A 57,232-nucleotide genomic window follows, 5' to 3' on the forward strand; every position below is an offset into this window, starting at 1 on the left:
AGCGTTCGCCGAGATCGGCACAGCGCACGGTGAGGTCGCCTTCGGCCAGCCGTTCCAGTGATGCCCCGATGGTAGAGACCACATGGGCCTGCTGGCGCGCCTCTTCCGCCGTCAGTTCGGCATTGCGCTGGCGTTCGCCGTCCAGCGCCTGCTGCTGGTGCTTTTGGCTCGCTTCCAGAGCATGGCGCTCGCGCACCTTTTCCCTCAGGATCTGCGTGGCCTTGGCAATCAAACCGATTTCATTGCGTTTTTCGATGTGAGAAATGTCGATATCGGTACGGTCTTCAGCANGCGTTCGCCGTCCAGCGCCTGCTGCTGGTGCTTTTGGCTCGCTTCCAGAGCATGGCGCTCGCGCACCTTTTCCCTCAGGATCTGCGTGGCCTTGGCAATCAAACCGATTTCATTGCGTTTTTCGATGTGAGAAATGTCGATATCGGTACGGTCTTCAGCAATCTGTTCCAGATTATGTCGCACCTCGCGCAAGGAACTCGTCACGCCGCGAATGATATAGGCGGCAAAAGCGACCGCCGCCAGAAACACGACAAGAGCGGCAATGACAGCCCGGATCGTCGTCGAATAGACAAACTGGTCGAGGTCATCGAGATAGGCGCCCGTACCGACAATGATTCCCCAGGGCTCGAAAGCGAGCGCGTAGCCGACTTTCGGATAGGTCGTCTCCTGCGATTGATTGGGCTTTGGCCAATAATATTTCGTCCAGCCGCCCCCTTCACGTCCAACCCGAATAAGATCGGCGATCAGATGATTGCCAAATTTATCGGCAACACTGATGAAGTTTTTGCCAACACCCGCGTCATTCGGATAGGCAACACGATTACCCTGATAATCATAGGCAAAGAGATAACCATCCGGTTTGTAGCGCATTGCGCCTATGGCGTGCATGGCCAATAAAAATGCCTTGTCATGCGAAAGTTCGCCGCTTTTTTCCATCTGGTAATAATGGTTTACGATCGAAACCGCCGATTCCGTCTCGATTCTCTGCATATCATACCGTTGCTGGTAGATCGCATCATTCGCCCTGTACAATTCATAGGTAAAAACGCCCACAAAACCAACGACCAGACAGGCAATGACTAAAGTGAATTGCTGGGAAATGCGCAAATTTTTCATAACTTTCTCCACCTCTGCGCGTATAGGATAAGGAGATATGAATTGATGTTTGGTAAAGGGAGAATTATATTAGATTATTGTATGTTTTATATGTATTAAAATTCATTCTTTGAAACCTTTGCTATCTTTGCCTACAGAACTGAAACGCCCGGATGACCGCAAAGGCATGCCGGGCGCAAAAAAAAGCAACGAGGATCAGCATCCCGGACGGTTCTCAGGGATAAATGACACCCTTTCGCAGGATGATATTGGCATAAAGCCGTGGCTCGCTGGTCTGTACCACCGTGTGCGCCGCCTTGACGCGCGGATAGAAATCAGGCCCCAACAGCGGAATGACCGGCTGTTTCGGTTCATGGGCAGCACAGCAGGCAATCATTTCCTCATGGACGGGGGCAAGCGTGTCACGATCGGGGCCAAGCGTGGAGCGGAAAATCGCTTCCGGCACGAAATCGTCGATCGGCAGTACCGAAAGAATGGCGTCGAGAACCGGAATGAGCGGCACGCCATCCAGTCGCACCAGTCGGCGCGCATGTTCCAGTCCGGGATAATTGCCATCGACGATGGCAATCTCATCGCCATGACCCATGGCTCTGAGCGTCGCCAGAAGATCGGGATTGAGGATTGGATTGAGACCCTTCAACATTTACTGCAGCTCCTTGAACAACACGTTCTGATCGAGAAGATAACGGGAAAACAACGGCAGGCTTGCACCGCCTATCGAGCGGGCCTGATGGCCAACAACGCCTTCGACGATGTCAGGCATCAGCACGCCTTGAAGATCGAGCGTGCGCACCGCCTCACGCGTGGCCTTGACCAGCCTTGCACGCACCCATTCGGGAAAACCGCCATCGATAACGGCGGCGGAAAAATCGATGATCGAGGCAGAGGCGACAATTGCCTGGGCAAGGGCAGCCGCACTGTTTTTGATCCACAACTCCAGCGGCGCGCCATAATCGATCCATTCGCTCGGTGAATACCACAGGCTGCGCGCATCCTGACCGTGATCCCGCAACAGGTTTTCCAGCACGAAGATCGATGCCACCTTGAGCAACTGCACCGTTCTGCCGTCCTGCCCCTGCACCGGCAGGGAGCCCAGAGCACCTGCCATGCCGGTACGGCCGGAGAACAATGAGGAATTGATGACGACACCGCCGCCGATAAACGACCCAATGAAAAAATAGACGAAATCGGGATAATTTGGCCCGTTGCCGAACACCAGCTCTGCCGCACAGGCGCTGGTGGCATCGTTTTCGAGAAACACCGGATAGGAAAGACGCGCCGCCATGTCGCCATGAAGATCGACCTTGCGCCAGATCGCCATGTCAAGCGCCGGCGCGCCGGTCTCGTCCGCCCAGCTCCAGAGCTCGAAGGGAGCTGCAACGCCAAGCCCGGCAATACGTTCGCGCTCGCCCGGCAGCAGCCGGCCCTCGATTTCGCCAATACCGTCGCTGACAAACTGCAGGATCGGTTCGGGCATGGGATAGGCATAGGTGCAGCGCACCTCATGACGGATCGTACCGACAAAATCCATGAGAATGAGACTGGCGCTGCGCCGGCCAATTTTCAACCCGAAGGAAAACACCGCATCGGGATTGAGCCGCATGGGTATCGAGGGCTGTCCGACGCGACCGCGCTGCGGCTCTCCACGCACCAGCAAGCCCTCATGTTCCAGCACCCGCATGATCACCGTGACCGTTTGCGCCGAAAGACCACTGCGACGGGCAATATCGGCCTTGGACAAGCCACCGTGACGACGCACCAGCGACATGACCAGCCGCTCGTTATAGGCACGTACACCGCCCTGATTGGCACCACCGCTCAAGTCGAGGACCGCGGGAGGCTCTTTCGGCCCCACTATCATCCTCCCCGCCATGCATTTCCTCCCTGTCCGCCTGAGCGGAAGACTGCATATGATACGATGCCTGACGAACCCTAGCCTTCCTCCACCATCAGACTTGTGGGATATAACATGACACAGAGAATTAATAATTCAACTCGATTTATTTATTGACACGGGTTCTATTTGATGAAATTTTACCCTCGGAAACATGGGGGCCTGCCACAGGAGAGGTGCAGGCCATGTTGCCGGGTCATGGCCGCTCAAGGCCGACCTCATCTTTGTCCTTTGGGAGGATTTAAATGAAGACCAATTTGATCAGCGCCACCCTTGGCGCTCTCGCCCTTGGCGTTGTCTTTTCCAGCGGCGCGCATGCTGCTGGCGTTTCGGCCTGCCTGATCACCAAGACCGACACCAATCCCTACTTCGTCAAGATGAAGGAAGGCGCGACCGCCGAGGCCAAGAAGCTTGGCGTCGATCTCAAGACCTATGCCGGCAAGGTTGATGGCGACAATGAAAGCCAGGTCAACGCCATCGAAACCTGCATCGCCGATGGCGCCAAGGGTATTCTGATTGCTGCCTCCGACACCAAGGCCATTGTTCCTTCGGTTGAAAAGGCACGAAAGGCCGGCCTTCTGGTCATTGCGCTGGACACCCCGCTCGATCCGATCAGCGCTGCCGATGCAACCTTTGCCACCGACAACTTCAAGGCTGGCGAACTGATCGGCGAATGGGCGAAGGCAACCATGGGCGACAAGGCCAAGGACGCCAAGATCGCCATGCTTGATCTGTCCGTTTCCCAGCCTTCTGTTGGCGTCAAGCGTGACCAGGGCTTCCTCAAGGGCTTCGGCATCGACCTCGGCGATCCGAATAAGTGGGGCGATGAAACCGATCCGCGCATCGTCGGCCACGAAGTGACCGCTGGCAACGAAGAAGGCGGCCGCAAGGCAATGGAAACCCTTCTCGCCAAGGATTCCGGTATTGATATGGTCTATACCATCAATGAACCGGCTGCCGCCGGCGCATATCAGGCGCTGAAGGCCGTCGGCATGGAAAAAGGTGTCAGCATTGTTTCCGTTGACGGCGGTTGCCCGGGCGTCAAGAACGTTCAGGCTGGCGTTATTGGCGCGACGTCGCAGCAATATCCGTTGAAAATGGCGTCACTTGGCATCGAAGCCATCGCTAAATTCGCCAAAGACGGAACCAAGCCGAAGCCGACGGAAGGCAAGAACTTCTTCGACACCGGCGTGCAGCTCGTGACCGACCATCCGGTCAAGGGCGTTCCGTCGATCGACACCAAGGAAGGCCTGAAGCTCTGCTGGGGTTGATATATTCAGGCGGGATGGCGTAACGCCGTCCCGCTTTCACTTACGGAAATGGCACACCGTTTTCGTCGTTATTTAACATCACAGATCATGCGTTGCGTTTGTCCGGAAAAAATCCGGCAAGAAAGAACGTCTGACGGGCCAACCCCGCAGCATGGCAACGGGAGGTTTCATGGCAACCGATACAAGGGGCCCTCAGGCCTTCGAATCAGAACTGAAAGCCGCCTCTGACAAGGTCGCGGAATTCGAGCCGCCCAAAACCGGCGTGCAACGCTTTCAGACGCTTTTGCATCAGACACCGTCCATCGTACCGCTGATTGTTCTGATCGCGGCGATCATTGCTTTCGGTCTGCTGCTTGGCCACCGTTTCTTTTCCGCCTATGCGTTGACACTGATCATCCAGCAGGTGGCGATCACAGGTATCGTTGCGGCCGCCCAGACGCTTGTGGTGCTGACTGCGGGCATCGACCTGTCTGTCGGCGCCATCATGGTACTGACCTCTGTCATTATGGGCCAGTTCACCTTCCGCTACGGTCTGCCCGTTGAAATCTCTATTGTCGCTGGCATTGTCGCTGGCGCGGCCATCGGCTTTCTCAACGGCTTCATGGTCGCCAAGATTAAACTGCCGCCCTTCATCGTCACGCTGGGCATGTGGCAGATCGTTCTGGCAACCAATTTCCTTTATTCGGCAAACCAGACCATCCGCGCCCAGGATATCGAAACCTCTGCTCCTCTCTTGCAGTTTTTCGGCAATACGGTGCGCATCGGTGGGGCCGTCTTCACCTATGGTTCGATCACCATGCTGCTGATCGTGGCATTTCTGGCCTATGTGCTGCGTCATACCGCCTGGGGTCGCCATGTCTATGCCGTGGGTGACGATCCGGCTGCCGCCGAACTGGCGGGGGTCAAGGTATCGCGCATCCTGATTTCGGTTTATGTGCTGGCTGGCATCATCTGCGCCATTGCAGGCTGGGCGTTGATTGGCCGTCTCGGTTCGGTTTCGCCGACATCGGGCCAGTTCGAGAACATTAATTCGATTACAGCTGTGGTGATCGGCGGGATTTCACTCTTTGGTGGCCGCGGCTCTATTCTCGGTACCATGTTCGGCGCGCTGATCGTTGGCGTCTTCACTCTTGGGCTCGGGATGTACGGTACGGACCCGCAATGGACCTATCTGTTGATCGGCGCCCTTATCATTGCGGCTGTTGCCGTGGACCAGTGGATCAGAAAGGCGGCTGCGTGATGGAAGCTCTTCTCAAAGCCCGAAATCTCGTCAAGCGTTACGGCAAGGTCACCGCACTCAATAATTGCGATTTCGACCTTTACCCCGGCGAAATCCTGGCCGTTATCGGTGATAACGGCGCGGGCAAATCTTCGCTGATCAAGGCGATTTCCGGCGCAATCACCCCGGATGAAGGCGAAATCTTTCTCGAAGGCAAGAAGATCCAGTTCTCCTCGCCGCTCGAAGCGCGCGCCGCCGGGATCGAAACCGTCTATCAGACCTTGGCCATGTCGCCAGCGCTGTCCATTGCCGACAACATGTTTATGGGCCGTGAACTGCGCAAGCCCGGCATCATGGGATCGGTATTCCGCATGCTGGATCGTCCGGCCATGGAGGAATTCGCCCGGAAGAAACTGTCGGAACTGGGCCTGATGACCATTCAGAACATCAACCAGGCGGTCGAAACCCTGTCCGGGGGCCAGAGACAGGGCGTTGCCGTAGCCCGTGCCGCAGCCTTCGGTTCCAAGGTCATTATTCTCGACGAACCAACGGCTGCACTTGGCGTCAAGGAAAGCCGCAAGGTTCTCGAACTCATCCTCGATGTGCGCTCGCGCGGTATTCCGATCATTCTGATCAGCCACAACATGCCCCATGTGTTCGAGGTGGCAAACCGTATCCACGTCCACCGGTTGGGCCGCCGCCTGTGCGTGATAAACCCGTCCGAATACACCATGTCGGATGCCGTTGCCTTCATGACCGGGGCAAAACAGCCACCGGAAGAGGCTATCGCCGCCTGAGCGGGCCAGGCCAATTCTGATCGAAAACAGTTATCGAGCCTGCCAGGTTGATAAAAAATCTGGCAGGCTTTCTTTTTGAGTCCCGGCATATTCATCGGTTTCCTATGCACTTTTCAGAAAATTCTAATTGATTTTTAAGGTTATAATGAACAAAATCTTAATGTATCAAAGCTCTCTCGAAAATATATAAACCATTGTTTTTGAAAAGGATAATCGACGCCCGTGCAATGACTCAAACTTCTCGCATCCAAAAACGGCCCGACGCTGGACACTTGCACCCTATCAGCTTGGGGGAAGTTGACACGATGGTAAAAGGATCGCTTGAAACCAGTGTACAAGGTGGATACAAGTTTCACGCAGTCATATGAACGGACGGCAGAGTGTGAGTCATCGGCAAGAGTGGTCCCTTGTCCGCAAAAGCGATTTCAACCCTGCACCGCAGGCCGCAATGAATTGCTTTTTTCGTGGATGGGAGATCCGCTTACCCGCGTATTCGTAGTCCGAAAAGGGGTGCGGAATGCGGTCACGAGGAGTTTTTGTGTGAACTATGGTCCGTTGAAAACCGGCGTCATCCTTATCATGACTGCAGGACTGACAGCATGCAATACTCTTCCGGCAGCAGGCCCCCTGTCATCCAGCATTGAAGCCGATGCTGGCAAATCCGCACAGCAGCTTGGCCGCAGCAACGCCGCGGTTTTCGATGTGGTCGATGTCGACCAGAAGACCGCGCAGATGATTTCCAACTATTCCGGCACGATCTTCAGCCGCCGTTTCGGCATGGGTGGGCGCCCCGGACCGGTGGTGATCGGTGTCGGCGACCAGCTCAAGGTCAGTATTTTCGAGGCCGGATCCGACGGATTGTTTTCAACCTCGCAGTCAAAACAGACCACCATCGATCTTGTGGTCCAGCCAGATGGCACCGGCACCATCCCCTATGTCGGTCAGATCAAGCTGGCTGGCCTCACCCAGGAAGCTGCGCGCAAAGCCATTCTTGCCCGGCTCACCAACAAGGCCATCGAGCCTGACGTTCTCGTCAATGCCTCCGGCACGGCATCGCGTGCCGTAACGGTTTCCGGCAGCGTTGGTCGTCCATCAAGTGTTCAGCTCAGCCTGGCTGGCGACAAGGTGACAGAAGCCATCGCCCAGGCCGGCGGCCCGACCGGACAGCCCTATGAAACCTATGTCACGCTGGTGCGTGGCCGCAAGACAGCAACTGTCCTGTTAAAAACGCTGATCGAAAAACCCAGCGAAAACATTTATGTCGAACCGCATGACCAGATTTATCTGACCCAGGATCCGCGCACCTTCACCACGCTTGGCATGTTTGGCAAGGATGGACGCATTCCATTTGGTGCAAATGATCTGAACCTGCTGGAAGCCATTGCGCTGGCCGGCGGGGGTTCGGACAATCAGGGGGACGCGGAAGGCTATTTCATTTTCCGCTACGAAGAGCCGGAGATCGTTCGCGCCCTGCTTGGCCCGCAGAAATTCAATGCCATGCTCGCCAAGGGCATGATGGCCAACAAGGACGGTCGCTATCCGATCGTCTACCGCTTCGATATGCGTTCGCCGGACAGCCTGATCGTCGGGCAGAATTTCCCGATCAACAATCGCGACGTGATTTACGCATCCCGCCACCCCTCGGTTGATTTCCTGAAATTCATGCAGCTTTTCACCACGCCAATCGGCACGGCCGTCAGCGTGCGTAGCGCCACCAATTGATAAAGTCCTGACCGACGGTCCTCAGCGCTGCGCTGCGGATCGTCAGGACGCTTGCACTCTTTTTTGCGCATTTGCTGACAGAAAACCGGTTCCCGCTTTGCGGTCGATGCTTTATCCACCTTTGCTGGAAAGGATCTACACCGCCATCCGTCTCAAAGTCTGCGCCGGCTGTGCATCAATCCGATGAAAAACACGCCACCGGCAAGACCGGTGATCACACCAAGTGGCATATCCTGCGGTGAAATGACCACCCGGGCGACCAGATCGGCAAGAACGAGAAAAATGGCGCCCACCACGGCCGAAAGGGGCAACACCCGGCGATAATCGCCGCCAACCCCATAGCGGACGATATGGGGCACCATCAGCCCGACAAAAGAGACAATGCCGGCAAAGGCAACAGCGGCTCCGGTGAGCAGTGCACAGATGACAAACACCACCATGCGAAACCGTCCTGCCGGAATTCCAAGCGTTGTCGCCGTCTCATCTCCCAGCGTCATGGCATTGAATTTACCGCCATTGCCGATCAGATAGACAGAGCAAAGCACAAAAACGGCCAGCGGATAGGGCAATTGCTGCCACTGGGCCAGCCCAAGCCCGCCGAGCATCCAGAAGACAACCGTTTGCGTCGCGCGCGGATCTCCGAGAAAAATCGCCAGACTGCCAAGGGAACTCAGAACGAAAGACACAGCAAGACCGGTCAACACCAGCCGACTCGCGTCGGTGGAGCGGGTAAATTGTGCCACGGCAACCACCAGAACCATGCTGATCAAAGCCCCGGCAAAGGCAAAAAGCGGCACCGTGATCAGGCCAAGAAACATGCCGGTGTGCAAGAGCGCCACAATGGCCCCGAGAGCCGCACCGGAGGAAATGCCCAACAGATGGGGATCGGCAAGCGTGTTGCGTGTGACGGACTGAAGTGCCGCACCGACCATGGCCAGAGACGCGCCGACCAGCGCACCCAGAAGCGCACGCGGTAAACGTACCTCCCATATGATGGTGTCACGGCCGACCGACCAGCTTTTTTCGATACCACCGATGCCGAGATGGCTGGCAATAATCCGCCAGACAAGATCGATGGGAATATGCACAGTGCCGACGCTGACGGCAACCAGAATGGTGACCGCCAGCATCACGACCAATCCGGCAATCAGCCACGGCAGCATGTGGATCAGCACATGCCGCGGTCCCTTGACGAAATCGCGATGGCTCATGGCCTGCCCATTTTGCCAAAGGCTGCTGCAAGCGTCCTGACCGCCTCGATATTGCGCGGCCCCGGCGTGGCTTCGACATAGGGCAGGACGACAAAACGATTGTTCTTGACCGCCGGAATATCCTTGAAGGCCGCATTGCTGCGCATGAAATCCTCTTTCTGCGCCGCCGTTACCTTGCCGTAATCGACAATGACGATCACATCCGGGTTTCGTGCAATCACCGGCTCCCAACCGATCGTCGTCCAGCTGGTGTCCACGTCGTCCATGATATTGGTTCCACCCGCCGCCTCGATCAGCGCCGTCGGCATGGCGTAGCGACCGGCGGTAAAGGGCTTGTCCATGCCGCTGTCATAGACGAAAACCTTGGGGCCTTTGCCATTGGCAGGGATCCCGGCGGTGATTGCGGCAAGCTCTTTGCGATAGCTGGCCACCAGAGCCTCAGCCTTCTCCTCAACGCCGAAAATGCGGCCAAGATTGAGAAGATCATTATACATATCCTCCATCGAAGCCTTGTTTTTCTTCATGATGTGGATGCAGCTTTCAGTCAGCTCATAGACCTTGATGCCGAAAGGTGCCAGCGTTTCCGGCGTCACTTCGCCGCCCACCTTCATGCCGTAATTCCAGCCGGCGAAGTAAAAATCCGCATCCGCCCCCAGCAGAACCTCCTTGGTCGGATATTTCGGCGACAGTTCCGGCAGGGCCTTTATCCCCGCTCTCAATTTTTCATCGAGCGTTTTCCAGCCCGAAACACCGGTATAGCCGACCATATGGTCTCTCAGCCCGAGTGCCAGCATCATTTCCGTCAGATTGACGTCGTTGGACACGGCCCGTTTCGGTGCAGCGTCAAATGTCACATGACGATTGCAGCTTTTGACCGTGACAGGGAAATCGGAGGCAAAGACCACAGACGCGGTCATGAGGAATGCAGGGAAAGTCGCAGCGAAGAGCATGGCGCAGCGCATGGAAAACTCCATCAAAAAGAGGCGTCAAGATGAAAGGAAAAGCGGGGCCGCCCGGTCATGGGGTGACTGTCTATGGTGGTCTCGACGGCAAAGGTTCTGCGAATGGCCTCCGGCGTCAGAACCTGAAGCGCCGGGCCATGACTGACCTGCCGGCCCTGCGACAAAACCAGCACATGATCGGCATGGGCGCAGGCCAGCGCCAGATCATGCAAGGTCACGATGACAGTGGCGGGCACATGACTTAAAAGTTCGAGCACCTCAAGCTGATGGCGAATATCGAGATGATTGGTCGGCTCATCGAGAATGAGCAGGTCCGGCTTCTGGGCCAAGGCACGGGCAATCATCACCCGCTGTTTTTCGCCGCCCGACAACAAGGCGAAATCGCGCGCCGCCAGATGCGCCAATCCCAGCAGGGACAGCGCATCTTCGACGCTTTGATAAAGCCCTGCCCGGTCCATCCTGCCCATGTGGGGGCTTGCCCCCAACTCAACGATCTCCGCGACAGAGAGACCGAAATCCGAGGCCTGCTCCTGAAGCACGCTTGCCACGCGCCGGGCAAAGGCCTGCGGCGGAATATGTCCGATTTCCGTACCATCGAGTTTGATGGTGCCGGAAGACGGCTTCAAAAATCGATAAAGGCAGCGCAACAGGCTGGATTTACCAGCGCCATTCGGCCCGGTAATAGCCAGCATCTCTCCCGGGCGAACGGAAAAGGAAATATCCTCAATGATCGTCTCGCCCTTATGCGGCCCCCAGTGAAGCGCCTCAACAGTAAAAGCCGCCGGTCTGGAGCCAGCAAGCGTGGGGGGCAGGTTCATTCGAGGCCTCCGGAACATACGGGAAGCTTCGGCAAGAACCGCTCAGGCAAATATCATCAATGCTAAAATCGCATGCCATCGTCGTTCTCCTTGGCACACCCCGGCCAGGTTTCTAGGGATCGTCGATGGCAGGTCTCCTGGCTCACGGGTCACAGCGCAACCGCACCTTCCCGGCCCCATCGCCAGTGGTATTTCCGGTTGAACTCTCCGTTGACAGTTGCGGGGGCAGCCACGGATTTGCGCCCTGATGGGTACGTCGCACCGTGTTCCCTTTTAATTCCCGCAGACAATTGGCCCAACGGGAAACCTTCAACATCGCGATGCGTAAGGCCGAAAGCACGGCAAGTCAATTCCACCCGGAAAAATTCCCTCCGTCCGATATTGGCCGTCAAGCGGACAGCATCGCGGACAGGATCACAGCCGCGCCCGGGTTGAGCGTGGCGTCGACAGAATAATATGGGTTTCGCTGTTGACGATGCCCGCAATGAGACGGATTCGATGCAGGATCGTATCGAAATCCGTCAGGCTGCGCGCACCCAGTTCGACAATAAGGTCAAACCGACCATTGGTGGTATGGATGGCAGAGATTTCGGCAATACCGCTCAAAGCCCGAATCACACGATCGGTCACATGACCTTCAATGGCAATCATCATCACCCCCCGCACAGCCAGATCCAACGTATCGGCGCGGAGAATAACCGTATAGCCGAGGATCGTCCCATCGCGCTCCAGCTTCTCCAGCCTCGCGCGCACCGTTGCCCGTGAGGCTCCTGTTTCAAGCGCCAGATCCGTCAGGCTGCGCCGCCCGTTATGGCGCAACAGGGTAATCAGCTTTTCATCCAGATCATCCATGGTCCTACCGTTTTGATTGGTTACTCTACCGAATTGATAAGCAAACTTGTAAAATTTGCCAATTCATTCCGTTCAAAATGCCAGCACTCCATGGTTCACTCTCTCCATAAACGGAGGTTGCGCATGGATGTCACTTTGATTGGAGTTCCCGTTCAGATCGGCGCAGGTCATCTGGGATGCGAGATGGGTCCACCTGCCTTGAAAATTGCCGGTCTCGGCCGCATGCTGGCAGAGCTTGGCCATCAGGTTGCCGATCTCGGCATTGTCAGTCCCGCACCGCTCAAGCCTCTCAACCACCCCAACCCGGCCATTCATCATCTGTCGGAAACCGTGGCCTGGATCGAGCGGCTGACGGAACTGGCCTATCTGGAAAGCGAAAGCGCCATGCCGATTTTCATCGGGGGCGACCATGCGCTTTCGGCCGGCACCGTTGCGGGACTTGCCCGACGCGCGGCAGAGCGCAACCGGCCGCTTTTCGTGCTCTGGCTCGATGCCCACACCGATTATCACACGCTGGAGACCACCGAGAGCGGCAATCTGCATGGCACGCCGGTGGCCTATTTCACCGGACGGGAAGGGTTTTCCGGCTATTTTCCAAGACTGGACCATGCCGTCAATCCCGCCAATGTCACGATGATCGGCATTCGCAGTGTCGATCCCGCCGAACGGGAGGCGCTCAGGCACCATCCCATCACCGTGCATGACATGCGCCAGATCGACGAACACGGCGTCGGTGTGCTGCTCAGAGCCTTTCTCGACAAGGTGAAGGCCGCAAACGGGATGCTGCATGTCAGTTTCGACGTGGATTTTCTCGATCCCTCGATTGCACCGGCCGTCGGGACCACCGTGCCGGGCGGCGCCACCTTCCGCGAGGCGCATCTGGTGATGGAAATGCTGCATGACAGCGGCCTTGTCACCAGTCTCGACCTTGTCGAACTCAATCCCTTTCTCGATGAGCGCGGCCGCACCGCTACCCTGATCGCCGACCTGACCGCAAGTCTGATGGGGCGCACGGTCATGGACCGCCCCACCCAGGGATGGACCACATAAACACGCCTGCCATCATCCAGCATAAAGCAAAAGGGGAAAGCCATGAACACGCAGCAGAAACTCAATATCGTTCCCTTTGTCAGCGTCGATCATATGATGTCGCTGGTTTTAGCGGTCGGCGTCGAAACCTTCCTGCGGGAACTGGCGCAGGTGATCGAGGAGGATTACCGCCGCTGGGAGCTGTTCGACAAGACGCCGCGCATCGGCAGCCATTCCCCGGACGGCGTCATCGAACTGATGCCGACCAGCGACGGCACGCTTTACGGCTTCAAATATGTCAACGGCCATCCGAAAAACACCCGCAGCGGTCGCCAGACCGTGACCGCCTTCGGTGCGCTGGCCGATGTCGGCAATGGCTATCCCATGCTGCTTAGCGAAATGACGCTGCTGACGGCACTGCGTACCGCCGCCACCTCGGCCCTGGCGGCAAGCCATCTGGGCCGCCCGGATGCACAGACCATGGCGATCATCGGCAATGGCGCGCAATCGGAATTTCAGGCGATTGCCTTCAAGGCGATTTGCGGCATCAAAGCCGTGCGGCTTTTCGACATCGACACTGCCGCCAGTGAAAAATGCGCGAGAAACCTCAGCGGCAGCGGGCTTGCGGTCACGATCCTTCCCTCGTCTGAAGCTGCCGTCGAGGGGGCAGACATCATCACCACCGTCACTGCCGACAAACAATATGCCACCATCCTGACCGACAACATGATCGGCCCCGGCGTGCATATCAATGCCGTCGGTGGTGATTGCCCCGGCAAGACGGAGTTGCATCGCGACATTCTGCTGCGCTCGGAGATTTTTGTCGAATACCCGCCACAGACCCGGATCGAAGGCGAAATCCAGCAATTGCCAGAGGATTACCCGGTCACGGAGCTTTGGCAGGTGATCACCGGCACGGCACAAGGCCGCAAACATCGCGACCAGATCACCCTGTTCGATTCCGTCGGCTTCGCCATCGAGGATTTTTCCGCTCTGCGCTATCTGCGCAGCAAGCTGATGGAGATCGGCCTCTATGACGAGCTTGACCTGCTGGCAGACCCGGACGACCCGCGCGATCTCTTCGGCATGGTCCTACGCCATAAAGCATTGAAAGGACTGTAGGGGTCTGCCGAACGCACGTCTGCCTCATCGCAGATTGAAACGCACCGGCGCGACGATCGTCCTGTTGACCCCTTCCGGCGGGACTGGCAAGGGGGAAGCCTTGCGGACCATATCGAGGACGGCGCTGTCCAGATCGGCAAAGCCCGAGGAGCGGGCAATGGCCACCGACTGCACCGTGCCGTTGTCATCCATGCTGAAGCGCACCAGCACAGTGCCCTCCTCCCGTCTGGCACGGGCGTCGGAAGGATAGCGCTTGTAACGCTCAAGCCGGCTCAAAAGGCGCGATTTCCAGCTGTCGATCCGGGCTGGCGAGACGGATGATGCGGCATTGCTAGATGATGCGGCATTCCTGTCTGCCTGACGCACCTCTGCTTTTGCCGCACGCGCAGCCTGACTGGCTTGCGGCTGCGGGGCGACATGTGGCTTGTGCCGTGGCTTTTCCTTTGGTTTTTCCGCCGTTTCCCTTGGCGGCGGCGGCCGCATGACCGGCAGCGGCACTTCAACATTCTCCAGTTCCGGGCTCATCACCGGCTGCGGCATTGGTTCAACAGGCGGCTGGACGACAGGCTGTGGCGCGGGCTGAACCGGTTCGGCAGGGGCAGGGTCGGGAGGCTTTGGAGTGGGATCGGGCGGCGTGGGCTCCACTTGCGGCGGTGCTGGCTCAGGTGGCGGGTCAACCGGCTTTGGCGGTGGCTCCGTCGCTTCCGACTTCACCTCCTCACTGTCCTTCTGATCCGGGCTGATCTCGTTATCGTCGACATGCACGGCCTCGGGTTCGGGCGCAAGCTCGATCATGATTGCCGCCGGCGGCGCAGAAGCCGCAGCCGCGTCGCTGGCGTTGTTCATCAGGAAAAACGCCGCAGCCCCATGAAGACCGGCAGCCACAACGGTCGCAACGGTCCACAGCATAACGCCGCGTCCGCCATCCTTGCGATTCAAACCCGCCATGTCGATCACCGTCATGGCGTCGCCTGTCCGCTCTCACTCTCGGCGCCCGGTTGGGTTTCCAGCCCGACCAGCGCAATCTTAACATAGCCGGCATCACGAAGGAGGTTCATCACGCTCATGAAATCGCCATAGCCGACCGCCTTGTCGGCCCTAAGGAAAATGCGTGCATCACGATTGCCTTGCGTGACGGCTTCAAGCGCGGTGGCAAGTCGGTCTCGGTCGATGGGATCATTGCCCAGAGACAGGCTGAGATCCCGGTTCAAGGTAAGATAGACGGGCTTGTCCGGTCGGGGCGCGGGCTTGGCCGTCGAGGCGGGCAGATCAACCTTGACATCGACGGTTGCCAGCGGTGCAGCCACCATGAAAATAATCAGCAGCACCAGCATGACGTCGATAAACGGCGTCACATTGATTTCATGGGTCTCGACCAGATCGTCGCCGCCATGATCGCGTATTCCGCCAGCCATGGCTTTACTCCGTCACCAGTTTCAACCGGGCGGCCTTGATATCGGCCGGTACATGGCGAAAATCGAGCTCACGACTGACCAGCCGCTCGATGGCCGCCGAAACATCGAGCAATTGCTGGCGATAGCCGGAGATAGAACGGGCAAAGATGTTATAGACGACGACGGCGGGAATGGCCGCGACCAGACCAATCGCCGTCGCCAGCAGCGCTTCGGCAATGCCCGGCGCAACAACAGCCAGATTGGTGGTATTGGCTTTTGAAATGCCGATAAAGGCGTTCATGATCCCCCAGACCGTGCCGAACAGCCCAACAAAGGGACCAATTGACCCAATGGTTGCCAAAATCCCGGTGCCTGCCGCCATGGAACGGGCCGCATGGGCCTCGATCCGGGCCAGAACCGATGACACGCGCTCCTTCACGCCCTGCGTTCCGCCATGATCGAAGGCGGCTTCCGACAGTTTCATCTCCTCTGCGGCGGCGTTCAGCATCCGTGTCAGCACGCCCCGGCCCGCACCCTGGTTCTCCAGCGCCTGCGGCAGGGAGCGCGCTGCCATCATCCGGGATAGAGCCCGGCGCAACCGCGCCTTGGCGCTGAACAGTTGCAGTGTCTTGCCGATCAGGATCGTCCATGTCGCCAGGGATGCAGCACCGAGAAGCAGCATGACCGCCTTGACCACGATATCGGCGGCCATGAACATACCGACCGGCGACAGATCATGGGGAATATCGGCGCGCACATCTTCGGCAGGAGCAGACTGAAGCGGCACAGCCTCGGCACTGGTTTGGCCAGCGACTGATGGTGCAACCGTCTGCGGCGATACGGTGGTCTGCGTCTCCTCAGCTGGTGCGGGTGCCTGCGCCAAAGCAGGAACGGCTGCAACCGGCCAGACAAAGCCAATCAGCAACAGAAAGAAAAGTGAACGGGAAAACGCCATGAGACCATCCTCTTCGTGAGGGCCGGTTGTCTTTAACGCTCTCACGCCCTTTATCCGCGACAGCGTTTGGTTTCTTCATTTTTCCTTAAACAGCCATCCGACCAAGGTAAAAATCATTCAGTCATTCAATCGTTTACAGCATGTCATGTGCGATTTTGCACCGGCTGACCTGACAGGCTGCCTGCCTTCGTCCTATTAAACATGAGAAAAAATTTCAAGTAAAAAATCTTGATAAAAAATATCCTGTTTAATTTACCGGCTTTTTTTGGGGGCTGGCATGGGCATGAAAACCGGCCTCCGGCGTGAGGCGGCAAGAGAAAACATTTTTCTACGTCCATCCCGGTAGCATCAAAGCTTCTGGAACAAAATCCTCCCGCTTGCCGTTGTCATGGCAAGTATAGGAAAGGAGAACAGCATGCTGCATTGGATATTGATTTTTCTCTTGATTGCCGCCGTTGCCAGTCTTCTGGGCTTTCGCGGTGTGGCAGGTGCATCTGCAGGTATTGCCAAAATCCTGATCTTCATTGTGCTGGTGGTTTTCATCATTGCACTGGTCAGTGGCATCGTGGTCGTTGCTTAAAGCATGTCGCGTTTTATTGTCCTCAATAAAACAGTAATGGACATGCGACAAAAAACTTAAAGCACGTTGAATAACAGCAACGTGCTTTAAAAATAAATGACCTTGCTGGGACAAACAATACGCAAGATACAATATGAAGCCTTCCTTGTGTGTCTTATCAAACGCGCAAGGAAGGCTGAATGTTGTATTACAAAGTTAATTGCGCACTTGTTGAGAAATCTTTTGTGAAGCAAGACATTATCAAAAACGTCACACCCGCATTGAAACAGGTTTCTGATATTTGCTTATCATACAGCAAAGGCGCGTTTGGTGACAGCCGCGCTGCTGGCGTCTGGGCCGAATTCCTCGTCACTCTCAAGGCCAAGCAGTTCCTGCAGCCTGTTTCTGGCGCGATTGATGCGGCTTTTGATTGTACCGACGGCACAGCCACAGATTTCGGCAGCCTCTTCATAGGCAAAACCCGACGCGCCGACGAGAATGATCGCTTCCCGCTGTTCGCTTGGCAGTTGATCAAGCGCCTTGCGAAAATCCTGAAGATCGAGCGAACCATATTGCTCTGGATGAACAGCCATCTGAGAGGTGAAAATGCCATCAGGATCAGATATTTCACGACCCTTCTTGCGCATCTGAGAATAAAATTCGTTGCGCAAAATGGTAAAGAGCCAAGCTTTCATATTGGTGCCGGGTTCGAAATGATCCTGCTTTGCCCAGGCCTTCATGATGGTGTCCTGCACCAGATCATCAGCAACATCGTGGCGACCCGCCAGCGAAATAGCAAAGGCGCGCAAATTCGGCAGCGTGCTCAACAATTCTCGCTTGAAGCTAAGGCTTTCGGTGGTACCGATCTCGCTCATGAAGCATGATCCTTGCCGCCAAGCCCCAAACCGGCATTTTTTTCGGCCTGTTCAAGACGCTCCAGAAGCTCGACAAACCGGTCAGGGATCTGCTCTTCCTGCACCGCATTGTAAAACTGGCGCAGCTTTGCGCTGATGTTGGTGAAAGCGCCCGACGCAGCCTTCACATCTTCAGCTGTATCAGCCTGATCCTGCCTGTTGCTATTTTCGACCATATCGCTTCTGCACTCTATTAAATCCCACGGGGTAAACGGAACCCGTCAAAAAAGGTTCCCCTGCCGTTCAAAAATATAATCACCGGCTGCCTTATGTAAATCAACGAAAAGTCCCTCAGCCCCACACCCCTCGAAACCGCCTTCAGCCGTGATCGAAGCTGCATCAGCGTACCTGCCATCATCAAACCAAGATTGATTTTTCAATTCCCGGAATCGATTCTGTTGTAAACACATCACTCCAGTGCCATCGCCCTGCCTGGAGACCTGTGCGACTGGTCCAGCTTCATTGGCCGAAAGGCCGCTATAGACTCTACGCTTTGTGGACCGAGACGCCCGGCAAGGAGTTTTGGCGATACGGGAACACAATCTCCATAAATCTCATCGGCGCTATAATTCTCATGGGACGTGCTGCGCCAATGAAACAGGACCGGCTTTGCAGCATTCTGGTAAAGCCTGAGCCTGTCCGGCAGCTCTGACCGGCACTGATGGATATCCGCATAGGTGACAACCGCGAGCGGCGTCTGTCCGCAGGCAGCCTGCTGACATGACAGAATGACCATCACTGCTGCGTAAATCATAGCCCGTTTTCCCTTGTGACCCAGGCTGATAACGGCGCAAAGGGCGAAAGGTTCCTCCACGTACAGCACTGCGTTCTTCGGCAAAGGGAGGGAGGATGCCATCAAAGCCCTCAGGCAGGCATCATGCCCGAGAGCTCATGTGGATAAGACCGTGGATGTAATCCAATTTCTCGATCACCGGCTGAGACAGCACAAAAGGATAAAAATCAGGCTGTCCCATACTGCGGTTGATGCTGTTGACGGCAACGGTGAGCGGTATCCAGGCATCGATCAACGGGGCGAGGGCCTCGGCGCGATAGGGATCGAAATTCTCATGCAGGGCGAGATCGGCCTTTCCCTTGCCCGGGTTCAGGCGCAGACCGAAGACGAAGGCCGTTTCCAGCGCATCGACGATATGGATGTAATGGGCAAAACATTCAGCGAAATCCTCCCAGGGGTGGCTGGAGGCATAGGCGCTGATAAACCGGCTTTCCCAATCCTGAGGCGGGCCCTGCTGATAATGGCGCTTGAGGGCGGCGGCATAATCTTCCCTTTCATCGCCAAAAATCGTGCGAAAGCCATCGAGACCATCGCGGATTCGCACCAGAACATCCCAGTAGTAATGCGCGATCTCATGGCGGAAATGACCGACCAGCGTACGAAAAGGCTCGCCCAGCGCCACCCGGCGTGCTTCGCGCTCATCATCTTCGGCCTCAACAATGTTCAAGGTGATGCAGCCTTTGTCATGGCCGGTCAAAACAGGTGCGCTGTTGTGAGGGGTATCATCATCAGCCAGAAACTGAAACCCAAGCCCCTCCCCTTCATCACCGCCCGCCTCAGTCTTTATGGCAAGCGGCAGAGCAAAGCGCAGCAACGAATAAAACAGCACACGCTTGGCATCTTCGATCCGGCGCCAGTTGTCCAGATGGCGGGGATTGGCAAGATCGGGTATCACCAGATTGTGGCGACAGGCCCGGCACAAACCACTGGCATCGCCGTCATCCACCACCCAGTTGCAGGCATCATGGACGGCATTGGCGCAAAATTGAACCTCACGCTCCTCCTGCGAACCAGCCTCTATGCCGATCATGTCCATACGCGAGGGACGAAATCCCAGCCGCGCCTGACAGGACAGGCATGTTCGATTGTCGAAATAGACCGTATTGCCGCAGAGGGAGCATGAAAAAAGCCGCATCGCCGTCACCTCCAGTGCTGATTGTTGTCTTCGGAAGGAAGGATTATTCGTGCAAATCAGCAGGAAAGAGCAGTTCGTAACACAACCGGCCCTCTTTCATCCGGTGCAGCACCTGGCCATTGACCGCCGCCGGGACGACTTTCTCAAGCACGGTACTGCCAAAGCGGCCAAAATCCCGTTCAACGCTGCTGTCCTCAAGACGCCCCAGCGGCTCCAGCCACCGAACCCGGATGAAAGCACCCTGCCCATCCTCGGCGATAAGGCGGTCACAGGAAATCTGGATCTGCTCCCGCCGCTTCAGGAAATCGCCATGGCTGACGGCATTGACAATCAGCTCATGCAGGGCAAGCCCGATATGCAGCGATGCATTGGGATTGAGCATGATGTTTTCGCCGCTGATGACAACGAGTGCGGCAAGCTCCGGCACGTATTTTTCCAGCTGCTGCTCGACCAGATCGTTGAAATAGGCCCCACGCCAGCTCGAATCCGTGATCAGGTCCTGCGATGTCGAAAGCGCATGCAGACGGCCACGGAATTTGCCGAGAAACTGATCGAGCGTGCCGGAATAGCGCGCCGTCTGCGAGGCGATGCTCTGAATGATCGCCAGCAGGTTTTTCGAGCGGTGACTGACCTCCCGCAGCAGGGTTCTCAGCAACCTTTCGCGCCGCCTTTCCTCGGTGCGGTCCATCACCACCGTCATGAAACAGACGCCGATCGAGCCGACCTCGATGAGCCGGCAGCGAAATTCGAAAATCGTGTCGTCACCTGGCTCGATCTGCAAGCTGATGATGTCACCGACAACCGACAGGCGCGCCTTTGCAGCTTTCAGACTGGCGGCGATGGTTTCGCCGAAGATGGATTCGTCGCTGGGCTCCTGGCCTATGGCCAATGGCCAGCGGGATGGCAAAGACGTAATGCAGATATAATTGCCGTTTCTGTCCTGCAGGCTGAGGCTCGCCCCCATGTCCTGCAAGCCGGTAATGAAGAAATCGCGCAAAACATCAACGTCATATTGCTGTTTGAACCATGTCAGTCTTTGAACCAACGACGTCACTCCAATGGCAATCCGTGCCGCAGACCTGTCATATCTTTCACGAAGAGTGCCATGTTTACAGTCATATCCTTAACGCTTGCCGTTCCTGACAAAAAACTGCCCGATCCTGCATCCCGGCATTGATTTGTCGTGCAAACGGTGATCGGGCCTTCCAGGATGGCGCCGGCAGCGAAGCCGTCTTCCTCTTTCGGCTCCCTGCCTGGGATAATCCGTGGCGGTCATTTCGGTTCCACTGCCTCCGGCGTTTTGCAAAGCGCAAAAAGACGCCGAAGATTTCGGAAGAAAAGACCGGAAAGGCTCCCGCTCAGGCGTCGACGACAGCCTGTTCATTGAAGAACAGCGCCTGGCTGATCAGTGCTTTGACCATGTCGGGATTGAACGGCTTGGTCACGAGAAAGGCCGGCTCCGGCCGTTCACCCGTCAGAAGCCGCTCGGGAAAGGCGGTGATAAAGATCACCGGCACGCTATCGATTTTCAAAATATCATTGATCGCGTCGATGCCGGAACTGCCATCTGCCAGCTGGATATCAGCCAGAATCATTTTCGGGTTGCTTTTTTCGTAAAGCGTTACGGCTTCCGTGCGGGTTCTTGCGATGCCGGTGACCCGGTGGCCCAAATCCTCGACCATCTGCTCGATATCGAGCGCAATCAGCGGTTCATCCTCGATGATCATGATATCGGTCGCAACCTGACGGGAAATTTCCCGTGTGGCGCGGGCAAACAGGTCACGGAAGCTCTCGTGGCTGACATCGAGCACCTCTGCGGACTCTTCGGCGGTGAAGCCCTCGACGCTGGTGAGCAGAAAGGCATGACGCTCAAGCGTGGGAACCCGCGACAGATTTGCCGTGGCGCGCTTTTCCCAGGCGTAGGGCGTCTCCATCGGACGGATATCGACATGAGTGGAGGAAAAGATCTGCACGAAGAGCTTGTAGATCGCGACCCTGTCATTGCTGGCGGCGGGAAAGATCGACAGATCGGCAATCAGCGCCTCAAGAACAGCCGCCACATAGGCATCGCCGGAGGTCTGCGAACCGGAAACGGCGCGGGCATATCGCCTCAGATAGGGAAGATGTGCGGCGACACGGGAGGTAAGGGACATGCGATTTCTCCGGTTTTGACGTAACCTTGCATAAATATAGTCTTTAATGCAGATCGGCGTAAAAGGTTCCGCCGCACACTCATTTTTTCTTTTTTTCCGTTTCGCGTCTTGGCCTGATTCGCGCCTTTGCCTGACGCTCCTATGCTTTTGCTGCTGCGGCTTCACCTGTCATGACGCAGATATTTGTAAAGCTGGACATGGAACTTCCTCCTGCCTCCCATGTTTTGCCCGGGGTAGCGATGAACGGCAAGCCAAATCGGCACGCGGCTATTCACGACAGCGGCAGAGAAGCGGCTTTGCCTTGTGTCGGTCCGGATGCCGTCGGTCGGTCTCCAGATGTGATGGAACCCAATTGACGCGCTCAGGTCTTTGGTTTGACGCATGTCTTCCTCCCGCAACCGCAGCCCCTTTCGGGAGGCCGCGCCTGAAAAGCGCTGCAAAAACAAAAATGTGCACAAAATGGAATGGGAGGTCCGCATGACGGATGACGACACCATACGCTATGACGGCCCGGCTGGCGGCTGGGGATCGCTCAAGGGCATTGCCAGAATTTTCGGCAAGGAATGGGACAGCCCGGCGGTGACCGAAACCCTGATGCGGCAGAACAAGCCCGGCGGTTTCATGTGCGTCTCCTGCGCCTGGACCAAGCCTGCCGATTATCACAGTTTTGAATTTTGCGAAAACGGCGCCAAGGCCACCTTGTGGGAGCTGACGACGCGGCGCTGCACACCGGATTTTTTCACCCGATACAGTGTGAGCGAGTTGCGCAGCTGGAAGGATCACGATCTCGAACAGGCAGGGCGGCTGACCCATCCCATGCGCTATGACAGGGCGAGCGATCATTACGTTCCCTGCTCCTGGCAGGAGGCTTTTGCCGCCATTGGCGAGGCTTTGCGCGCCATGGCGCCCGAGGAGGCGGTGTTTTACACCTCCGGCAGGGCAAGCCTTGAAACCGCCTATTGCTATGCGCTCTTTGCCCGCCTCTATGGCTCCAACAATCTTCCCGACAGTTCCAACATGTGCCATGAGACCACCTCGGTCGGTCTGAAAAAGGTCATCGGCTCCTCGGTCGGTACCTGCGTCTATCAGGATTTTTCCAGTTGCGATGCGATTTTCTTCTTCGGGCAGAATACCGGCTCCAACAGTCCGCGCTTTCTGCATCCGCTTCAGGCGGCAGCAAAACGCGGCTGCCGCATCGTGACCTTCAACCCTGTGCGGGAAAAGGGGCTGGAGCGCTTCGTCAATCCGCAAAACCCGGTGGAGATGCTGACGGGCAAGGATACGCAGATTTCCTGCCAGTATCTTCAGGTCAAGGCGGGCGGTGACATCGCGGCGCTGATGGGGCTGTGCAAACATGTTCTGGCGAAGGAAGACGAAGCCGCACAGCAGGGCCGAAGCGTGCTCGACCACGATTTCATCGCCCGCCATACCCATGGTTTCGAGGCTTTCGCGCAGAGGGTCAAAGAGACGGACTGGGCCGATATCGAGCGGGAATCCGGCCTTGCGCGCGCCGATCTCGAAGCGGCGGGCCAGGTCTATGTCGAAGCGGAACGGGTCATCGGCATTTACGGCATGGGCCTGACCCAACAGGTCCATGGCTTTGAAAATATTGCCATGCTGGTCAATCTCCTGCTGCTCAAGGGCAATATCGGCCGCGACGGCGCCGGGATTTCTCCCGTGCGCGGCCATTCCAACGTGCAAGGCCAGCGCACGGTCGGCATTTCCGAAAAACCGGAGCTTGTGCCCCTCGACACGCTGGCCGCGCTTTACGATTTCGAGCCGCCCCGGCAGAAGGGTCTCAATACGGTGGAGGCCTGCGAGGCCATTTTATCCGGCAAGGTCAAGGCCTTTGTCGGGCTGGGCGGCAATTTCGTCCGCGCCATTCCCGAGCGTGAGGCCATGGAAGAGGCCTGGCGTCGCCTCAAGCTCACCGTACAGATTGCCACCAAGCTCAATCGCAGCCATCTGATCAACGGCGAAACCGCCTATCTTCTGCCCTGTCTCGGCCGCAGCGAGGAAGACCGGCAGGAAGGCGGGCCGCAGACGGTGACGATGGAAGACAGTCTGAGCTGCATCCATGGCTCGATCGGCAAACGTCCTCCCGCAAGCGACCATCTTTTATCGGAGCTGGCGATTGTCGCGGGCATCGCCAAGGCAACCCTGCCGCCGAACCCCAAGGTGAACTGGGACAGATGGGTGGGCGATTACGGCGTCGTGCGCGACCTGATCGAAAAAACCTATCCGGAGATGTTTCACGATTTCAACAAACGCATGTTCACCCCCGGCGGTTTCTATCGCGGCAACAGTGCGCGCGAGCGCATCTGGAAAACCCCGAGCGAACGGGCGGAATTTACCACGCCGGACATGCTGTCGGCCACGGGTTTTGCCGACAGAAAAGGCCGCTACCGGCTGATCACGATGCGCAGCAACGATCAGTTCAACACCACCATCTATGGCTATGACGACCGGCTGCGCGGTGTGACCGGCACGCGTGATGTGCTGTTGATCCATCCGAACGAGATGCAGGCGCTCAATCTTCAGCGAGGCCAGATCGTCGCCTTGGTCAGCGATGCCGAAGACGGCATCGAACGACGGGTGGACGGACTGACCGTCCTGCCCTTCGATCTGCCGATCGGCTGTGTCGGCGGTTATTATCCGGAGCTCAACGCCCTCATCCCGCTTTCCCATCATGACCGGCAATCGAAGACACCCGCTTCCAAGGCCGTTCCCGTACGCATCATTGCGTAAGGCCAGACCGGTCGGTTGACGATCACATTTATGTTCCTGACACGCCTGGAACATCGCCCTCCATATCCGGTTACGACCGCATGACCATGATACAGGGAGACAGAGATGGCAAAAACTGTCGGTGACTTCGTCGTCGGTCGGCTGCATGAATGGGGCATTCGCCGCATGTTCGGCTATCCCGGAGACGGCATCAACGGCGTCTTCGGCGCTCTCAACCGCGCCGGGGATAAAATAGAATTCATCCAGACTCGTCATGAGGAAATGGCGGCCTTCATGGCGTCTGCCTATGCGAAGTTTACCGGCGATATCGGTGTGTGCATCGCCACCTCCGGCCCAGGTGCGGCCCATTTGATCACCGGACTTTACGATGCCCGCCTCGACCATCAACCGGTTCTCGCCATTGTCGGCCAACAAGCCAGAACCGCACTCGGAGGCCATTACCAGCAGGAAGTCGATCTTCAGTCGCTGTTCAAGGATGTGGCCGGTGACTTCGTCCAGCAGGCCGCAGCCCCCGCGCAGGTGCGCCATCTGGTCGACCGGGCCGTGCGGATTGCCCGGGCAAACCGCACGGTGACGGCGCTCATCCTGCCCAATGATCTTCAGGACCTGCCCTATCAGGAGCCACCGCGCAAACACGGCACGGTCCATTCCGGCGTCGGCTTCCGCCCGGCCCGCACCCTTCCCCATGGCGAAGACCTTCAGGCCGCCGCCGATATTCTCAACGGAGCCGAACGGGTGGCGCTTCTGGTCGGGGCCGGAGCGCTCAATGCCACCGATGAAGTGATCGCCGTGGCAGACCGGCTGGATGCCGGGGCGGCGAAAGCTCTTCTGGGCAAAGCCGTGCTGCCGGACGATCTGCCCTGGGTGACAGGTTCCATCGGCCTTCTCGGCACCGGCCCCTCCTGGGATCTGATGCAGGATTGCGACGCACTGCTGATGGTCGGCTCAGGCTTTCCCTATTCGGAATTCTTCCCCGAGGAAGGCCGGGCCAAGGCCGTGCAGATCGACATCACCCCCAGCATGCTGTCGCTGCGCTATCCCATGGATGTCAATCTCGTCGGAGACGCGACCGAAACGCTCAAAGCCCTGCTTCCGCTTTTGCATCAGAAGCCGCGCGGCTGGCGCAACACCGTGGAAAAGAACGTTGCCCGCTGGTGGAAAGTGCTGGAGGAGCGTGCGATGGTAAACGCCAATCCCGTCAATCCTCAGCGTGTGGCGTGGGAATTGTCGCCCAGGCTTCCCGATCACGCCATCATCACCAGCGATTCCGGCTCCTGCGCCAACTGGTTTGCCCGCGATGTGAAGATCCGCCGCGGCATGAAGGCTTCGCTCTCGGGCGGGCTCGCCTCGATGGGCGCGGCTGTGCCCTACGCGATTGCCGCAAAATTCGCCCATCCCGATCGTCCCGTCATCGGTCTGGTCGGCGATGGCGCCATGCAGATGAACAATATGGCAGAGCTGATCACCGTGGCCAAATACTGGAAACGGTGGAGCGATCCCCGCTTCGTAATCTGCGTGTTCAATAATGAAGATCTCAATCAGGTCACCTGGGAGCAGCGGGTGATGGAGGGCGATCCCCGCTTTGATGCCTCGCAGGGCATTCCCAACGTTCCCTATCACCGCTTTGCCGAACTGATCGGGCTGAAGGGGCTTTACGTCGACAGGCCGGACCAGCTCGGCGCTGCATGGGACGAGGCGCTGACCGCTGACCGGCCTGTGGTGCTGGAGGTCAAGACTGATCCTGAAGTGCCGCCGCTGCCGCCGCATATCACCTTCGAGCAGATGAAGAAAATCACCGAAACCCTGCTCAAGGGCGACAGCCGGGAAACGGGGATCATCACCGGCACCGCCCGCCAATTGTTCGGCTCTTTCTGGCCGGGCGGACATTAAGCCATGGGACAGGCCACCCTGATCATCGAACGGCTGGACTATACGGTCCTGCGCATACCGACCGACGCGCCCGAAGCAGACGGCACGCTGACCTGGAACGCGACCACGCTGATCGTGGTTTTTATCAAGGCATCGGGCGTCGAGGGCATGGGCTATACCTATGCCGATGCAGCCTGCGCACGCCTGTTCGCCACGCTTGAGGACACGATTGTCGGCGAGGACGGATACGATATCCCCGCCCTGATGGGCAAGCTACGGATAATGATGCGCAACAACGGTCATGGCGGACTGGTAGCCTGTGCGCTTTCGGCCATCGACCTTGCCCTGTGGGATCTCAAGGCGCGTGCGCTCACCCTGCCGCTCTGCCGCCTTCTGGGCATGGCGCGCCGGGCAGTCCCGATCTATGGCAGCGGCGGCTTTACCACCTATTCGGATGCACAACTGGCCGGGCAACTGGCCGGTTGGGTCGAACGCGACGGCTGCGGTGCAGTCAAAATGAAGGTCGGCACCGATCCTGCCCGCGACCCCTATCGCATTGCCACGGCGCGCGAGGCGATCGGCAGGGCCGATCTTTTCATCGACGCCAATGGCGCCTTCACCCCGGCCGAGGCCGTGCGCTTTGCCACCGGACTTTCGGACTATCAGATCAAATGGTTCGAGGAACCGGTGACCTCGGACGATCCGGCAGGCCTTGCCTTCGTGCGGGGCAAGGCACCCGCCTCCATGGAAATTGCCGCCGGCGAATATGCCTACAGCTGCGACGATGCCACACGGCTGCTGACGGCAGGCGCAGTCGATGTGTTGCAGGCCGATGCCACGCGCTGCGGCGGGGTGAGCGGTTTTCTCGCGATGGGAACCCTCTGCGAGAGCGCCCATCTCGATCTTTCCGGCCATTGCGCGCCTTCGATCCACCTGCATCTGGCGCTCACCGTGCCGCGCCTTCGCCATCTCGAATGGTTTCACGATCATGTCCGCATCGAGCAGATGGTCTTCGACGGCGCGCCTGAACCAGAAAAAGGCATGATCTTTACCGACCTCACGCGCACGGGACATGGGCTGGAGCTGAGGCGAAACGAGAGTGAAAGGTTCAGGATCTGATGAAACGCCCCAGGCATAGGCAGAGCGGTGCGCACCGACTTTCGGCCTCGAAAGCTGACGATCTTCTGGCCGAGATTCAGGATAGGCTGATTGTGCTGGATAACAGGCTGAAGGCGGCAACGGTCGGACAGGCGGCGGCAACGCCGCTGAGGGCGGGCCGACAATTGAACGGAGCAGCCGCCATTCTGGCCTTTTCGGTCCTGGCCGACAGCGCTATCGAACATTATCGCGGCAGTTTCCGCAACAAGGCGATGTATACGCCACTTGCCGTGACCTCTCTGACGCTGGCAGCAAGCCTTTCCGGGGTTTTCGACCGTCGGCCCGAGCGCCATGTCCTGCGTGATACCGTCTATGCCGGGGCAGGACTGACCGGCTTGATCGGTTTCTGCTTTCACGGCTGGAACGTTCTGAAGCGAACCGGCGGACTGTCATGGCACAATCTGTTCTATGCCGCGCCGATCGGCGCGCCGATGGCACTGCTTTTAGCGGGAGGTTACGGTCGAGCGGCGGAAAAGGTCCGCGATACGGAAAAGGATGCACCTGTTCAGATTGCAGGATTTCCCGGCGCAAAGCTTTTGGGCGCCATTGCCAGCGCCGGTCTGATGGGAACCGTGGCGGAGGCAGCGCTTCTGCATTTTCGCGGCGCTTTTCACAACCGCGTCATGTTTGCGCCGGTCACAGTACCGCCCCTGGCTGCATTGCTTCTGGGGGCGTGCGTAATCCGGCCTGCCCACGCGCTTCGCCGGCTGGCCCGCAGCGCCCTGAAGCTTACCGCCGCACTGGGTTTCGTCGGCAGCGGTTTTCACATCTATGGCATTGCCCGCAACATGGGCGGCTGGCGTAACTGGCGGCAGAACCTGCTGGTGGGGCCGCCGCTACCTGCCCCGCCCAGTTTCACCGGCATCGCCATGACCGGCCTGGCGGCCCTGTCGCTGATGGAGGGAAAAGACGGATGACGGACAAGTATCCCAGCTATGACGTTTTGCGCAAACGAAACGGTCCGTCCTGGAACGACAAGACGCGTGCCGTCATCGATGAGCGGCTGGCGCTGGACCGGTTCGAGCGACGTCATCTGAGCGAAAGACAGTTCCTGACGCTGATGGCCATCTGCGACCGCATCATTCCGCAAAACGCTGTGCGGCCCCGCCCCACGCCGCTTGCGGCCTTTATTGATCGTCAACTGACACCGGATGCCGCCGAAGGTTATCGCGACAGCCGCCTGCCGCCCATGGCGCGGGCATGGATGCAGGGTCTGGACGCCATCGAGGATGAAGCCGCACTCTGTGAGAACGCATCATTCACCGATCTGGGTCCGATTCGGCAGGATGCGCTTTTAAGCACGCTATCATCAGGCGCTGCACGCTCTCACCTGTGGCGGGATATGCCTGCACCGCTGTTTTTCAAGAAACGCCTGCTGCACGATATTGTCTCCGCCTATTACGCCTTCCCGGATGGCTGGAACGAGATCGGATTCGGCGGTCCTGCCAGCCCGCGCGGCTATGTGCGGCTGGGTTTCGACCGGCGCGACCCCTGGGAGGCGGCGGAAGCGCGCCCGGGTGAGGAGCAGCAGGCCCGGCGGGAGAATGCCGATGTCCGATGATGCGATGCGACAACCGCGGGCAAAAGGCGGTCGAGCTCCCGATGTCTTCAAACCCGGCGCATGGGTTGCCATGCAGGATTATCGAGATGACGAGGCGGTGGATTTCGTCATTGTCGGCACCGGGGCCGGCGGCGGAACGCTTGCCTGCAAGCTGGCCGAATATGGATTTTCCGTGGTGGCGCTGGATGCGGGCGCCTATTTCCGCCCGCTTGAGGATTTTGCCTCGGACGAACATCACCAGTCAAAGCTCTACTGGACGGATGAGCGCATTGTCGATGGCGAAACGCCGCTGCAACTCGGCTCCAACAACAGCGGCAAGGCGGTGGGCGGCTCTACAGTGCATTTCGCCATGGTCTCACTCCGGTTCCGCCCGGAATGGTTCAAGGCAAGAAGCCTGCTGGGCTATGGGGCCGACTGGCCCATCGACTGGCGGGAGATGTGGTCCTATTACGACGAGGTCGAAACGGCGCTCAGCATTTCCGGCCCGGTTCGCTATCCCTGGGGGCCGAAACGACGGCGCTATCCCTACCGCCCGCATGAGTTGAATGCCGCAGCGCTGGTTCTGGCAAAAGGGGCCGAAGCCATGGGCGTTGGCTGGGCTCCCACGCCGCTTGCCACCGTCTCTGCTCCACGAGGCGCCTCGCCGCCCTGTGTCTATCGCGGCCTATGCGTCACCGGATGCTCCACCAATGCGAAACAGAGCGTACTGGTCACCTGGCTTCCCCGCGCCTTGAAGGCGGGCGCGGAAATCCGCGATCTCGCCATGGTCGGGCGCATCGAGCATGACCGCAACGGCCGCGTCACCGGGGTCCATTATCATCGGGAAGGTCGATGGCGGTTTCAGAAGGCGCGCAATGTCGTGGTGGCGGGCTATGCCATCGAAACGCCACGTCTGCTGCTCAATTCGGCCAGCGACATGTTTCCCGACGGTCTGGCCAACAGTTCCGGCCTTGTCGGCCGCAATCTGATGGTCCAGTCCAATCAGGCGGTCTGGGGCACGATGGAGGCAGCCATTCGCGCCTATAAGGGGCCGCCGTCGCTCGCCATCAGCGAACACTGGAACTATACCGACACAGGCAAGGATTTCTTCGGTGGCTATGCCTATATGAGCCAGGGTCCCCTGCCGGTCGCCTGGGCCAGAACCCTGTCAGGCGAACGTGGCCTGTGGGGCGAAACGCTGGCCCGCGAGATGGAAAAATATAACCATCAGGCCGGGCTGAAAATCGTCGGTGAATGCCTGCCGCAGGAGCGCAACCGCGTGACGCTGGCCGATGAAAAGGACAGATACGGCCTGCCCATCGCCAAGGTGACCTATTCCTTCTGCGACAATGACCGGCGGCTGATCCGTCATGCGCTCGATTTCATGGGGCAGTCGCTTCAGGCTGCCGGCGCAGCCGATATCTGGGAGGAAAAAGACGATACCTGCCACCTCAACGGAACGGCCCGCATGGGTGACGATCCGGCGCTTAGCGTCGTCAATGCTGATTGCCGCAGCTGGGACATAGCCAATCTGTGGATCTGTGACGGCTCGGTGTTTCCGACCGTGGGCGGCGTCAATCCCTCGCTGACCATCCAGGCAATTGCCTGCCGCACCGCCGACCGCATCAGAACCCTTGCCCGCCGGGGTGAGTTTTGACCCTAAAGCGTTGCCCCGAGAAGAGTGAAATCCGGGGTTTGCCGGTCAAGACCAACGCAAACCAAGCAATCGAGGGTTTGTCCGCTTCAATCCGAACCGGACAAACCCTCCTTTAATGAATTTGAAAAGGAGGAGACAATGCCAGTCGCAATGATTACCGGAGCAGGTGCGGGTGTGGGACGGGCAACGGCGGTGGAATTTGCCCGGGCCGGCTATGACGTTGCGCTTTTATCGCGCGATGCCGACCGTCTGGAACAGGCGGCGCAGGCGGTCCGCTCGTTTGGGGTGCGTGCCCTTGCCATGCCGGCCGATGTTGCGGATGCCGCCGCCGTTGATGATGCGGCCCAACGCACGGTGCGGGAGCTGGGCTCTCTCGATGTCTGGGTCAATGTGGCGATGGCGACGGTCTTTGCCCCGGTCGAAAAACTGAGCCCTGAGGAAATCGAGCGCGGCACCCGCGTGACCTATCTCGGCCAGGTGCATGGCATGATGGCGGCACTGCGCCATATGCGTTCCGTCAATCGCGGTGTCATCGTCAATGTCGGATCGTCGCTCGCCTATCGCTCCATTCCTCTGCAATCGGTCTATTGCGGGGCCAAGGCCGCCGTGCGCGCCTTTACCGATTCGCTGCGTTCGGAACTGTATCACGACGGCCTTTCCATCCGGCTGACGCTTGTCGATCTGCCCGCCGTCAACACTCCGCAATTCGACTGGGCGCGCAACCGGATGGGCAAAAAGGCACGGCCGGTCGCGCCCGTCTTTCAGCCGGAGGTGGCCGCCAGGGCCATTCTTTTTGCCGCCGAACATGACAGGCGGGAAGTCTGGGTCGGCTTTTCAACCGTCAAGACCATCCTCGCCAACAGTCTCATACCCGGCCTGCTTGACCGCTATCTTGCCAAAGCCGGCTATAGCGGCCAGTTGAGCGAGGAGCCAAGCGCCGCCGATGCGCCGGGCAATCTGTTCGAACCCGTGGCGGGTGATTATGGCGCCCATGGACGTTTCGGCCAGGAGGCGCAATCCGCCAGCCTGCAACTGATCACGGAACGCCACCGCGCCGCCTTTCTCGGCCTTGCCGGCATCTTAGCAACCCTTGGCGCGGCCAGCCTGCTGCGCCGGCGCTGAGGCTTTTGCGAACTGGTTTCGGAGGATGGGCTGCCCATGACGGTTGCGCTTGAAGACTATATCATGATCGGTGACGGAGAGACGGTCGCCTTGCTGTCGAAGGACGGTTCGATCGATTGGCTCTGTCTGCCGCGGTTCGATTCTCCGGCCTGTTGTGCAGCCCTTCTCGGCGATGAGCGGCATGGACTGTGGAGCCTGTCGCCTGTGGAACCGGTTCTGGCGCAGCGGCAAAGCTACCGCAAGGATACGCTGATCGCCGAGAGTGAATTCGTGACGCAGGGGGGCAAGGTGCGCGTCGTCGATTTCATGGCGGTCCGCAAGACGATGCCGGTTCTGGTGCGCCTGATCGAGGGGGTGGAAGGGGAAGTCGCCCTGCGCAGCATTGCCGCTTTCCGTTTCGACTATGGCAATATGCCACCCTGGATCGTCCAGCGACCGGACGACATTGAACTCCATGCCGGTCCCGACCGGCTACAGCTGTACGGAGATCGCAACCATGTCATCGACGGGGAGACCCTGCTCTGCGATTTCACATTGAAAGCAGGAGAGCGTAGCCATTTCGTGCTGTCCTACACATCCTCACTCGATGGCGGGCCGATCGATATCGATATCGACGCCGAACTGAAGGAGGCCGAACGGGATGGGCGCGACTGGCTCAGCCATCTCGCGCCGGTTCATCCGGATTATGACGCAACACTGCGCCGCTCGCTTCTGACGCTGCGCAGCCTCATTCACCGGCCAACCGGCGGTCTCGTCGCCGCCCCCACCACATCACTGCCCGAACAACCGGGCGGAGCCAAAAACTGGGACTACCGGTTTTGCTGGCTGAGAGACGCCGCCTTTACCCTGAATGTGTTTCTCGAATGCGGCTATCTACAAGAGGCGCAATCCTGGCGCGACTGGATGTTGCGAGCGGTTGCCGGCGCACCCGACAAGATCAAGATCATGTACCGGGTGGATGGGTCGCGGCGTCTGGATGAAGCCATACTTGACTGGCTGCCCGGTTATCGTTTCGCCCGGCCCGTTCGCATCGGCAATGCGGCGGCGGGCCAGTTGCAGCTCGATGTCTGGGGAGAGCTGATTTCGACGCTGCATCAGGCCGAACGCGCCGGCATGAAGCGCACTGAACAGGGCCGCCACCTCGAACACGCCGTCATGCGGCATGTGGAAATGATCTGGCGCGAGCCGGATCAGGGCGTGTGGGAAAGCCGCGGAGAACCGCGCCATCATGTCTATTCCAAAGCCATGGCCTGGGTGGCCTTTGACCGTTTCCTGAAAGGCAGGGGTGAGGATGAACTGTCTGCGGCGCGACGGCGCACGCTTGTCGCCCTGAAGGACACGATCCACCGAACGATCTGCGAGGAAGGATTCAATCCGGGACTGAACAGTTTCGTCTCCTATTTTGGCGGAACGGAGGTCGATGCCTCCTTGCTTCTCTTGCACAAGATCGGCTTTCTGCCGATGAGCGATCCGCGCATGAAGGGCACGCTGGAGCGCATCGAAAGGACGCTGGTGAAAGATCACCTCGTCTGGCGTCATGTCAGCGACATGCAAGAGGGTGAAGGCGCATTTCTTGCCTGTTCAGGCTGGCTTGCGGAATGCCGTATTGCCGCGGGCCGGCCGGACGATGCAAGGGCAGCGATCGATGCCCTGATCAGCATTACAAGTTCCAACGGTCTGCTCTCGGAAGAATACGACACCCAGTCCCGCCACCTGAACGGCAATTATCCGCAGGCGCTGAGCCATCTTGCCCTGTGTCAGGCCATACTGGCTCTTTCGCGTCCAGCCTGAATGGCGCCGGAAAAACAGATGCGGCCGGCTGAGAATGTCGGGCATCATGCAACCGGCAGGTCACATGATGCCCTCAATCCTCAGGAAATCAGCGCGCGGGCACGCTCCAGCGAGGCAGGCTGTTCGGCAGCATAACGGCTGTTGATTTCCATCATCAGCACCGTATCCGGCAGGAAATCGAGTTCAGCGAAAATCGCCTCCCAGGCGATATCGCCCCAGCCGAGCGGCATGTGCAGATCACCAAGGCCGAGTGCGGTGGCTTCCTGCGGGAAGTAAGCCTCAAAATGGCCGATCGGTCGGCCGAAGGAATCATGCACATGCAGATGGCCCGCCACCGGGGCCATGGCCCGCAGCTGATCCATGAAATCCAGTCCCTTATAGGTGGATTCGATATAGGCATGGCTGAAATCGATCAGCGCCACCAGATTGGGATGGTTGACGGCGCGCACCGTTTCGGCAACCTCGGCAGGCGTCTGGCGATACTGGCCGGGTTCGGTGGTGAAGATGTTTTCAAAGGCGATCCGTACACCATGCGGCCTGGCAAATTCGGCAAGTTCCGCCAGAGCCTCGCGCTCACGCGCGACAGCGCCCGCCACGTCGTGAATCTGGTGCGGTGCAAGCGCACCGCAATGCTGCACCAGGATTTTCGAGCCGATGCGTTCGCAAAGCTCGACCAGCGCCTTGGCGGCATCGAGCTGGTAGGGCAGCGTGACCGGGTCCATGAAATTGGATGAGACCAGCCCATGCACCGTGTACCGATAGCTGAAACGGCTGGTCAGCTCCGTCAGCCGCTTGGCGCGCTCTTCGATAATGCGACCGCCTGCGATGAGATCGAGGCTGGTCAGCGCCAGCTCGACAGCATCGGGGCCGATCTCTTCCAGCCGGATGAGATCGGCTTCAAGGCTTGAAAATTCTCCGTCATGGGAGGCTGTGTTGAAACCGACGGCGGTAATATTGCTCATGAAAAACTCCGACTATGAGGATTGAGAGGTATTTGTCCGTGGCGGCAAGGCCGCGAACGAACCAGCGCTGCAGCACCGCCACCACCAGTCGGGGCGCCGCCATGATGAGGAGAGAGCCAGCCAGCGTGACATTCCAGTGTATCGGCCGAAAAGTGGGAACCGGTTTTCGGAAAAAACCGATGCGTCAACAAAAACTGAGAGCATCGGATCTCAACCGATTTTCGATCCGATGCTCCAGTCCGGCAGGCCGTTTTCCGCCCCAACGAGGCTGCCATATCGCTACAAGCGGCCCCGGCCAGTTCGTCGGGAATGGTCAGATAGCACTGCCAATAGAAGAAGGTGCCGTTTGCCGTGGCAATCAGCGGCAGGGTCAGTGAGGAATAGGACTTGAGCAGGTTCCATTCCACCCTCGGGTGAATGCCGCTGACGGCCTCGATCCTACAGCGTGAGCGGCTGGGGCAGCCTTTGGCTTTCATCGGAAATGACGACGCTGAAGGGGCCGATCAGCACGATGCTCCGGGCCATGCCCCGGAATAATTCCGCCTGTGAAAGGTATCCTCGACAACGCCATAGCGGTAATGGCGTTTTTCATCGTCGCAGCCAGCGCCGCCATGCGGGACCGTGCAAGGATCATCAATCGTCTCCGAAACAGGCCAAGAAGAAGGATGACCATAAATATTTATGGGTTTTGACGAGAAGATCACAAACGGATGAACTTATGGTGACACTCTTTTACCAAGCCTTGTCACCAGTCACGGATAAATAGTCTAACCCTTTATTTTATCGTAGAATTTTATCAATTCTCGATCCACCCCAGCTGAATGATGCCGTAAAACTGCAATGACAGCCTGGATGCGACATTCGGCTGTATGGTTGCGACCACCACTCTCGAAGAGAGTCCTGCGCGCATCGATGACGCGATAACAAGCAGAAGTGTATTGCCAACCCGGACAGGAACGCACTAAAAATCATCAGCGATAAAATTGCTTACAAATTAGGCAATCATAATAATGGACTTTTGAAGGGGATATCCTGATGAAATGGATGCTGATTTCAACCGCTCTGACTGCCATGCTCATGGCAACACCGAGCCTTGCCGCAACGGTGGCGCCGGGCGACAAACTGGCGAAAAATCAGGATCTGAGCCTGCGCCTGCTCGATTCGGTCAAGACACTCGACCCGCAGTTGAACAGCGATACGGATGGTTCCGCAATCGATGGGCAATTGTTCGAGGGGCTATATACCCAGGCGCCGGATGGGAAACTGGTTCCGGGTGTGGCCACTGGTTATGATGTCTCACCGGACAAGCTGACCTATACCTTCCATCTGCGCCCCGACGCCAAATGGTCGAATGGCGCGCCGGTGACGGCCAGTGATTTTGTCTATGCCTGGCAGCGGCTGGTCAACCCGAAGACCGCCTCGGAATATTCCTGGTATCTGGCGACGATGAAGGTGAAAAACGCCCAGGCGATCATCGACGGCAAGATGCCGCCTTCCGATCTCGGCGTCAAAGCTGTGGACGACCATACCTTCCAGGTCACGCTCAGCGAGCCGATCTCCTATCTCCTGCCGATGGTCACCCACACCTCGACTTTCCCGGTGCTGAAATCGGTGGTGGAAAAATATGGCGATGCCTGGACGCAACCCGGCCATATGGTCGGCAACGGCGCCTATGTGCTGAAACAGCATGACATGGGCCAGCAACTGGTTCTGGCCCGAAACCCGGATTACTGGGACAATGCCCATACCATCATCAACACCGTCACCTTCAAGATCATCAATGACGCCAATCAGGCGCTGACCCGCTATCTCGCCGGCGAACTGGATGTCGGACCGGTCCCGACCGGCCAGTATCTGCGGCTGAAGAAGGAGTATCCGGATCAGGCCCATTCCGAGCCTGAGGCCTGCACCTATGGCTATCTGTTCAATGTGGGTCCGAACGGACCGGCAGCACTCAAGGATGTGCGGGTGCGCGAGGCCCTGTCGCTTGCCATCAACCGCGATGTGATCGTCAAGAACATTCTGCAGGGTGGCCAGCGTCCGGCCTATAGCTGGACCCATTGGGCCATGGCCGGCTTCAAGGCGCCGGACTATCCCGAAGCCCATATGACGCAGGCAGAGCGCGACGCCAAGGCAAAAGAATTGTTGAAAGAGGCCGGTTACGGCCCCAACAAGCCGCTGAAACTGACCATCAGCTACAACACTGATGAGGGCCACAAAAAGATGGCCATCGCGGTACAACAGTTCTGGAAAGCGCTGGGCGTCGATGTAACGCTGGAAAACATGGAATGGAAAGTGCTGCTTGACCGCTACGGCAAGGGGCAGTTTCAGGTGGGCCGCTATGCCTGGTGCGCCGATTACGACCAGGCCTCGACCTTCCTCAATTTCTTCCTCAGCAACAACACCTCGAATTACGGTCGGTTCGCCAATGCCGATTACGACAAGCTGATTGCCCAGTCGTCCACGTCCAGCGATCCGAATATCGAGTATGACAAGGCCGAAGACATTCTGCACAAACAAGTGCCGATCGCACCCGTTTATTTCTACACTCAAGTCAGCATGGTCAAACCGGATATTCGCGGCCTGCCGGTCCAGAACGTTCTGGACAACTGGTATGCGAAGAACATCTATCGCGTCGCCAAGTAAAACGTGGCGAGAGGGTCGGATATCCGGCCCTCTCCTGCTGTCGTGATCCCTGCTGAGTGAAATCCATGCTTCGATTTATTCTCCGGCGTCTGCTGGTGGCCATTCCGACCATTCTGGTGCTGATCGTGGTGTCTTTCCTGATCATGCATCTGGCGCCGGGCAATCCCTTCAGCCGCGACAAGGCGCTGCCGCCTGAGGTCATGGCCAATATTCAGGCGAAATACGGCCTCGACAAACCGCTCTTCGTCCAGATTGTCGATTATCTCTGGTCCATTCTCACCCGTTTCGATTTCGGCCCCTCCTTCGTCTATACCGATCAGACGGTCAATTCGATTATTGCCCAGGGCTTTCCGATCACCCTGACCTATGGCGCGGTGTCCTTTGTCGTGGCGGTGGCGATCGGCATGACGCTCGGCATCGTCGCGGCGATCCGGCACAATACTTTGCTCGACAATCTCTGTGTCGGCATTGCCGTCGGCGCACATCTTCTGCCCAGTTTCGTCATTGCGCCCATTCTGGTGCTGATCTTCACGCTCTGGCTGCGCTGGCTGCCGGGCGGCGGCTGGGGCGGGCCGTCTTACATCATCATGCCGGTCATTGCGCTCTCAACCGCCTATTTCGCCTCGATTGCCCGCATCACCCGCTCCTCCATGCTGGAAGTCTTGAATTCCAACCACATTCGCACCGCCCGCGCCAAGGGCCTGCCGGAACGACGGGTTATTCTCAAACACGCGCTGAAACCGGCGCTTTTGCCGGTGATTTCCTATCTTGGCCCGGCCTTTGTCTCGATGATCACCGGCTCGGTCGTCATCGACATGTTCTTTTCCACCGGCGGCATCGGGCGGTTTTTCGTCGATGCCGCGCTCAACCGCGATTATGCGGTGATGATGGGCATCACCATTCTTCTGGGAAGCCTGACGATCCTGTTCAACCTGCTGGTCGATATCCTCTATGCCTGGATCGACCCGAAAATCAGGTACTGATCCATGCTGATCAAATCTCAGCCCATGCAAAGCCTCGCGGCCACGCTTTCCGACAGCCCGCAAAAAGGCCGATCCCCCTGGACTGACGCCAGAGAACGGTTTTTGAAAAACCGGATGGCGGTGCTTGGACTGGCTCTGCTCCTCTTCGTCATCGTCTTTGCCCTGATTGGTCCTTTCATCGCCGCCTGGCCGATCGACACGATCGATTTTACCGTCATGGGCGATATAGCCGGACAGGGCGCACCCTCCTTTGCCAATGGCCATTATTTCGGCGTGGACGATCTGGGCCGCGACATGTTTGCCCGCACGGTGCAGGGCACGCAGATTTCGCTCGCCGTCGGCGTGGTCGGCGCGGCCATCGCCGTCATCGTCGGCACGGTCTATGGCGCCGTCTCCGGCTATTTCGGCGGACGGGTGGACGGCGCCATGATGCGGCTCGTCGATATTCTTCTCGCCATCCCCTATATGTTCATCCTGATCCTTATGCTGGTCATGTTCGGCCGGTCGCTTTTGATGCTGTTCATCGGCATCGGTCTTCTGTCCTGGCTGGAAATGAGCCGCATCGTGCGCGGCCAGACGCTCAGCCTGAAGCAGAAGGATTATGTAGAAGCGGCGCGCGCCATCGGTGTGCCCGCCATCACCATCATTCGCCGCCATATCCTGCCCAATCTGCTCGGTGTCGTCGTGGTCTATGCCACGCTTCTGGTGCCGGGCATGATCCTGTCGGAAAGCTTCATCAGCTTTCTCGGCCTTGGCGTGCAGGAGCCCCTGACCAGTCTCGGTACGCTGATCTGGGACGGCTCGAAGACCATGGCCTATGGCACGCTGTGGCAACTGGCCTTTCCGCTGTTTTTCTTCGTCGTCACGCTGTTTGCCTTCTATGTTGTCGGCGATGGCCTGCGCGATGCGCTGGACCCGAAGGATCGTTGAGCATGGCGCTTCTGGAAGTACGCAATCTCGAAGTCCGTTTCACCGCACAGGGCGGCGATGTCACGGCGGTGCGCGGGGTGGATTTCGATCTGGACCGCGGCGAAACGCTGGCGATTGTCGGCGAATCCGGCTCCGGCAAGAGCCAGACCGTCTTTGCCCTGCTCGGGCTTCTCGCCCGAAATGGCATCGCCTCCGGCTCGGTCCGCTTCGAGGGCCGGGAGATCTTGAACGCGCCCGCCAAAGTGCTGAACCCGATCCGCAGCAATCGCATCGGCATCGTGTTTCAGGACCCGATGACATCGCTCAACCCCTATATGCGGGTGAGCGAACAGCTTGAAGAAGTGCTCGTCTTTCACAAGGGCATGAGCAAAAGAGAGGCGCGCGCCGAAAGCCTGAGAATGCTCGATGCGGTGCAGATCCCCGATGCCCGCAACCGCATCACGCTTTATCCGCATGAATTTTCCGGCGGCATGCGCCAGCGGGTGATGATCGCCATGGCACTGCTCTGTCGCCCCGATATTCTGATCGGCGATGAGCCGACAACGGCGCTCGATGTCACCGTGCAGGCGCAGATCATGCGGCTTCTGGCCGAACTGCAACGGGATTTCGGCATGGCGCTGATCCTCATCACCCATGATCTCGGCGTGGTGGCGGGCGCGGCCGAGCGCGTCATGGTGCTTTATGGCGGTCAGGTGATGGAGCAAGGCCCGGCAGGCGATATCTTCGCCACGCCCTCCCATCCCTATACGCGCGGGCTGTTGCGCTCCATTCCCCGGCTTGACCGGCAGGAAGAGCGCCTGCCGAGCATTGCCGGCAACCCGCCGAATATGGCGAAAACCATCAAGGGCTGTCCATTTCAACCGCGTTGTGACTATGCGCTGGACCGCTGCCGCGACCACCTCGCCCCGTTGGTCAGCTTTGCCCCCGGTCGTGCGCGCGCCTGCAACAAGAGTGTGGAGGAGCTTGCCTGATGTCCAACCTTCTGCTGAAAGCCGAGGATGTGCAGGTCAGCTATGCAATCCGGCAGAACAAGCTGCTGGGCGGCGGCGAACCCTTGCGGCTCAAGGCCGTCAACGGGGTGGATTTCACCCTGAAACAGGGCGAAACCCTGGGCATTGTCGGAGAATCCGGCTGCGGCAAATCCACCCTTGCTCGCGCCATCATCCGGCTGGTTGAAGCGCAAGGCCGAGTGACATGGCAGAACGGCACCGATCTTTTGTCGCTTTCACCCGGCAGGATGCTGGCCTATCGCGCCGATATCCAGATGATCTTTCAAGACCCGCTCGCCAGCCTCAATCCGCGCATGACGGTGGGCCAATCCATTGCCGAACCGCTGAAAACCCATCGCAAGGACTTGAGCCGCCGCGAAATCCGCGCGCGTGTCGAGGAGATGATGGTGCGCGTCGGCCTGCTGCCCGACCAGATCAACCGTTATCCGCATGAATTTTCCGGCGGCCAGTGCCAGCGCATCGGCATTGCCCGGGCGCTGATCGTCGAGCCGAAGCTGATCATCTGCGATGAGCCGGTCTCGGCGCTGGACGTCTCCATTCAGGCGCAGATCATCAATCTCCTGATGGACCTGCAACAGGAAAAAGGGCTGGCGCTCTTGTTCATCGCCCATGATCTGAGCGTGGTCAAACACATCTCCACCGAGGTCATGGTGCTCTATCTCGGACGTGTGATGGAAATCGCCCCGCGCGACAGCCTTTATGCACGACCGCTCCATCCTTATACGCAGGCGCTTATGGCCGCCGCCCCGGTTCCCGATCCGGCAATCGAACGCGCCAAGACAACGTTGCCGATCATCGGAGAACTGCCAAGCCCGCTCAACCCACCGTCCGGCTGCGTTTTCCGCACGCGCTGCCCAAAGGCAGCCGCAGTCTGCGCCGAGGAAGCACCGCCTCTTTCGGCGTCACTGAACGGTGATCAACATAAGGTCGCGTGCCACTTTCCCGAAAAATCCGAGGCGTAAACAAAACCTGAGAGCATGGGACCGATTCCGATTGTCGATCGGATGCGTCTGAGCTGGTCATAACCAGGGAAAACAACAGCAAGGACAATGACGGCTGCCTGCTTGGATCCTGAACCGCGAAGAGGTTCAGGAGACCTCAATCAGCGGGTTGATATGGATTGCAAAATAGTCTACATAATCTCTAGACTTTTTTCTTGAGCCGCCCGAGCACTGCAGAGACCATTGCATGTGCCCGTCCATGATCCGCCATGCGCGAATACAGGAGCTGGAGGAAAGAATGCCGCACATTCAAGATGAAGGGCGAGAGCGTCGGAGCGACAGGTGGGAACAGGTTTTCGGATTTATCCGGTGCGTCAACAAGACCTCAGAACATCGGGCCGATTGCGTTTTTCAGTCCGATAAACGAAGAATGTCCAACAGAAAATCGGAATCGTCCCGCTGCTGTCATCGGTTTTTCTCTTTCCATGAAACATGGAAATGCTCTAATTTTTGTCCACTCCAGCATGGTTTTATCGATCCTCGCTTGACTTCGGTTGAATTATGCTCACACCGCGGGGACGTATTCCTGCTTCAGACCAATCACCGAAAGGACATGATACCCGATGTTGTCGATGAAGGGCAAATATGGGTTGAAAGCGCTTTATCATCTTGCCGGACTGCCCGAAGGGGTTGTCGTTCAATCTGTCGAAATTGCCGAAACCCATGGCATGTCGAAGAAGTTTCTCGACGCCATTCTGGCCGAACTGCGCAACAGCGGCTTTGTCTTTGCCCGCAAGGGGCGCGGAGGCGGCTATTGCCTGACGCGAAAGCCCGAAGAGATCATGCTGGGTCATGCGCTCAGAGTGCTCGACGGGCCGCTGGCCCCGATCAGTTGCGCCAGCCGCACGGCCTATCGCCGCTGCAACGATTGCGAAAACGAGGCAGTCTGTCCGGTGCGGCTGACCATGCTGGAGGTACGCGAAGCCATCGCCTCTGTGCTCGACAACAAATCGCTTGCCGACCTGCGCCTGATGGTGGCCGACGAGGCCTCCGGCTTTTCCCAGATACTCGACGTTTCCTGAGCAGCCTCGACGGTCAGCGACCTATGGGAGCTGGGCTATGACGGTTCATATTGCCATTATAGGCGGGGGCGCGAGTGCCGCCATTTTGAGCGCCAACCTGATGAAAGGCGAAAAACGGGAGCATCTGCGCATCACCATCATCGAGGCTCAGGCCCCGAGCTGCCGAGGGCTGGCCTATGACACACCCTTCACATCCCACGCCCTCAATGTGCGCGCCGGTCATGTCAGCGCCTTTGCCGATGCCCCGGATCACTTTCTCGACTGGGTCAATCAACAGGATAATCGGACGGTTTCGCGCGAAGATTTTGTGCCCCGCCCCCTTTATGGACACTATCTGGAAAGCCTGCTGCCCAAGGAGAACACGCCAAGGCTTCGGCGTATTCATCAAGAATGTATCGGTCTTGCCTGCCGGGAAAACGGTGTTGAGATCACCCTTAAGAACGGCACGGTTCTGCCAGTGCATTTTGCCGTTCTGGCAACCGGTTATGGTCTGAGCGCGGCGACATGCTCGCCGCTGCTGTCCCCCTGGAAAGCGCCGCTGCCAACCAATCCGGACTCTCACGTCTGTCTGGTCGGAACCGGCCTCACCATGGTCGATACTGCTCTTGCCCTGCAGGATGGCGGCCATCGCGGGCCAATCATCGCCTTCTCGCGTAAGGCATTTTTGCCTCTGCCGCATCTTGCATCCAAACCATTGGCCCTGTCCACGGCGGATATTCCGCTTGGCGCCAGCATTCATTATTTCACCCGCTGGCTCACGCAACTGGTCAAGGCCCATGAGGCCGCAGGCGGTGACTGGCGCGATATTGTCGATGGTCTTCGCCCCCATATCCAGACGATCTGGAAAAATCTGCCGGTGGCGTCGCGCAGTCGCTTTCTCCGCCATGCCGCAACCCTTTGGGACATTCACCGCCATAAAATGCCGCCTAGCCAGGCAAGACGCATTGCCGCCCTGCTCGGCACAGGGCAATTACAAGTGAGACGCGGTCGTTTCATTGCGGCAGAAAAACGGGCAGGCAAGACGATCATCCAGCTTGGCATTCCCCCTTCCCATCAGGTGGAAACGCTGGAAATCGACCATGCCTATGATTGCCGAGGTGTGCGCCGTCTGCTCGGCCCCTGCCAGCCGCTGATTGCCGCCCTTGTGGAAACGGGCCAGGCACGGCGCGACCCGCTTGGCCTTGCGCTGGATTTCACTCCGGACCTGTCGCTGATCTCTGCCGATGGCAGATCAAGTTCACGTATTTTCGGCATTGGCCCGGTCACCTTTGCCACCTTCTGGGAAACGACTGCCATTCCCGAAATCCGAACTCAGGCCAGTCACTTGGCAGACCTGCTGCATCGTAAGGCCGGAACCGACTCTGCCCTATAACGGCAAGCGTCCCCAAAAGGGATGATCGTTCTGTTCAGCTGTTACGCAGCCTGCCCTGCATGAGATCGATAACGGCGCGCGCGGCTTCCAGCACATTGGTGCCGGGACCGAAAATCGCCGAAACGCCGTGGTCGAGCAGGAACTGGTAATCCTGCCGGGGAATGACGCCGCCAACCACGACGATGACATGCTCGGCCCCTTGCGCCTTCAACGCCTCGACAAGCTGGGGCGCAAGCGTCTTATGGCCGGCCGCCAGCGACGACATTCCCACCACATGCACCTTTTCACGGATGGCAAGGCTTGCTGCCTCTTCCGGTGTCTGGAACAGCGGACCCGGCACCACCTCGAAACCGATATCGCCGAAGGCCGAGGAAATCACCTTGGCACCCCGGTCATGGCCATCCTGGCCAAGCTTTGCGACCAGAATTTTCGGTCGCACACCGAGAGAAGCGGCAAAATCGGCAAGACGGGTGACGACCGTGCGATATTCAGGATCGTCCTGATAGCTGTCACCATACACCGCCTGCACCACTTCAGGTGTCGCGGCATGATCGCCAAAAACCTGCCGCATCGCATCGGAGATCTCGCCGACGCTGGCTCTTGCCCGCGCCGCATCGATGGCGGCGGCCAAAAGATTGCCTTTGCCGGTTTTCGCCACCTCGGTCAACGCCTCCAGCGCCGCCTTGACGGCAGCGGCATCACGCCGGCGCTTCGTCTCTTCAAGCCTTCTGATCTGGGCGGCGCGCACGGCGCTGTTGTCGATGTCGAGAATGTCGATCTCGTCTTCGCTTTCAAGACGATATTTGTTGACACCAACAATGACCTCTTCGCCGCGATCCACCGCCGCCTGACGCCGTGTCGCCGCCTCTTCGATCAGCCGCTTGGGCAGGCCCTTGGCCACGGCTTTGGTCATCCCGCCCAGCGCTTCAACGTCCTCAATCAAAGCCCAGGCCTTGTCGGCCAGCTCTTTGGTCAGGCTTTCGACATAATAGGAACCCGCCAGCGGATCGACCACTTTGGTCACGCCGGTTTCGTGCTGGAGAATGAGCTGGGTGTTGCGGGCAATGCGGGCGGAAAAGTCCGTCGGCAGCGCAATCGCTTCGTCGAAGGAATTGGTGTGCAGCGATTGCGTACCGCCCAGCACCGCCGACATCGCCTCGAACGCCGTGCGAATGATGTTGTTATACGGGTCCTGTTCCTGCAACGACACGCCGGAGGTCTGGCAATGGGTGCGCAGCATCAGAGATGATGGCTTCTTCGGCTGAAACTCCTGCATGATCCGCGTCCAGAGCAACCGGGCGGCGCGCAACTTGGCCGCTTCCATGAAGAAATTCATGCCGATGGCGAAGAAGAACGACAGACGACCGGCAAAATCATCGACATTCAGCCCCTTGGCCAGCGCGGCGCGCACATATTCGCGCCCGTCGGCCAGCGTGAAGGCCAGCTCCTGCACCAAAGTCGCGCCCGCCTCCTGCATGTGATAGCCGGAGATGGAGATGGAATTGAATTTCGGCATCTCCCTTGCCGTATAATCGATGATGTCGGCGACGATCCGCATCGAGGGATCCGGCGGATAGATATAGGTGTTGCGCACCATGAATTCTTTCAGAATGTCATTCTGAATGGTGCCCGACAGTTTTTCCCGCGAAACGCCCTGTTCCTCACCGGCAACGATAAAGCTCGCCAGGATCGGAATGACCGCGCCATTCATCGTCATCGACACGGAAATCTTTTCGAGCGGGATACCGTCAAACAGGATTTTCATGTCCTCGACGCTGTCAATCGCCACACCCGCCTTGCCGACATCACCCAGAACACGCGGATGATCGCTGTCATAGCCGCGATGGGTGGCAAGATCGAAGGCAACGGACACGCCCTGCTGCCCGGCGGCCAATGCCTTGCGATAAAAGGCATTCGAGGCTTCGGCGGTTGAAAAACCGGCATATTGGCGAATGGTCCAGGGGCGCCCGGCATACATGGTAGCACGCGGACCGCGCGTAAATGGCGCAAAGCCCGGCAGCGAGCCGAGATGCTCCATCCCGGCCAGATCAGCCTCGGTGTAAAGCGGCCTGACGGCGATGCCCTCCGGCGTCTGCCATGTCAGCGTATCCGGGGTGGCCTTCAGTTCTTTTTCCGCCAGCCCCTTCCAGTCTTCAAGCGTTTTGCCGCTCATTCTCCGCCTCCATGTCTCCATCCATGGACGTTCTAGCTTGGCTGGATAGGCATTGCCATGATTTTTATCATTGCCGTTTTATCGACAAACGGCTTATGCCAAAATCCCGGTCTCCGTCGCTACGCGCCTGTAGGCGGCGCCTGCCGTGAAGCCACCATCGATGACAAAATCCTCGCCGGTGATAAAGCCTGCGACATCGGAGGCGAGAAAAGCGACCAGTTCGGCGATTTCTTCGGGCCTGCCGCTGCGCTGCATCGGCGTCATAGCAATCATCGGCTGAAGATGCGGACTGTGTGCATTGAGGCCGGTGACCACCAGACCGGGGCACACCGCGTTGACCCGGATGTTTTTCGGCGCAAGCTCCATGGCGGCGGTTTTGGTCAGCCCGCGAAGGCCCCATTTGCTTGCCGTATAGGCCGGGTCGTAATGGCCGGAATAGCCGCTATTGGAGGCGATGTTGACGATGGCGCCGCCACCGCTTTCCGCCATCAGCGAACTTGTCGATTGAATGCCGAGAAAGGCGCCTGTGAGATTGACCTTCAGCACCCGTTCCCAGTCCGCAAGCGACGTCGTCTCCACCAGTGTGCGGTTAATGATGCCGGCATTGTTGACCAGAATGTCCAGCCTGCTTTTCCAGTTTTTCGTCTCAGCAATCAGTACCGACCAGCTTTCGGGATCGGTGACATCGAGGCGGAAGAAGCGGGCCTCGCTCCCCTGCCCTGTCAACGCGGCTGCCAGCGCCTCACCCTCTTCGTGCAGCACATCGGCAATCATGACCGCAGCGCCACGTTCCGCAAACAGCCGGGCCTCAGCCTCCCCCTGCCCGCGCGCGCCGCCGGTGACGATGACAACCCTGCCGTCAAAACCGTCCATGTTTCATCCTCCCTTACAATGCCGTGCGAATCCGATCGGCACGACGCAAAGCCTCAGGCGCGCCGGAAACCAGACAGCACGCTGTCATCCACATCCGGCAGATTGACGACGATATTGTCCGGCGTGCGGGTGGTGAGCCAGACCAGCTCTTCCGTCGTCGACATGTTGACCTCGATATGCGGCCAGTGCGGAGGCACGAAGATGAAGTCGCCTTCTTCCATATCGAGAAACTCCTGCCAGTTTTCGCCGAAATAGATGCGCGCCTTGCCCTTCAGCACATAGCCGCCGGTTTCGGCTTCGCCATGGTGATGCGGATAGGAGCGGTAACCCGGCTCGTTGGAGACCTTGCCGAACCAGATTTTCGTGGCGGGCGTGTGCTGCGGGCTAACGCCGGACACGCGCACGCAGCCACCGGACTGGCCGGTGCCTTTATCTTCCTCTCCCTTTCGGGTGATGACCGGCATGACTTGGGCGCTCATTGTCACTTGGGCGTTCATTGTCTTCTCCTCCTCTGGTTTCAAAATCTCAATCGGGAACGACGGCCAGCGCCTGGATTTCGATCTTCGCGCGGTCCTCCATCAGCGCGACCACCTGAACGGCGGCCATCGGCGGGAAGTGACGCCCGATGATCTCGCGATAGGCCGCGCCGATGTCCTTCATGCGGGTTTTGTAGGCCTCGCGATCCGTGAAATACCAGGTCATCTGGATCAGGTGTTCGGGTCTGGCATCGGCGGCGTCCAGCACGCTGACGATATTGATCAGCGTCTGGCGGACCTGATCGACGAAATCGTCGGATTGGAATTGGCACTGTGCGTCCCAGCCGATCTGGCCGCCGACCTGCACGAGGCGCCCGCGCGCCGACATGCCGTTGGAATAGCCGACAGGCTTGGCCCAGCCTTCGGGTTGAATGATGTCATGCGGCATCTTTTGGCTCCAGATAGCGGCTTAGCCCGGCTCTGATCTCCTCGGGCCAGGGGCGGGATTTGTGATCTTCAGTCGAGGTGAGAACCAGCCGCTGACGCACGGTCCAGATCATGGACTCGCCCACCCGGACATCGGTTTCAAGATCGAGCGAGGAGCGACCGATGGCGCGGACATGCACGGAAAAATCCAGCACATCGCCATAGACCGCCGGCTTGATAAAGGTGAGGTTCATCGTCACCACTGGAATGCCCATGCCGCGAGCAAACAGATCCTTCCAGCTGGTGCCTGTCGAGGCGAACATCGCCTCGTTGACATCCACCAGCATGGACAGATAGGCCGGATGATAAGCAATTCCGGTCAGATCGCAGTCGCCAAAGCGCAGCGGTTTGGAAAGGGTGAAAGGCATGGGGTTTCCTCGTTATTGTCTTATCCGGCCTGCACTTCGCCGCCAGAGACCGCAATCGCCTGCCCGTTGATCGCCTGTGCTTGAGGCCCCGCAAGCCAGGCGACGGTGTCAGCCACTTCCTCCGGCTCAACCAGCCGCCCTTGCGGATTGTGTTTCGTGAACTCCGACAGAGCGGCTTGCGGCGTTCGTCCCGTTTTGGCGACAATCGCCTCTACGGACCGGGCGATGATCGGCGTATCGGTAAAGCCGGGGCAGACGGCATTGACCGTCACGCCGGTTTTGGCGAGTTCAAGCGCCAGCGCACGGGTCAGCCCGATAACGCCATGTTTGGCGGCGCAGTAGGCCGAAACATAAGGATATCCCGTCAGCCCTGCCGTGGAGGCAATATTGATGATACGGGCCCCCTTGCCGAAGCCCTTCAGGTCAGCAAGTGCCGCCTTCGTCACATTGAACACACCCGTCAGATCGACACCGATGACCTTTTCCCAGAGATCGAGTTCGGTTTTCTCGAAAGGCGCGCTCGGGGCCTCACCGGCATTGTTGACGAGAATGGAGACGGGGCCGAATTTCGCCCGCGCTGCCTCGAACCCGCGTGCGATGGCTGCCGGATCAGTGACATCAACGCTGGAGACGGCAAGTGTCCGGTCAAGGCCAAGCTCCTTCGCCAAAGCGTAAAGCGGCTCGGCCCGCCGCCCGGCAAGCGACAGCAATGCCCCCTCCCCGGCCAGCCTGCGGGCAATGGCCGCTCCGATACCGCTGCCCGCACCCGTGATCAAAACATGTCTTCCGTCAAGCGCGTGCGCCAAGTCAGCCTCACTTTGCCGGGCTTGCCGCACGGGCAAGGTTCGTCTCGTATTGCGATTTGCCCGACATATACTGCTTAGGCCAGGCCACGGTATTCAGGCCGATTTTCGCCGCCTCATGCAGCGCCCAGGCAGGGTCTGCGAGATGAGGACGGGCCACGGCGCAGAGATCGGCACGGCCGGCGGCAATCACGGAGTTGGCATGGTCGGCTTCGGAGATAGCGCCAACTGCAATGGTCGGCACATGGATCTCGTTGCGGATCTTGTCGGAAAACGGCGTCTGGAAGAGACGTCCATAGACAGGCTGTTCTTCTTTCCACACCTGACCCGACGAGCAGTCGATCAGGTCCGCACCCGCATCCTTGAACATCTGCGCAAAGATCGCCGCATCGTCCGGCGTGTTGCCGCCTTCGAACCAGTCATGACAGGAGAGGCGCACCGAGATCGGCTTGTCGGACGGCCAGGCTTCGCGAACGGCGCGGAACACTTCCAGTGGATAGCGCGCCCGGTTTTCGTGGCTGCCGCCATACTCGTCCTCGCGCCGGTTGGTGAGAGGTGAGAGGAAGCTGGACATCAGATAGCCATGGGCAGCGTGGAATTCGAGCCAGTCGACGCCCACTTCGGCTGCGCGCTTCGTGGCGGCGACGAAATCGGCCTTGACGCGATCCATATCGGCCCGGTCCATCGCCTTCGGCACTTGGCTGTGCTTGAGGTACGGCAGTGCCGAGGCCGAGATAAGCGGCCAGTCGCCGGAGTCCAGCGGCTGGTCGATGCCTTCCCAGGCGAGCTTGGTCGCGCCCTTGCGCCCGGCATGGCCGAGCTGAACGGCGAGCTTGGCATTGGAATTGCCATGGACGAAGGCCACAAGCCGCTTCCAGCCTTGCATCTGCTCGTCGTTCCAGAGGCCAAGGCAGCCCGGGGTGATGCGCGCATCAGGCGACACACAGGTCATTTCGGCAAAGACGAGGCCTGCCCCGCCCAGCGCGCGGCTACCCAGATGCACCATATGGAAGTCGTCGATCAGACCCTCCTTGGCCGAATACATCGCCATGGGAGAGACGACGATGCGGTTCGCCAGCGTCAGGCCCCGCACCTTATAGGGCGTAAACATCGGCGGCAGGCAGCGCTCGCCCTCCTTGACGTTGAGCCCCTGCCTGGCAGCGAACCACCGCTCATAGCCTTCGAGCCAGTCCTTGTCGCGCAGCCGCAGGTTTTCATGGCTGATGCGCTGCGAGCGGGTCAGCATGGAATACATGAACTGTTCCGGCTCCAGCGTATCGGCATAGCGGCGACCGACAACCTCGAACCATTCCATCGCATTGCGCGCCGCATTCTGGATACGAGCAACATCGACACGGCGGATCTCTTCATAGGTCGAAAGAACGCCCGGAATGGCGTCCTTGCCATGGCCGGCAATGTTGAACTGATTGGCCAGTTCGATGGCGTCATCAATGGCGAGCTTGGTGCCGGAACCAATGGCAAAATGCGCGGTATGGGCGGCATCGCCCATCAGCACGACATGGGATTTACCGTTGAAATGGCTCCATTTGCCGCAGATCAGACGGGAGAAATTCAGCCAGGCTGAGCCGCGCATATGCCGGGCATTGCTCATCAGCGACGCGCCATCGAGCGTTTCGGCAAAAAGGTTTTCACAAAAGGCAATCGACTCGTCCTGCGACATGTCAGCGAGCTTGTGGGCCTGATAGGCTTCTTCAGTCGTCTCGACGATGAAGGTCGAGGTCTTGTCGTCAAACTTGTAGATATGCGCCTGGAACCAGCCGTGTTCCGTTTTGCGGAAATCGAAGGTAAAGGCGTCATAGAGCTTGCTGGTGCCGAGCCAGATATAACGGTTCGGGCGCACGACGAGATCGGGCTGGAAGATCTCTGCATATTTGTTGCGGATCTTCGAGTTGAGGCCATCGGAAGCAATCACGAGATCAGCATCGGGGAAATCGAGATCGCTGTCGACATCCGTCTCGAACCTGAGCTCGACGCCGAGCGCTTCACAACGGGCCTGCAGGATATTGAGCAGCTTCTTGCGGCCAATACCGACAAAGCCATGGCCGGTGGTCCGCTGGCGGGTGCCCTTGAAGAACAGCTCGATATCGTCCCAGTGATTGAACGAATCTTCAATCTCAGCCGCACTTTCCTGATCCCAGCGACGCATCGCCTGCATGGTTGCATCGGAGAAGACAACGCCCCAGCCGAATGTGTCATAAGGCCTGTTGCGCTCGACCACGGCCACGTCGTGAGCGGGATGAAGCTTCTTCATCAGAAGTCCGAAATAGAGGCCTGCCGGACCTCCGCCGATGCAAACGATGCGCATTCAACCCTCCATGGATTTTGAGTGCATCCATTCGATATTTTTATTTTAAAGTTAAAGTAATTTTCCCAACCCACGCTGTCAACCGTGCAGAACCATACAGGGCCAATTATTTTAAATATAAACTATTGGGGAGGTCTGTTCAGGAAAGGTCTGCTAACCTCGTTGCGGCCTATCAGCCTGCGTCAACGTGCTTTACAGCGCGGTGCGCCCAAAATGGCGCACAAAACTCGCTGTAACGCTTTTCATCTGCTGCATCATTTTTACCTTCAATCTCACCCGATTTCAGGAATCATGCAGTAACAGGCTGTTGGTAAGGGAGTGTTTTTGCGAAGATTGTCGTGTGATTTTGCCTGCCAGAGGCCGAAGGCGCGGGCAAGCTTCATCCTCATTGTTCTGGGACAGGATGGCGGTTGTGTCTCCGCTCGTCATCACCAGCCTGATGCCCGATCTCGGTCAGATCAAACAATCCATGCGTCATCACCTTTCCGGCGATCAGGCCGAGGCGGATTGACCGGCATTTTAAAAAACAAACCAGTCAGCACACCAGGGCGCGGCTTTCACCGCGCCCATTTTCATCTCTCACTTGCCCCAGATTTTCTTGTAGGCTTCGCGATAGCCGTTATCGGGGTCGAAGCGGTTTTGCGGGCCGCCGTCATAAGCGATATTGTCTTTCGTAACCACATGCAGCGGCGAGAGATAGCCGGACCATTTTTCTCCGGCAAAGGCGCGGTTCAACTCGTCCACCAGTTGCCAGCCCTGCAGGTTCAGCGGTTCAGCCACGGTGACGGCCTGATATTGCCCCGCGCGGATGCGTTCATAGGCCGATTGCGAGCCATCGCCTGCCGCAACATTGGTCGGGCGGTCCGTGCCACCTTTGCCGGCAGCCGCCAGCGCCGGGCCCATGAAATCGAAATAGATGTCATTGATCGCCAGCGAATGGGTCCAGTCATCGCCGTATTTCTGCAGGAGCGAGGTGGTCAACTGCGGCATGCGCTGCGAGGTTTCGGCAATCGGCGTATCGACATACTCAAGCACCTTGCCGCCCAGCCGCTCGATTTCCTTCTTCATCGCGTCGGCCTTGGCAATGGCGATGGCATAGGTGGAATCGGTGAAGATGATCACGCCCGGCTTGCCCTTGGCATCGACAAAGGCCCAGTCGGCGGCGACTTTCGACACCTGCATGGCGTCAGTGCTGACATTGGCGAAGAGGCCATCCTTCTCATCCGGGCCGATCACCGGACCGGCATGCCAGGCAACCAGCGGAATTTTCGCCGCTTTCGCCTGCGCCAGCGAAGGAGCCTGTTCCACCGCATCGAAGCCGTCGATGATGATACCATCGGGTTTCAGCGCCAATGCCTGACCGAAGGCGGCGGTGCGCCCGCCAATCGAGCCTGCGCCATCGATCACTTTCACCGTCCAGCCGATCGCCTTGGCCGCTTCCTCCACGCCATTACTGACCCCGAGAATGCCGCCATTCTTCAGGTCTGCCGCCAGAACCACAATGGTCTTGCCGGTCGCGGCCTTGGGGCCGGTGGTCGGGCCGTCCCATTTTGTCACTTTCGAGGCGTATTTTTCCACCAGCGCCTTGGCGTCGCTCATCGGATCGGCGAAAGCCGTACCGCTCATCAGCACCAGCGATGCTGTGGCTGTGGTCTGCAAGAAATGCCTGCGTTTCATCTGTTATCCTCCCTCTTTGATTATCGGTGATGTCAAGCTTTTGGCGGCGGCGGCGCCATGCGCCCGGACAGGCTGCGGCGGCGCTGCGCGTAACCGGCAATGCCGATGGCCACCAGCAGGGTCACGCCGTTGAACAGCGGCTCGACATAGAAGGAACCGCCGAATTGCTGGATCCCGGCAATGCCGACCGCCAGAATGATCACGCCCGTCATCGTGCCCCAGACATTGACCCGCCCCGGTTTGATGGTGGTGGAGCCGAGAAAGGCCCCAACCAGCGCCGGCAGCAGATATTCAAGCCCCACACTCGCCTGGCCGATGCGCAGTTTCGAGGCCAGCAGCACGCCGGCAATCGCCGTCAGTGTGCCCGATGAGATGAACGCGCCCATGACGAAGCGCCGCACCGGAATACCGTTCAGGGCAGCGGCCTTGGGATTAGCGCCAATCGCATAGATGTAACGACCGATCGGCAGATATTCGAGCACGATCCAGAGCGCGAAGGCGAGCGCCAGCACGTAGAAGCCGGTGATCGGCAGGCCGAAGACCATGGTGCCGTTCAGGGCATAAAAACCCTGCGGCAACATGCCAACCACCTGTCGTCCACCGGTGTGCCAGAGGGCGATGGCATAAAGCACCGTGCCGGTGCCAAGCGTGGCGATGAAACTGTCGATCTGGGCAACCTCGACCAGAAGTCCGTTGAGAAAGCCGGTGAGCGCGCCGAGCCCGATGACGATCAGCACAGCCACCGGCCAGGGCAGGCCGAACATGGTTTGCAGGCTGATGGCGAGAATATGCCAGAGCACGATGCCATAACCGACCGTCAGATCGATGCGGCCCGCCGCCATCGGGATCATCGCCGCCAAAGACAGCATGGCGATGATCGTCTTGTCGGAAATGATCGAGCGCAGATTGAGCAGCGTCGGAAAGGTACGCGGCAACAGAATAGAGAACAGCACGATCAGCCCGACCGTCAGGATCACCAGACCATAAACCGGCAGAAGCCGCTGGATTTTCTGCATCAGGCTGAGGCCGGACAGTTCCGCCCGGGTCGGTTCAAGCGCATTGGATTCGATCGATTGCATGACATAGTCTCCCGAAAATCAGGCCGCTTCCGAGGCCGAGGCGGCGGAAATGACGGCCGATGTGGTCAGCGCCTGTCCTTTCAGTTCCCGCACGATCCGTCCGCGCGAAAACACCAGAGCACGGTGGCAGATATGGGCGATTTCCTCAAAATCGGTGGAAACGACGATGACGCCGAGGCCCTCCTCCACCGCATCGGCAATCAGCCGGTAAATCTCGGCTTTCGCCCCGACATCGACACCCGCTGTCGGGTCTTCGGCAATCAGCAGGCGGCGGCCCGTCGCAAGCCAGCGGCCCACCACAACCTTCTGCTGATTGCCACCGGACAGTGCCTCGATGGCCAGTGACTGATCATTGGGTCTGAGGCTCACACGGCTGCCGATGGACTCCGCCAGTTCCGTCTCGCGCTTTTGGGAAAGGAGAGAAAACAGGCCGCGACCGGAGGCTGACGGATTGAGAAAGGTGTTTTCCCTGAGGCTCAGCGCCATGGCGACCGATTCCTCGGTGCGGTCGCGGGCAATCAGACCGATGCCTGCAGCCATGGCGGTTTGCGGTGAACTGAGATCGGGACGTTCACCCCTGAGCTCAAACAGACCATGGGAGGGTTCGCAGCCGAACAGTGCCCGTCCGATCGCCTCCTGTCCCGCGCCGCGCAGACCGACAAGGCCAAGCAATTCGCCCTGGCGCACCTCAAAGCTCACCGGTCCGGCAGACCGGCAGCGGAAATCGCTGACCGAGGCGATCACGGGACCATCTTCCGGTTCGGCCTTGATGAACACCTTGTCGGCCTTCGCCCCGACAATCATGCGGATCAGCGCATCCGGCGTGGTGTCAGACACAGCCGTTTCGCCCACCAGACAGCCGTCTCGCAGCACCGCAACCCGGTCGGCAATGCGGAAAATCTCATCCAGCCGGTGCGAAACATAGATCATCGCCACGCCACGCGCTTTCAGGGGACGCAGCGCGGCAAAAAGCTTTTCCACCTCGTCGGCGGGCAGGCTTGCCGTCGGCTCGTCCAGCACCAGAATATCGGCCTCGACGGCAAGCGCACGCGCAATGGCGACCAGCGATTTTTCCGTCCGGCTCAGATCCATGACCCGGGTCGAGGGGTCGAAATCGCATCCGGCCAGATGCAGGGCTTCCGCCGTGCGGGCCTCGGTCGTCTTCCAGTCGATCAACCGGGCTTTCATGGAAAAGCCCTGGGCCAGACCGACATTTTCCGCCACCGTCATCCATTCGATCAGACCCAGATCCTGATGGATGAAGGCAACCGGCTGACGCTGGTTCGGTTTCGGCGGTCGATGGTGATAGGGCTTGCCGCGGAACAGGATCTCGCCGCCATCGGGGCGATAAATTCCGGCGAGCGTCTTGATCAGGGTGGATTTTCCAGCTCCGTTTTCACCGAGCAGCGCCAGAATTTCCCCGGCCTTCAACCCGAGCGACACGTCGGAGAGCGCGCGCGTGCCGCCGAAATCCTTGGTCACATGGCGAAATGCCAACAGCTCCTGTCCGTCCATCCGCTCCTCCCAAAGCCATGGCGAAATCCAATGAATGGAGGCTATGTTATCGATAACATTTCGTCAAGACCGCAGAGATGAATGTTGATCACAGGTGATGTCAGGAGGTTTTTTTCGACTTTGCCCGCATCAGATAGACAAGCAGGGGCGCACCAATCAGCGCCGAGACCAGGCCAGAGGGAATTTCATAGGGATAGGCCAGCATCCGGCCCAGCCAGTCGGCGCTCGTCATCAACAGTCCGCCGAAAAGCAGGGCGGCGATCATCTGGCTTTTGGCCCTGAGATAGCCCGCCTCCCGTGCCAGATGCGGAGCCATCAGGCCGATAAAGCTCAAGGGTCCGACGGAAAGAGTGGCCGCCGCACTGAGCAGCGCGGCAAGCGCCAGCAAAGCAAGCCGGGTTTGGACCAGCGGCACACCGAGTGCGACGGCCGCTTCGGGTCCAAGCGGCAGAAGATCGAGCCAGCGGCAGGTGAGAAAAGTCAGCGCCAGCAGCACAGCCGAGACACAGACGACGATGATGGCCGTTTCGACCGTGACCCCATAGGTCGAGCCGCTCATCCAGCGCAGAAGAAACATGGCGCGCGGATCGCCGGAGGCGCCGATCACGCCGATCACCGCTTCCACCATTGCCCCGACGGCAATGCCCGCCAGAAGCACACGTTCGGGCGCAAAACCGGAGCGGATGCCGAGTAGGAAAATCGCCGCCAGCACGGCAGAAGCCCCAAGAGCCGCCGTGCCGATCTGCATGCCGATGCCGGGGCTGGCGAGAAAGAAGACGGCAATGGTCACGCCGAAGGTGGCGCCCGAACTGATGCCCAGAACCTCGGGACTGGCCATTTCATTGCCGGTCAGCCGTTGCAGGATCACGCCCGCCGCCGCCAGCATCGCCCCGGAGACAAAGGCCGCCGTCACCCGCGGCAGGCGCAGCGGCATGATCTCGGCCCAGAGCGACGGCTCAAGCAGGCTCCAGCCGCCGGCAAGGGCACGACCGAGAAACACCGCCGCCAGAAGCAGCACGGCCCCGGCCAGCAGCCAGAGAAAGGGGTGCTTCAACGGCGGCTTGTGGCGATGCGCCGCCTCTGCCACGATCCGATGCCGCGCCTTCAGCCTGGGCAGCAGCACCAGAAGCAGCGGCGAGCCGAAAAGCGCCGTCACCGCCCCTGTCGGGATGAGGTCTGTGGTGGCATCGGTCAGCGCCATCAGGCAGGCATCGGCAGCGAACAGCAAGGCCCCACCGATCAGTGCCGACCAGAGCAGCAGGGCTCCGGTGCGCCGTGCGCCGGACAGCCGCGCCAGAGCCGGCGCGACAAGCCCGATAAAGCCGATCACCCCCACCGCGCTGACCACCAGCGCCGAAAGCGCCACAGCAATCGCCACAACCGCCACACGCAGATAGACGGTGCGCACCCCCAGGCCCGCAGCCCCCGCCTCGCCCAGTTCAACCAGTGCCAGCGGCCGCAGCAGCAGGCCGGAGAGCAGCGCCAGACCAGCAATTTTCGGTGCAAGCGAAAGAAACGGTACCCAGCTTTGCTGTGACAGCGACCCCGCCCCCCAGACGAACAGGCTGGCGAGATAGCGGTCTTTCAGCAGGGTCAGAACCATGGCGAGCGTGCCGCACCACAGACTGACCACCAGACCGGCCATGACCAGCGCAAAGGGGGAAAACTGCCGCCTTGCCCCGAGAAGAAACACCAGCGCGGCAGCAAGCGCACTGCC

At 58.8% G+C, this 57,232-nt stretch carries 51 protein-coding genes, 3 pseudogenes and 1 riboswitch (1 of these 55 cut by a window edge); of the genes and pseudogenes, 22 read left to right on the top strand and 32 right to left on the bottom strand.

The window, feature by feature from the left end; all coding sequences use genetic code 11:
- From NAC44_RS19810 to NAC44_RS19825, 4 genes and pseudogenes are all read right to left on the bottom strand, one after another.
- A pseudogene (locus NAC44_RS19810) lies at positions 1-232 on the bottom strand (methyl-accepting chemotaxis protein); the annotation flags it as partial.
- Positions 229-1,128, bottom strand: coding sequence for a cache domain-containing protein (locus tag NAC44_RS19815; protein ID WP_250943300.1), 900 nt, complete (start codon positions 1,126-1,128; stop codon positions 229-231). The gene NAC44_RS19815 and the pseudogene NAC44_RS19810, both read right to left, overlap by 4 nt.
- A gap of 214 nt (positions 1,129-1,342) precedes the next feature.
- Positions 1,343-1,771: an RbsD/FucU family protein gene (locus NAC44_RS19820; RefSeq protein ID WP_250943301.1), complete on the bottom strand. Its 429-nt coding sequence runs from the start codon at positions 1,769-1,771 to the stop codon at positions 1,343-1,345.
- Positions 1,772-3,001, bottom strand: a complete 1,230-nt coding sequence (locus tag NAC44_RS19825; protein WP_250943302.1) for an ROK family transcriptional regulator — start codon at positions 2,999-3,001, stop codon at positions 1,772-1,774.
- 266 nt (positions 3,002-3,267) lie between these two features.
- Here NAC44_RS19825 and NAC44_RS19830 point away from each other — a divergent pair, with 266 nt between their 5' ends.
- The 4 genes from NAC44_RS19830 to NAC44_RS19845 all read left to right on the top strand — a co-directional run bounded on the left by NAC44_RS19830 (position 3,268) and on the right by NAC44_RS19845 (position 8,031).
- On the top strand, positions 3,268-4,293 hold the full coding sequence (locus NAC44_RS19830; protein ID WP_250943303.1) for a sugar ABC transporter substrate-binding protein: 1,026 nt from the start codon (positions 3,268-3,270) through the stop codon (positions 4,291-4,293).
- A 169-nt stretch (positions 4,294-4,462) separates the two neighbouring features.
- Positions 4,463-5,533, top strand: coding sequence for an ABC transporter permease (locus tag NAC44_RS19835; protein ID WP_250943304.1), 1,071 nt, complete (start codon positions 4,463-4,465; stop codon positions 5,531-5,533).
- A complete protein-coding gene (locus NAC44_RS19840; RefSeq protein WP_250943305.1) occupies positions 5,533-6,309 on the top strand; it encodes an ATP-binding cassette domain-containing protein in 777 nt (258 codons plus the stop codon). The genes NAC44_RS19835 and NAC44_RS19840 overlap by 1 nt, the downstream gene beginning before the upstream one ends.
- 555 nt (positions 6,310-6,864) lie before the next feature.
- Positions 6,865-8,031 carry a polysaccharide biosynthesis/export family protein gene (locus NAC44_RS19845; RefSeq protein WP_420839998.1) on the top strand — a complete coding sequence of 389 codons (1,167 nt, stop codon included), beginning with the start codon at positions 6,865-6,867 and terminating at the stop codon, positions 8,029-8,031.
- Between the two features lie 152 nt (positions 8,032-8,183).
- On the opposite strand, the gene NAC44_RS19850 is transcribed toward NAC44_RS19845, so the two are convergent.
- The 4 genes from NAC44_RS19850 to NAC44_RS19865 all read right to left on the bottom strand — a co-directional run bounded on the left by NAC44_RS19850 (position 8,184) and on the right by NAC44_RS19865 (position 11,874).
- Complete coding sequence (locus NAC44_RS19850; RefSeq protein ID WP_250943307.1) at positions 8,184-9,242, bottom strand: FecCD family ABC transporter permease; 1,059 nt, start codon at positions 9,240-9,242, stop codon at positions 8,184-8,186.
- Positions 9,239-10,159, bottom strand: a complete 921-nt coding sequence (locus NAC44_RS19855) for an ABC transporter substrate-binding protein (protein WP_250943308.1) — start codon at positions 10,157-10,159, stop codon at positions 9,239-9,241. The genes NAC44_RS19850 and NAC44_RS19855 overlap by 4 nt, the downstream gene beginning before the upstream one ends.
- Before the next feature lie 56 nt (positions 10,160-10,215).
- Positions 10,216-11,022, bottom strand: coding sequence for an ABC transporter ATP-binding protein (locus NAC44_RS19860; protein ID WP_250943309.1), 807 nt, complete (start codon positions 11,020-11,022; stop codon positions 10,216-10,218).
- A gap of 110 nt (positions 11,023-11,132) precedes the next feature.
- Positions 11,133-11,348, bottom strand: a riboswitch (cobalamin riboswitch).
- 88 nt (positions 11,349-11,436) lie between these two features.
- A complete protein-coding gene (locus NAC44_RS19865) occupies positions 11,437-11,874 on the bottom strand; it encodes an Lrp/AsnC family transcriptional regulator (protein ID WP_250943310.1) in 438 nt (145 codons plus the stop codon).
- A 123-nt stretch (positions 11,875-11,997) separates the two neighbouring features.
- Here NAC44_RS19865 and rocF point away from each other — a divergent pair, with 123 nt between their 5' ends.
- Both rocF and NAC44_RS19875 read left to right on the top strand, forming a co-directional pair.
- A complete protein-coding gene (gene rocF / locus NAC44_RS19870) occupies positions 11,998-12,924 on the top strand; it encodes an arginase (protein ID WP_250943311.1) in 927 nt (308 codons plus the stop codon).
- Positions 12,925-12,966: 42 nt separating this feature from the next.
- The gene (locus NAC44_RS19875; protein WP_250943312.1) at positions 12,967-14,025 is read left to right on the top strand and encodes an ornithine cyclodeaminase; all 1,059 of its coding nucleotides are present in this window, start codon (positions 12,967-12,969) and stop codon (positions 14,023-14,025) included.
- A gap of 24 nt (positions 14,026-14,049) precedes the next feature.
- On the opposite strand, the gene NAC44_RS19880 is transcribed toward NAC44_RS19875, so the two are convergent.
- From NAC44_RS19880 to exbB, 3 genes are read right to left on the bottom strand one after another with little or no spacing between them, the layout of a single operon-like run.
- Positions 14,050-14,988 carry an energy transducer TonB gene (locus NAC44_RS19880; protein WP_250943313.1) on the bottom strand — a complete coding sequence of 313 codons (939 nt, stop codon included), beginning with the start codon at positions 14,986-14,988 and terminating at the stop codon, positions 14,050-14,052.
- Complete coding sequence (gene exbD, locus NAC44_RS19885; protein ID WP_250943314.1) at positions 14,985-15,440, bottom strand: TonB system transport protein ExbD; 456 nt, start codon at positions 15,438-15,440, stop codon at positions 14,985-14,987. The genes NAC44_RS19880 and exbD overlap by 4 nt, the downstream gene beginning before the upstream one ends.
- Positions 15,441-15,444: 4 nt before the next feature.
- Positions 15,445-16,374: a tonB-system energizer ExbB gene (exbB, locus tag NAC44_RS19890; RefSeq protein WP_250943315.1), complete on the bottom strand. Its 930-nt coding sequence runs from the start codon at positions 16,372-16,374 to the stop codon at positions 15,445-15,447.
- 415 nt (positions 16,375-16,789) lie between these two features.
- On the opposite strand from exbB, the gene NAC44_RS19895 reads away from it, so the two are divergent.
- On the top strand, positions 16,790-16,954 hold the full coding sequence (locus NAC44_RS19895; protein ID WP_250943316.1) for a DUF1328 domain-containing protein: 165 nt from the start codon (positions 16,790-16,792) through the stop codon (positions 16,952-16,954).
- A gap of 287 nt (positions 16,955-17,241) precedes the next feature.
- On the opposite strand, the gene NAC44_RS19900 is transcribed toward NAC44_RS19895, so the two are convergent.
- The 7 genes from NAC44_RS19900 to NAC44_RS19930 all read right to left on the bottom strand — a co-directional run bounded on the left by NAC44_RS19900 (position 17,242) and on the right by NAC44_RS19930 (position 22,311).
- A complete protein-coding gene (locus tag NAC44_RS19900) occupies positions 17,242-17,808 on the bottom strand; it encodes an RNA polymerase sigma factor (protein ID WP_250943317.1) in 567 nt (188 codons plus the stop codon).
- On the bottom strand, positions 17,805-18,023 hold the full coding sequence (locus tag NAC44_RS19905) for a NepR family anti-sigma factor (protein WP_250943318.1): 219 nt from the start codon (positions 18,021-18,023) through the stop codon (positions 17,805-17,807). Before NAC44_RS19905 ends, NAC44_RS19900 begins: the two co-directional genes overlap by 4 nt.
- Positions 18,024-18,256: 233 nt before the next feature.
- Positions 18,257-18,601, bottom strand: coding sequence for a hypothetical protein (locus NAC44_RS19910; protein ID WP_250943319.1), 345 nt, complete (start codon positions 18,599-18,601; stop codon positions 18,257-18,259).
- Between the two features lie 121 nt (positions 18,602-18,722).
- A complete protein-coding gene (locus NAC44_RS19915) occupies positions 18,723-19,775 on the bottom strand; it encodes a zinc-binding metallopeptidase family protein (RefSeq protein WP_250943320.1) in 1,053 nt (350 codons plus the stop codon).
- A 43-nt stretch (positions 19,776-19,818) separates the two neighbouring features.
- The gene (locus NAC44_RS19920) at positions 19,819-20,829 is read right to left on the bottom strand and encodes an HWE histidine kinase domain-containing protein (protein WP_250943321.1); all 1,011 of its coding nucleotides are present in this window, start codon (positions 20,827-20,829) and stop codon (positions 19,819-19,821) included.
- 304 nt (positions 20,830-21,133) lie between these two features.
- On the bottom strand, positions 21,134-21,928 hold the full coding sequence (locus NAC44_RS19925) for a response regulator (RefSeq protein WP_250943322.1): 795 nt from the start codon (positions 21,926-21,928) through the stop codon (positions 21,134-21,136).
- A 161-nt stretch (positions 21,929-22,089) separates the two neighbouring features.
- Positions 22,090-22,311, bottom strand: a complete 222-nt coding sequence (locus NAC44_RS19930) for a hypothetical protein (protein WP_250943323.1) — start codon at positions 22,309-22,311, stop codon at positions 22,090-22,092.
- Between the two features lie 94 nt (positions 22,312-22,405).
- Here NAC44_RS19930 and NAC44_RS19935 point away from each other — a divergent pair, with 94 nt between their 5' ends.
- From NAC44_RS19935 to NAC44_RS19970, 8 genes are all read left to right on the top strand, one after another.
- Entirely contained in the window at positions 22,406-24,676 is a 2,271-nt protein-coding gene (locus tag NAC44_RS19935) for an FdhF/YdeP family oxidoreductase (RefSeq protein ID WP_338022110.1), read from the top strand.
- Positions 24,677-24,781: 105 nt separating this feature from the next.
- Positions 24,782-26,566, top strand: coding sequence for a thiamine pyrophosphate-requiring protein (locus NAC44_RS19940; protein WP_250943325.1), 1,785 nt, complete (start codon positions 24,782-24,784; stop codon positions 26,564-26,566).
- A 3-nt stretch (positions 26,567-26,569) separates the two neighbouring features.
- On the top strand, positions 26,570-27,664 hold the full coding sequence (locus NAC44_RS19945) for an enolase C-terminal domain-like protein (protein ID WP_250943326.1): 1,095 nt from the start codon (positions 26,570-26,572) through the stop codon (positions 27,662-27,664).
- A complete protein-coding gene (locus tag NAC44_RS19950) occupies positions 27,664-28,620 on the top strand; it encodes a hypothetical protein (RefSeq protein WP_250943327.1) in 957 nt (318 codons plus the stop codon). Before NAC44_RS19945 ends, NAC44_RS19950 begins: the two co-directional genes overlap by 1 nt.
- Entirely contained in the window at positions 28,617-29,264 is a 648-nt protein-coding gene (locus NAC44_RS19955) for a gluconate 2-dehydrogenase subunit 3 family protein (protein ID WP_250943328.1), read from the top strand. Before NAC44_RS19950 ends, NAC44_RS19955 begins: the two co-directional genes overlap by 4 nt.
- Entirely contained in the window at positions 29,254-30,900 is a 1,647-nt protein-coding gene (locus NAC44_RS19960; RefSeq protein ID WP_250943329.1) for a GMC family oxidoreductase, read from the top strand. The genes NAC44_RS19955 and NAC44_RS19960 overlap by 11 nt, the downstream gene beginning before the upstream one ends.
- A 138-nt stretch (positions 30,901-31,038) precedes the next feature.
- A complete protein-coding gene (locus NAC44_RS19965; RefSeq protein WP_250943330.1) occupies positions 31,039-32,022 on the top strand; it encodes an SDR family oxidoreductase in 984 nt (327 codons plus the stop codon).
- A 36-nt stretch (positions 32,023-32,058) separates the two neighbouring features.
- Positions 32,059-33,813 (top strand): glycoside hydrolase family 15 protein, encoded by a 1,755-nt coding sequence (locus tag NAC44_RS19970; RefSeq protein WP_250943331.1) that lies wholly within the window; start codon positions 32,059-32,061, stop codon positions 33,811-33,813.
- A gap of 80 nt (positions 33,814-33,893) precedes the next feature.
- Here NAC44_RS19970 and NAC44_RS19975 read toward each other — a convergent pair whose 3' ends face one another.
- From NAC44_RS19975 to NAC44_RS19985, 3 genes and pseudogenes are all read right to left on the bottom strand, one after another.
- On the bottom strand, positions 33,894-34,775 hold the full coding sequence (locus NAC44_RS19975) for a TIM barrel protein (protein WP_250943332.1): 882 nt from the start codon (positions 34,773-34,775) through the stop codon (positions 33,894-33,896).
- Positions 34,776-34,806: 31 nt separating this feature from the next.
- Positions 34,807-34,914 (bottom strand): annotated as a pseudogene (locus NAC44_RS19980) (ABC transporter permease subunit); the annotation flags it as partial.
- A gap of 144 nt (positions 34,915-35,058) precedes the next feature.
- Positions 35,059-35,179, bottom strand: a pseudogene (locus tag NAC44_RS19985) (ABC transporter permease subunit); the annotation flags it as partial.
- Between the two features lie 640 nt (positions 35,180-35,819).
- On the opposite strand from NAC44_RS19985, the gene NAC44_RS19990 reads away from it, so the two are divergent.
- The 7 genes from NAC44_RS19990 (at position 35,820) to NAC44_RS20020 (ending at position 43,739) form a co-directional block, all read left to right on the top strand.
- Positions 35,820-37,421, top strand: a complete 1,602-nt coding sequence (locus tag NAC44_RS19990; RefSeq protein WP_250943333.1) for a peptide ABC transporter substrate-binding protein — start codon at positions 35,820-35,822, stop codon at positions 37,419-37,421.
- A 65-nt stretch (positions 37,422-37,486) separates the two neighbouring features.
- Positions 37,487-38,404: an oligopeptide ABC transporter permease OppB gene (oppB, locus tag NAC44_RS19995; RefSeq protein WP_250943334.1), complete on the top strand. Its 918-nt coding sequence runs from the start codon at positions 37,487-37,489 to the stop codon at positions 38,402-38,404.
- A gap of 3 nt (positions 38,405-38,407) precedes the next feature.
- Positions 38,408-39,334, top strand: a complete 927-nt coding sequence (locus NAC44_RS20000; protein ID WP_250943335.1) for an ABC transporter permease — start codon at positions 38,408-38,410, stop codon at positions 39,332-39,334.
- Positions 39,335-39,336: 2 nt separating this feature from the next.
- Positions 39,337-40,305, top strand: a complete 969-nt coding sequence (locus NAC44_RS20005) for an oligopeptide/dipeptide ABC transporter ATP-binding protein (protein ID WP_250943336.1) — start codon at positions 39,337-39,339, stop codon at positions 40,303-40,305.
- Positions 40,302-41,306 (top strand): ABC transporter ATP-binding protein, encoded by a 1,005-nt coding sequence (locus tag NAC44_RS20010; protein WP_274706983.1) that lies wholly within the window; start codon positions 40,302-40,304, stop codon positions 41,304-41,306. The genes NAC44_RS20005 and NAC44_RS20010 overlap by 4 nt, the downstream gene beginning before the upstream one ends.
- 602 nt (positions 41,307-41,908) lie before the next feature.
- Positions 41,909-42,367, top strand: a complete 459-nt coding sequence (locus tag NAC44_RS20015; RefSeq protein ID WP_250943338.1) for an RrF2 family transcriptional regulator — start codon at positions 41,909-41,911, stop codon at positions 42,365-42,367.
- Between the two features lie 37 nt (positions 42,368-42,404).
- Entirely contained in the window at positions 42,405-43,739 is a 1,335-nt protein-coding gene (locus tag NAC44_RS20020; protein ID WP_250943339.1) for an FAD/NAD(P)-binding protein, read from the top strand.
- A 34-nt stretch (positions 43,740-43,773) separates the two neighbouring features.
- Here NAC44_RS20020 and scpA read toward each other — a convergent pair whose 3' ends face one another.
- The 11 genes from scpA to fhuB all read right to left on the bottom strand — a co-directional run.
- Positions 43,774-45,912 (bottom strand): methylmalonyl-CoA mutase, encoded by a 2,139-nt coding sequence (gene scpA / locus NAC44_RS20025; RefSeq protein ID WP_250943340.1) that lies wholly within the window; start codon positions 45,910-45,912, stop codon positions 43,774-43,776.
- Between the two features lie 93 nt (positions 45,913-46,005).
- Positions 46,006-46,785, bottom strand: a complete 780-nt coding sequence (locus NAC44_RS20030) for an SDR family NAD(P)-dependent oxidoreductase (RefSeq protein ID WP_250943341.1) — start codon at positions 46,783-46,785, stop codon at positions 46,006-46,008.
- A gap of 53 nt (positions 46,786-46,838) precedes the next feature.
- Complete coding sequence (locus NAC44_RS20035) at positions 46,839-47,282, bottom strand: cupin domain-containing protein (protein ID WP_250943342.1); 444 nt, start codon at positions 47,280-47,282, stop codon at positions 46,839-46,841.
- A 28-nt stretch (positions 47,283-47,310) separates the two neighbouring features.
- Positions 47,311-47,709: a RidA family protein gene (locus NAC44_RS20040; protein WP_250943343.1), complete on the bottom strand. Its 399-nt coding sequence runs from the start codon at positions 47,707-47,709 to the stop codon at positions 47,311-47,313.
- The gene (locus NAC44_RS20045; RefSeq protein WP_250943344.1) at positions 47,699-48,115 is read right to left on the bottom strand and encodes an acyl-CoA thioesterase; all 417 of its coding nucleotides are present in this window, start codon (positions 48,113-48,115) and stop codon (positions 47,699-47,701) included. The genes NAC44_RS20040 and NAC44_RS20045 overlap by 11 nt, the downstream gene beginning before the upstream one ends.
- Before the next feature lie 20 nt (positions 48,116-48,135).
- Positions 48,136-48,891: an SDR family NAD(P)-dependent oxidoreductase gene (locus NAC44_RS20050; protein WP_250943345.1), complete on the bottom strand. Its 756-nt coding sequence runs from the start codon at positions 48,889-48,891 to the stop codon at positions 48,136-48,138.
- A 37-nt stretch (positions 48,892-48,928) separates the two neighbouring features.
- Positions 48,929-51,244 (bottom strand): bifunctional salicylyl-CoA 5-hydroxylase/oxidoreductase, encoded by a 2,316-nt coding sequence (locus tag NAC44_RS20055; RefSeq protein WP_250943346.1) that lies wholly within the window; start codon positions 51,242-51,244, stop codon positions 48,929-48,931.
- Between the two features lie 579 nt (positions 51,245-51,823).
- On the bottom strand, positions 51,824-52,921 hold the full coding sequence (locus NAC44_RS20060; protein ID WP_250943347.1) for an ABC transporter substrate-binding protein: 1,098 nt from the start codon (positions 52,919-52,921) through the stop codon (positions 51,824-51,826).
- A gap of 32 nt (positions 52,922-52,953) precedes the next feature.
- Positions 52,954-54,000 carry an ABC transporter permease gene (locus tag NAC44_RS20065; RefSeq protein ID WP_250943348.1) on the bottom strand — a complete coding sequence of 349 codons (1,047 nt, stop codon included), beginning with the start codon at positions 53,998-54,000 and terminating at the stop codon, positions 52,954-52,956.
- A gap of 18 nt (positions 54,001-54,018) precedes the next feature.
- Positions 54,019-55,515, bottom strand: a complete 1,497-nt coding sequence (locus tag NAC44_RS20070; RefSeq protein WP_250943349.1) for a sugar ABC transporter ATP-binding protein — start codon at positions 55,513-55,515, stop codon at positions 54,019-54,021.
- A 100-nt stretch (positions 55,516-55,615) separates the two neighbouring features.
- Positions 55,616-57,232: the 3' portion of a Fe(3+)-hydroxamate ABC transporter permease FhuB gene (gene fhuB, locus NAC44_RS20075; protein ID WP_250943350.1), read on the bottom strand. 372 nt of this gene lie beyond the right edge of the window; 1,617 of the gene's 1,989 nt are visible here — the last part of the coding sequence; its start codon lies beyond the right edge, outside the window; it ends in the stop codon at positions 55,616-55,618.

The sequence above is a fragment of the Allorhizobium sonneratiae genome (assembly GCF_023700755.1).
Lineage (GTDB): Bacteria > Pseudomonadota > Alphaproteobacteria > Rhizobiales > Rhizobiaceae > Allorhizobium > Allorhizobium sonneratiae.

What these genes read in the sequence shown, in the direction of transcription:
- NAC44_RS19820 (WP_250943301.1), bottom strand. Translation starts at nt 1,771, where the DNA reads ATGTTGAAGGGTCTCAATCCAATCCTCAATCCCGATCTTCTGGCGACG.
- NAC44_RS19825 (WP_250943302.1), bottom strand. Translation starts at nt 3,001, where the DNA reads ATGGCGGGGAGGATGATAGTGGGGCCGAAAGAGCCTCCCGCGGTCCTC.
- NAC44_RS19830 (WP_250943303.1), top strand. Translation starts at nt 3,268, where the DNA reads ATGAAGACCAATTTGATCAGCGCCACCCTTGGCGCTCTCGCCCTTGGC.
- NAC44_RS19835 (WP_250943304.1), top strand. Translation starts at nt 4,463, where the DNA reads ATGGCAACCGATACAAGGGGCCCTCAGGCCTTCGAATCAGAACTGAAA.
- NAC44_RS19840 (WP_250943305.1), top strand. Translation starts at nt 5,533, where the DNA reads ATGGAAGCTCTTCTCAAAGCCCGAAATCTCGTCAAGCGTTACGGCAAG.
- NAC44_RS19850 (WP_250943307.1), bottom strand. Translation starts at nt 9,242, where the DNA reads ATGAGCCATCGCGATTTCGTCAAGGGACCGCGGCATGTGCTGATCCAC.
- NAC44_RS19855 (WP_250943308.1), bottom strand. Translation starts at nt 10,159, where the DNA reads ATGACCGCGTCTGTGGTCTTTGCCTCCGATTTCCCTGTCACGGTCAAA.
- NAC44_RS19860 (WP_250943309.1), bottom strand. Translation starts at nt 11,022, where the DNA reads ATGAACCTGCCCCCCACGCTTGCTGGCTCCAGACCGGCGGCTTTTACT.
- NAC44_RS19865 (WP_250943310.1), bottom strand. Translation starts at nt 11,874, where the DNA reads ATGGATGATCTGGATGAAAAGCTGATTACCCTGTTGCGCCATAACGGG.
- rocF (WP_250943311.1), top strand. Translation starts at nt 11,998, where the DNA reads ATGGATGTCACTTTGATTGGAGTTCCCGTTCAGATCGGCGCAGGTCAT.
- NAC44_RS19875 (WP_250943312.1), top strand. Translation starts at nt 12,967, where the DNA reads ATGAACACGCAGCAGAAACTCAATATCGTTCCCTTTGTCAGCGTCGAT.
- NAC44_RS19880 (WP_250943313.1), bottom strand. Translation starts at nt 14,988, where the DNA reads ATGACGGTGATCGACATGGCGGGTTTGAATCGCAAGGATGGCGGACGC.
- exbD (WP_250943314.1), bottom strand. Translation starts at nt 15,440, where the DNA reads ATGGCTGGCGGAATACGCGATCATGGCGGCGACGATCTGGTCGAGACC.
- exbB (WP_250943315.1), bottom strand. Translation starts at nt 16,374, where the DNA reads ATGGCGTTTTCCCGTTCACTTTTCTTTCTGTTGCTGATTGGCTTTGTC.
- NAC44_RS19895 (WP_250943316.1), top strand. Translation starts at nt 16,790, where the DNA reads ATGCTGCATTGGATATTGATTTTTCTCTTGATTGCCGCCGTTGCCAGT.
- NAC44_RS19900 (WP_250943317.1), bottom strand. Translation starts at nt 17,808, where the DNA reads ATGAGCGAGATCGGTACCACCGAAAGCCTTAGCTTCAAGCGAGAATTG.
- NAC44_RS19905 (WP_250943318.1), bottom strand. Translation starts at nt 18,023, where the DNA reads ATGGTCGAAAATAGCAACAGGCAGGATCAGGCTGATACAGCTGAAGAT.
- NAC44_RS19910 (WP_250943319.1), bottom strand. Translation starts at nt 18,601, where the DNA reads ATGATTTACGCAGCAGTGATGGTCATTCTGTCATGTCAGCAGGCTGCC.
- NAC44_RS19915 (WP_250943320.1), bottom strand. Translation starts at nt 19,775, where the DNA reads ATGCGGCTTTTTTCATGCTCCCTCTGCGGCAATACGGTCTATTTCGAC.
- NAC44_RS19925 (WP_250943322.1), bottom strand. Translation starts at nt 21,928, where the DNA reads ATGTCCCTTACCTCCCGTGTCGCCGCACATCTTCCCTATCTGAGGCGA.
- NAC44_RS19930 (WP_250943323.1), bottom strand. Translation starts at nt 22,311, where the DNA reads ATGCGTCAAACCAAAGACCTGAGCGCGTCAATTGGGTTCCATCACATC.
- NAC44_RS19935 (WP_338022110.1), top strand. Translation starts at nt 22,406, where the DNA reads ATGACGGATGACGACACCATACGCTATGACGGCCCGGCTGGCGGCTGG.
- NAC44_RS19940 (WP_250943325.1), top strand. Translation starts at nt 24,782, where the DNA reads ATGGCAAAAACTGTCGGTGACTTCGTCGTCGGTCGGCTGCATGAATGG.
- NAC44_RS19945 (WP_250943326.1), top strand. Translation starts at nt 26,570, where the DNA reads ATGGGACAGGCCACCCTGATCATCGAACGGCTGGACTATACGGTCCTG.
- NAC44_RS19950 (WP_250943327.1), top strand. Translation starts at nt 27,664, where the DNA reads ATGAAACGCCCCAGGCATAGGCAGAGCGGTGCGCACCGACTTTCGGCC.
- NAC44_RS19955 (WP_250943328.1), top strand. Translation starts at nt 28,617, where the DNA reads ATGACGGACAAGTATCCCAGCTATGACGTTTTGCGCAAACGAAACGGT.
- NAC44_RS19960 (WP_250943329.1), top strand. Translation starts at nt 29,254, where the DNA reads ATGTCCGATGATGCGATGCGACAACCGCGGGCAAAAGGCGGTCGAGCT.
- NAC44_RS19965 (WP_250943330.1), top strand. Translation starts at nt 31,039, where the DNA reads ATGCCAGTCGCAATGATTACCGGAGCAGGTGCGGGTGTGGGACGGGCA.
- NAC44_RS19970 (WP_250943331.1), top strand. Translation starts at nt 32,059, where the DNA reads ATGACGGTTGCGCTTGAAGACTATATCATGATCGGTGACGGAGAGACG.
- NAC44_RS19975 (WP_250943332.1), bottom strand. Translation starts at nt 34,775, where the DNA reads ATGAGCAATATTACCGCCGTCGGTTTCAACACAGCCTCCCATGACGGA.
- NAC44_RS19990 (WP_250943333.1), top strand. Translation starts at nt 35,820, where the DNA reads ATGCTGATTTCAACCGCTCTGACTGCCATGCTCATGGCAACACCGAGC.
- oppB (WP_250943334.1), top strand. Translation starts at nt 37,487, where the DNA reads ATGCTTCGATTTATTCTCCGGCGTCTGCTGGTGGCCATTCCGACCATT.
- NAC44_RS20000 (WP_250943335.1), top strand. Translation starts at nt 38,408, where the DNA reads ATGCTGATCAAATCTCAGCCCATGCAAAGCCTCGCGGCCACGCTTTCC.
- NAC44_RS20005 (WP_250943336.1), top strand. Translation starts at nt 39,337, where the DNA reads ATGGCGCTTCTGGAAGTACGCAATCTCGAAGTCCGTTTCACCGCACAG.
- NAC44_RS20015 (WP_250943338.1), top strand. Translation starts at nt 41,909, where the DNA reads ATGTTGTCGATGAAGGGCAAATATGGGTTGAAAGCGCTTTATCATCTT.
- NAC44_RS20020 (WP_250943339.1), top strand. Translation starts at nt 42,405, where the DNA reads ATGACGGTTCATATTGCCATTATAGGCGGGGGCGCGAGTGCCGCCATT.
- scpA (WP_250943340.1), bottom strand. Translation starts at nt 45,912, where the DNA reads ATGAGCGGCAAAACGCTTGAAGACTGGAAGGGGCTGGCGGAAAAAGAA.
- NAC44_RS20030 (WP_250943341.1), bottom strand. Translation starts at nt 46,785, where the DNA reads ATGGACGGTTTTGACGGCAGGGTTGTCATCGTCACCGGCGGCGCGCGC.
- NAC44_RS20035 (WP_250943342.1), bottom strand. Translation starts at nt 47,282, where the DNA reads ATGAACGCCCAAGTGACAATGAGCGCCCAAGTCATGCCGGTCATCACC.
- NAC44_RS20040 (WP_250943343.1), bottom strand. Translation starts at nt 47,709, where the DNA reads ATGCCGCATGACATCATTCAACCCGAAGGCTGGGCCAAGCCTGTCGGC.
- NAC44_RS20045 (WP_250943344.1), bottom strand. Translation starts at nt 48,115, where the DNA reads ATGCCTTTCACCCTTTCCAAACCGCTGCGCTTTGGCGACTGCGATCTG.
- NAC44_RS20055 (WP_250943346.1), bottom strand. Translation starts at nt 51,244, where the DNA reads ATGCGCATCGTTTGCATCGGCGGAGGTCCGGCAGGCCTCTATTTCGGA.
- NAC44_RS20060 (WP_250943347.1), bottom strand. Translation starts at nt 52,921, where the DNA reads ATGAAACGCAGGCATTTCTTGCAGACCACAGCCACAGCATCGCTGGTG.
- NAC44_RS20065 (WP_250943348.1), bottom strand. Translation starts at nt 54,000, where the DNA reads ATGCAATCGATCGAATCCAATGCGCTTGAACCGACCCGGGCGGAACTG.
- NAC44_RS20070 (WP_250943349.1), bottom strand. Translation starts at nt 55,515, where the DNA reads ATGGACGGACAGGAGCTGTTGGCATTTCGCCATGTGACCAAGGATTTC.